Annotated in this window: 52 protein-coding genes and 1 pseudogene (1 of these 53 cut by a window edge); 29 read left to right on the forward strand and 24 right to left on the reverse strand. The window is 58.5% G+C overall.

The genetic code is table 11. The features are described from left to right. From ppk1 to VK574_RS11380, 3 genes are all read left to right on the forward strand, one after another. Nucleotides 1–1,820 carry the 3' portion of a polyphosphate kinase 1 gene (gene ppk1 / locus VK574_RS11370; RefSeq protein ID WP_472799971.1) on the forward strand. It extends 340 nt beyond the left edge of the window, so only the last 1,820 of its 2,160 coding nucleotides appear in the window; the start codon falls outside the window, past its left edge; the stop codon is at nt 1,818–1,820. Between the two features lie 43 nt (nt 1,821–1,863). After that, complete coding sequence (locus VK574_RS11375; protein WP_472799972.1) at nt 1,864–2,613, forward strand: pentapeptide repeat-containing protein; 750 nt, start codon at nt 1,864–1,866, stop codon at nt 2,611–2,613. Nucleotides 2,614–2,803: 190 nt separating this feature from the next. Then, entirely contained in the window at nt 2,804–2,977 is a 174-nt protein-coding gene (locus VK574_RS11380) for a hypothetical protein (RefSeq protein WP_472799973.1), read from the forward strand. Nucleotides 2,978–3,192: 215 nt separating this feature from the next. Here the strand turns inward: VK574_RS11380 and VK574_RS11385 are convergent, their stop codons facing one another. Continuing rightward, nucleotides 3,193–4,416, reverse strand: a complete 1,224-nt coding sequence (locus tag VK574_RS11385; RefSeq protein ID WP_472799974.1) for a serine hydrolase domain-containing protein — start codon at nt 4,414–4,416, stop codon at nt 3,193–3,195. 72 nt (nt 4,417–4,488) lie between these two features. Here VK574_RS11385 and VK574_RS11390 point away from each other — a divergent pair, with 72 nt between their 5' ends. The 5 genes from VK574_RS11390 to VK574_RS11410 all read left to right on the forward strand — a co-directional run bounded on the left by VK574_RS11390 (nt 4,489) and on the right by VK574_RS11410 (nt 8,044). Continuing rightward, nucleotides 4,489–5,103, forward strand: coding sequence for a TetR/AcrR family transcriptional regulator (locus tag VK574_RS11390; RefSeq protein ID WP_472799975.1), 615 nt, complete (start codon nt 4,489–4,491; stop codon nt 5,101–5,103). Between the two features lie 176 nt (nt 5,104–5,279). Then, nucleotides 5,280–5,465, forward strand: coding sequence for a hypothetical protein (locus tag VK574_RS11395; RefSeq protein WP_472799976.1), 186 nt, complete (start codon nt 5,280–5,282; stop codon nt 5,463–5,465). Between the two features lie 635 nt (nt 5,466–6,100). Next, on the forward strand, nt 6,101–6,361 hold the full coding sequence (locus VK574_RS11400) for a hypothetical protein (RefSeq protein WP_472799977.1): 261 nt from the start codon (nt 6,101–6,103) through the stop codon (nt 6,359–6,361). An 88-nt stretch (nt 6,362–6,449) separates the two neighbouring features. Next, on the forward strand, nt 6,450–7,364 hold the full coding sequence (locus tag VK574_RS11405; RefSeq protein WP_472799978.1) for a hypothetical protein: 915 nt from the start codon (nt 6,450–6,452) through the stop codon (nt 7,362–7,364). After that, nucleotides 7,361–8,044, forward strand: coding sequence for a class I SAM-dependent methyltransferase (locus VK574_RS11410; RefSeq protein ID WP_472799979.1), 684 nt, complete (start codon nt 7,361–7,363; stop codon nt 8,042–8,044). The genes VK574_RS11405 and VK574_RS11410 overlap by 4 nt, the downstream gene beginning before the upstream one ends. 6 nt (nt 8,045–8,050) lie before the next feature. On the opposite strand, the gene VK574_RS11415 is transcribed toward VK574_RS11410, so the two are convergent. After that, entirely contained in the window at nt 8,051–8,254 is a 204-nt protein-coding gene (locus VK574_RS11415; RefSeq protein WP_472799980.1) for a hypothetical protein, read from the reverse strand. 380 nt (nt 8,255–8,634) lie between these two features. Here VK574_RS11415 and sixA point away from each other — a divergent pair, with 380 nt between their 5' ends. Next, complete coding sequence (sixA, locus tag VK574_RS11420) at nt 8,635–9,162, forward strand: phosphohistidine phosphatase SixA (protein WP_472799981.1); 528 nt, start codon at nt 8,635–8,637, stop codon at nt 9,160–9,162. On the opposite strand, the gene VK574_RS11425 is transcribed toward sixA, so the two are convergent. The 4 genes from VK574_RS11425 to VK574_RS11440 form a co-directional block, all read right to left on the reverse strand. Next, nucleotides 9,114–10,658: a Ppx/GppA phosphatase family protein gene (locus VK574_RS11425; protein WP_472799982.1), complete on the reverse strand. Its 1,545-nt coding sequence runs from the start codon at nt 10,656–10,658 to the stop codon at nt 9,114–9,116. The two genes, sixA and VK574_RS11425, sit on opposite strands and share 49 nt — an antisense overlap. Nucleotides 10,659–10,919: 261 nt before the next feature. Next, nucleotides 10,920–12,101 carry an epoxide hydrolase family protein gene (locus VK574_RS11430; protein ID WP_472799983.1) on the reverse strand — a complete coding sequence of 394 codons (1,182 nt, stop codon included), beginning with the start codon at nt 12,099–12,101 and terminating at the stop codon, nt 10,920–10,922. A gap of 223 nt (nt 12,102–12,324) precedes the next feature. Further along, entirely contained in the window at nt 12,325–13,257 is a 933-nt protein-coding gene (locus tag VK574_RS11435) for an alpha/beta hydrolase (protein ID WP_472799984.1), read from the reverse strand. Between the two features lie 46 nt (nt 13,258–13,303). Continuing rightward, the gene (locus tag VK574_RS11440; protein ID WP_472799985.1) at nt 13,304–14,260 is read right to left on the reverse strand and encodes a CHAD domain-containing protein; all 957 of its coding nucleotides are present in this window, start codon (nt 14,258–14,260) and stop codon (nt 13,304–13,306) included. 126 nt (nt 14,261–14,386) lie between these two features. Here VK574_RS11440 and VK574_RS11445 point away from each other — a divergent pair, with 126 nt between their 5' ends. Then, the gene (locus tag VK574_RS11445) at nt 14,387–16,375 is read left to right on the forward strand and encodes an ArnT family glycosyltransferase (protein WP_472799986.1); all 1,989 of its coding nucleotides are present in this window, start codon (nt 14,387–14,389) and stop codon (nt 16,373–16,375) included. An 11-nt stretch (nt 16,376–16,386) separates the two neighbouring features. Here the strand turns inward: VK574_RS11445 and VK574_RS11450 are convergent, their stop codons facing one another. From VK574_RS11450 to VK574_RS11470, 5 genes and pseudogenes are all read right to left on the reverse strand, one after another. Then, a complete protein-coding gene (locus VK574_RS11450) occupies nt 16,387–16,860 on the reverse strand; it encodes a GNAT family N-acetyltransferase (RefSeq protein ID WP_472799987.1) in 474 nt (157 codons plus the stop codon). 188 nt (nt 16,861–17,048) lie between these two features. Next, nucleotides 17,049–18,224: a glycosyltransferase gene (locus tag VK574_RS11455; protein WP_472799988.1), complete on the reverse strand. Its 1,176-nt coding sequence runs from the start codon at nt 18,222–18,224 to the stop codon at nt 17,049–17,051. A 407-nt stretch (nt 18,225–18,631) separates the two neighbouring features. Continuing rightward, a complete protein-coding gene (locus tag VK574_RS11460) occupies nt 18,632–19,381 on the reverse strand; it encodes an IS1595 family transposase (protein WP_472800103.1) in 750 nt (249 codons plus the stop codon). A 12-nt stretch (nt 19,382–19,393) separates the two neighbouring features. Then, a pseudogene (locus VK574_RS11465) lies at nt 19,394–19,582 on the reverse strand (transposase); the annotation flags it as partial. Between the two features lie 31 nt (nt 19,583–19,613). Beyond that, a complete protein-coding gene (locus tag VK574_RS11470) occupies nt 19,614–19,826 on the reverse strand; it encodes a hypothetical protein (RefSeq protein ID WP_472799989.1) in 213 nt (70 codons plus the stop codon). Nucleotides 19,827–19,852: 26 nt separating this feature from the next. Between VK574_RS11470 and VK574_RS11475 the strand changes: the two genes are divergently transcribed. Then, a complete protein-coding gene (locus tag VK574_RS11475) occupies nt 19,853–20,320 on the forward strand; it encodes a hypothetical protein (RefSeq protein WP_472799990.1) in 468 nt (155 codons plus the stop codon). Nucleotides 20,321–20,908: 588 nt separating this feature from the next. On the opposite strand, the gene VK574_RS11480 is transcribed toward VK574_RS11475, so the two are convergent. From VK574_RS11480 to dnaK, 4 genes are all read right to left on the reverse strand, one after another. Beyond that, a complete protein-coding gene (locus VK574_RS11480) occupies nt 20,909–21,619 on the reverse strand; it encodes a sulfite exporter TauE/SafE family protein (RefSeq protein ID WP_472799991.1) in 711 nt (236 codons plus the stop codon). Nucleotides 21,620–21,667: 48 nt separating this feature from the next. Beyond that, a complete protein-coding gene (locus tag VK574_RS11485; RefSeq protein WP_472799992.1) occupies nt 21,668–22,066 on the reverse strand; it encodes a MerR family transcriptional regulator in 399 nt (132 codons plus the stop codon). A gap of 54 nt (nt 22,067–22,120) precedes the next feature. Then, nucleotides 22,121–23,305 carry a DnaJ C-terminal domain-containing protein gene (locus VK574_RS11490; RefSeq protein WP_472799993.1) on the reverse strand — a complete coding sequence of 395 codons (1,185 nt, stop codon included), beginning with the start codon at nt 23,303–23,305 and terminating at the stop codon, nt 22,121–22,123. A 124-nt stretch (nt 23,306–23,429) separates the two neighbouring features. Next, nucleotides 23,430–25,352 carry a molecular chaperone DnaK gene (gene dnaK, locus VK574_RS11495; RefSeq protein ID WP_472799994.1) on the reverse strand — a complete coding sequence of 641 codons (1,923 nt, stop codon included), beginning with the start codon at nt 25,350–25,352 and terminating at the stop codon, nt 23,430–23,432. A 294-nt stretch (nt 25,353–25,646) separates the two neighbouring features. Here dnaK and VK574_RS11500 point away from each other — a divergent pair, with 294 nt between their 5' ends. Together VK574_RS11500 and VK574_RS11505 are read left to right on the forward strand one after the other, a co-directional pair. Then, nucleotides 25,647–26,546, forward strand: a complete 900-nt coding sequence (locus VK574_RS11500; protein ID WP_472799995.1) for a hypothetical protein — start codon at nt 25,647–25,649, stop codon at nt 26,544–26,546. Further along, nucleotides 26,543–26,920, forward strand: coding sequence for a c-type cytochrome (locus VK574_RS11505; protein ID WP_472799996.1), 378 nt, complete (start codon nt 26,543–26,545; stop codon nt 26,918–26,920). Before VK574_RS11500 ends, VK574_RS11505 begins: the two co-directional genes overlap by 4 nt. 233 nt (nt 26,921–27,153) lie before the next feature. On the opposite strand, the gene VK574_RS11510 is transcribed toward VK574_RS11505, so the two are convergent. Next, nucleotides 27,154–28,497 carry a hypothetical protein gene (locus tag VK574_RS11510; protein ID WP_472799997.1) on the reverse strand — a complete coding sequence of 448 codons (1,344 nt, stop codon included), beginning with the start codon at nt 28,495–28,497 and terminating at the stop codon, nt 27,154–27,156. A gap of 380 nt (nt 28,498–28,877) precedes the next feature. Here VK574_RS11510 and VK574_RS11515 point away from each other — a divergent pair, with 380 nt between their 5' ends. Further along, a complete protein-coding gene (locus tag VK574_RS11515) occupies nt 28,878–30,767 on the forward strand; it encodes a winged helix-turn-helix domain-containing protein (RefSeq protein ID WP_472799998.1) in 1,890 nt (629 codons plus the stop codon). Between the two features lie 197 nt (nt 30,768–30,964). Here VK574_RS11515 and VK574_RS11520 read toward each other — a convergent pair whose 3' ends face one another. Continuing rightward, nucleotides 30,965–31,252, reverse strand: coding sequence for a hypothetical protein (locus VK574_RS11520; RefSeq protein WP_472799999.1), 288 nt, complete (start codon nt 31,250–31,252; stop codon nt 30,965–30,967). Between the two features lie 369 nt (nt 31,253–31,621). Between VK574_RS11520 and VK574_RS11525 the strand changes: the two genes are divergently transcribed. The 3 genes from VK574_RS11525 to VK574_RS11535 all read left to right on the forward strand — a co-directional run bounded on the left by VK574_RS11525 (nt 31,622) and on the right by VK574_RS11535 (nt 35,137). Continuing rightward, nucleotides 31,622–33,202, forward strand: coding sequence for a DHA2 family efflux MFS transporter permease subunit (locus VK574_RS11525; protein ID WP_472800000.1), 1,581 nt, complete (start codon nt 31,622–31,624; stop codon nt 33,200–33,202). Nucleotides 33,203–33,216: 14 nt separating this feature from the next. Next, nucleotides 33,217–34,470, forward strand: a complete 1,254-nt coding sequence (locus tag VK574_RS11530; protein ID WP_472800001.1) for a hypothetical protein — start codon at nt 33,217–33,219, stop codon at nt 34,468–34,470. A 208-nt stretch (nt 34,471–34,678) separates the two neighbouring features. Further along, nucleotides 34,679–35,137: a PA2169 family four-helix-bundle protein gene (locus VK574_RS11535; RefSeq protein WP_472800002.1), complete on the forward strand. Its 459-nt coding sequence runs from the start codon at nt 34,679–34,681 to the stop codon at nt 35,135–35,137. Nucleotides 35,138–35,156: 19 nt separating this feature from the next. Here the strand turns inward: VK574_RS11535 and VK574_RS11540 are convergent, their stop codons facing one another. Then, nucleotides 35,157–35,777 carry a carbonic anhydrase gene (locus VK574_RS11540; RefSeq protein ID WP_472800003.1) on the reverse strand — a complete coding sequence of 207 codons (621 nt, stop codon included), beginning with the start codon at nt 35,775–35,777 and terminating at the stop codon, nt 35,157–35,159. A gap of 178 nt (nt 35,778–35,955) precedes the next feature. Between VK574_RS11540 and VK574_RS11545 the strand changes: the two genes are divergently transcribed. From VK574_RS11545 to VK574_RS11565, 5 genes are all read left to right on the forward strand, one after another. Further along, the gene (locus VK574_RS11545; protein WP_472800004.1) at nt 35,956–36,306 is read left to right on the forward strand and encodes an STAS domain-containing protein; all 351 of its coding nucleotides are present in this window, start codon (nt 35,956–35,958) and stop codon (nt 36,304–36,306) included. Between the two features lie 52 nt (nt 36,307–36,358). After that, complete coding sequence (locus VK574_RS11550; protein WP_472800005.1) at nt 36,359–37,762, forward strand: serine hydrolase domain-containing protein; 1,404 nt, start codon at nt 36,359–36,361, stop codon at nt 37,760–37,762. 16 nt (nt 37,763–37,778) lie between these two features. After that, a complete protein-coding gene (locus VK574_RS11555) occupies nt 37,779–38,609 on the forward strand; it encodes an alpha/beta hydrolase (RefSeq protein WP_472800006.1) in 831 nt (276 codons plus the stop codon). 60 nt (nt 38,610–38,669) lie between these two features. After that, nucleotides 38,670–40,058 carry a signal recognition particle protein gene (ffh, locus tag VK574_RS11560; RefSeq protein WP_472800007.1) on the forward strand — a complete coding sequence of 463 codons (1,389 nt, stop codon included), beginning with the start codon at nt 38,670–38,672 and terminating at the stop codon, nt 40,056–40,058. Nucleotides 40,059–40,217: 159 nt separating this feature from the next. Further along, complete coding sequence (locus VK574_RS11565; protein ID WP_472800008.1) at nt 40,218–40,874, forward strand: peroxiredoxin-like family protein; 657 nt, start codon at nt 40,218–40,220, stop codon at nt 40,872–40,874. Between the two features lie 285 nt (nt 40,875–41,159). Here the strand turns inward: VK574_RS11565 and VK574_RS11570 are convergent, their stop codons facing one another. Genes VK574_RS11570 through trxB form a run of 4 tightly spaced genes read right to left on the reverse strand, consistent with a single transcriptional unit; the run spans nt 41,160 to nt 43,665 of the window. Further along, nucleotides 41,160–41,486 (reverse strand): DUF167 domain-containing protein, encoded by a 327-nt coding sequence (locus tag VK574_RS11570; RefSeq protein ID WP_472800009.1) that lies wholly within the window; start codon nt 41,484–41,486, stop codon nt 41,160–41,162. Next, entirely contained in the window at nt 41,483–42,217 is a 735-nt protein-coding gene (locus VK574_RS11575) for a YggS family pyridoxal phosphate-dependent enzyme (protein ID WP_472800010.1), read from the reverse strand. Before VK574_RS11575 ends, VK574_RS11570 begins: the two co-directional genes overlap by 4 nt. Further along, nucleotides 42,214–42,693, reverse strand: a complete 480-nt coding sequence (locus VK574_RS11580; protein ID WP_472800011.1) for a DUF4188 domain-containing protein — start codon at nt 42,691–42,693, stop codon at nt 42,214–42,216. The genes VK574_RS11575 and VK574_RS11580 overlap by 4 nt, the downstream gene beginning before the upstream one ends. 24 nt (nt 42,694–42,717) lie before the next feature. Next, nucleotides 42,718–43,665, reverse strand: coding sequence for a thioredoxin-disulfide reductase (gene trxB / locus VK574_RS11585; protein WP_472800012.1), 948 nt, complete (start codon nt 43,663–43,665; stop codon nt 42,718–42,720). A 144-nt stretch (nt 43,666–43,809) separates the two neighbouring features. On the opposite strand from trxB, the gene VK574_RS11590 reads away from it, so the two are divergent. After that, nucleotides 43,810–44,010 (forward strand): allantoinase, encoded by a 201-nt coding sequence (locus VK574_RS11590; RefSeq protein ID WP_472800013.1) that lies wholly within the window; start codon nt 43,810–43,812, stop codon nt 44,008–44,010. A gap of 43 nt (nt 44,011–44,053) precedes the next feature. Here the strand turns inward: VK574_RS11590 and VK574_RS11595 are convergent, their stop codons facing one another. After that, nucleotides 44,054–45,511 carry an ATP-binding protein gene (locus VK574_RS11595; protein ID WP_472800014.1) on the reverse strand — a complete coding sequence of 486 codons (1,458 nt, stop codon included), beginning with the start codon at nt 45,509–45,511 and terminating at the stop codon, nt 44,054–44,056. Nucleotides 45,512–45,777: 266 nt separating this feature from the next. Here VK574_RS11595 and VK574_RS11600 point away from each other — a divergent pair, with 266 nt between their 5' ends. The 5 genes from VK574_RS11600 (at nt 45,778) to VK574_RS11620 (ending at nt 52,645) form a co-directional block, all read left to right on the forward strand. Then, nucleotides 45,778–48,666 (forward strand): IPT/TIG domain-containing protein, encoded by a 2,889-nt coding sequence (locus tag VK574_RS11600; protein ID WP_472800015.1) that lies wholly within the window; start codon nt 45,778–45,780, stop codon nt 48,664–48,666. 74 nt (nt 48,667–48,740) lie between these two features. Next, nucleotides 48,741–50,105, forward strand: a complete 1,365-nt coding sequence (locus tag VK574_RS11605; protein WP_472800016.1) for an NAD(P)/FAD-dependent oxidoreductase — start codon at nt 48,741–48,743, stop codon at nt 50,103–50,105. A 65-nt stretch (nt 50,106–50,170) separates the two neighbouring features. Then, on the forward strand, nt 50,171–51,514 hold the full coding sequence (serS, locus tag VK574_RS11610) for a serine--tRNA ligase (RefSeq protein ID WP_472800017.1): 1,344 nt from the start codon (nt 50,171–50,173) through the stop codon (nt 51,512–51,514). Beyond that, a complete protein-coding gene (locus tag VK574_RS11615; protein WP_472800018.1) occupies nt 51,511–51,882 on the forward strand; it encodes a hypothetical protein in 372 nt (123 codons plus the stop codon). Before serS ends, VK574_RS11615 begins: the two co-directional genes overlap by 4 nt. Nucleotides 51,883–51,952: 70 nt before the next feature. Next, nucleotides 51,953–52,645 (forward strand): LolA family protein, encoded by a 693-nt coding sequence (locus VK574_RS11620; protein ID WP_472800019.1) that lies wholly within the window; start codon nt 51,953–51,955, stop codon nt 52,643–52,645. Here the strand turns inward: VK574_RS11620 and VK574_RS11625 are convergent. Further along, the gene (locus tag VK574_RS11625) at nt 52,579–54,012 is read right to left on the reverse strand and encodes an ArnT family glycosyltransferase (protein ID WP_472800020.1); all 1,434 of its coding nucleotides are present in this window, start codon (nt 54,010–54,012) and stop codon (nt 52,579–52,581) included. The two genes, VK574_RS11620 and VK574_RS11625, sit on opposite strands and share 67 nt — an antisense overlap. A gap of 58 nt (nt 54,013–54,070) precedes the next feature. Between VK574_RS11625 and VK574_RS11630 the strand changes: the two genes are divergently transcribed. Next, nucleotides 54,071–57,601 (forward strand): glycosyltransferase, encoded by a 3,531-nt coding sequence (locus tag VK574_RS11630; protein WP_472800021.1) that lies wholly within the window; start codon nt 54,071–54,073, stop codon nt 57,599–57,601. The last annotated feature ends 70 nt before the right edge of the window (nt 57,602–57,671 follow it).

Here is a 57,671-nt window from a genome sequence, read left to right on the forward strand (position 1 = left end):
TCCGCCTGATGGAGTGGGAAGAGCTCGATGAAGAAGCCCGCGCCTACGCTCAGGCTTACTTTCAGCGTGAAGTCGACCCCCTCCTCACCCCCATCGCCATCGATCCCGCCCACCCCTTCCCTCGAGTTCTGAATAAGGCGCTCTGTCTCGCCCTGCTGCTTCGCCGCAAGCGTAAAAGCTCCGGCCCGCAAGTCCTCGGCGTAGTCACTGTCCCTCGCGCTCTGCCCCGCTTCGTCCGCCTCCCCGCCGAAGACGGCAAATTCGACTACCTCTTGCTCCAGGAATTGATCGCGCAAAATCTCAGCGGCATGTATCGCGGCTACGAAGTGCAATCGCGCACCGCCTTCCGCGTCACTCGCAATTCCAACCTCTACTTCGAAGAAGAAGAAGCGCGCTCTCTGCTCGAGACCATTCGCGTCGAGCTCCACAACCGCAGAAAAGGCGATGCCGTGCGCCTCGAAATCGAAACCGGTGCAGACCCCGAAATCGTCGAACGCCTGCGCGTCAACTTCGAACTCGACGAAGACCAGGTCTTCCGCGGCGACGGTCCTGTCAATCTCTCGCGCCTGATGTTTTTCTATAGCGACATCCAGCGCCCCGACCTCAAGTTCCCCCCCTTCACGCCCAAACCGCTGCACCTGAGCCGGAAGTCAACCAACATCTTCGACGAGCTGCGCCAGCACGATATCGTGCTCCACCATCCCTTCGACTCCTATGATTCGGTAGTCGATTTCATCCAGCAGGGTGCCGAAGATCCCGCCGTCGTCAGCATGAAGCAGACGCTCTATCGCACCAGCCAGGATTCGCCCGTCTTCTCCGCGCTCATTGAGGCCGCCGCCACCAAGGAGGCCACTCTCGTCGTCGAGCTCATGGCCCGCTTCGACGAAGCCTCCAACATCCGCTGGGCACGCAGCATGGAAGATGCCGGCGTCCAGGTCTTCCACGGCGTCGTCGGGCTCAAGACGCACTGCAAGCTCGCCCTGCTCGTCCGCCGCGACGAAGACGGAGTCACCCGCCGCTACTGTCATCTCGGCACGGGCAACTACAACCCCATCACCGCACGCTTCTACACCGACTTGAGCCTGCTCACCTGCGATCCGCAGATCACCGAGCGCGTGCACATGGTCTTCAACTACCTCACCGCCCACGCCGAGATCGACGACTACCGCCCGCTCCTCGTCGCCCCGCTCACCATGGCCGAAAGTTTCCTCGGCCTCATCCGACGCGAAATGGAACATGCCCGAGCTGGCCGTCCCGCACACATCGTCGCCAAGATGAATGCGCTTCTCGAGCCTAGTGTCATCGAGGCTCTCTATGACGCTTCCAACGCCGGTGTCGAAATCGATCTGATCATCCGCGGCCTCTCCATCCTTCGCCCCGGCGTTAAAGACCTCTCCAGCCACATCCGTGTCCGCTCCATCGTCGGCCGCTTCCTTGAGCACTCGCGCATCTACCACTTCGCCAACGGCGGCGACGACGAAATCTATCTCGGCTCAGCCGACTGGATGCCCCGCAATCTCTTCGAACGCTGCGAAGTGGTCTTCCCCGTTCGCGATGCCGCCGTCAAGGCCCGCATTCACGACGAGATTCTCCCCGCCTACCTCGCCGACACCGTCAAGGCCCGCATCCAGCAATCGGACGGAACTTATAGCCGCGCCTCCGCCCCCAAAGACACCCAGCCCTTCTCCGCCCAGGACTTCCTGATGAAGCTCGCCGAAGGCAAAGTCGATATGAGCGCGCTTCCGAAAATCAAGCCCTTCACTCCGCCCGCCAGGCGCCCCCCAAAAACGCCGTCAGAACCCGCCAACGCCGCCGACTGAAGATCCTTGAGCATTTGCATCGTTTAGCGTTCCGAAGGAATACATGATTGCGCGCAGAACGACCCGCCGTCCCGCCGCGTGGAAAACCATCCAGGGCGACTTCAAACACCGCTGGCTTCTCCCCTTGCGCCGCATCGAATGGCTGTTGGAGTGGACCGCCTACGGACTCAGCCGCTGGAGCTTCCTTGAAGTCCTCGAATACCTCGGTAGCCTCTCCGTCCTCATCGGCGTCATCTTCTACTTCAGCGAGTCCGGCGACCGCATCAAGCAGAGGCACTACCAGGCTTGGCAGGTCATCAACACCGCCCAGGGCAAGGGTGGCAGCGGCGGACGCATCGAAGCGCTCCAGGAGTTGAATACCGATAAAGTTCCGCTCGTCGGCGTTGACGCTTCGACGGCATTTCTGCAGGGCATCCACCTCGAGCACGCAAACCTTCTGCGCGCAGACCTCAGCGCCGCCGACTTGCGCGGCAGCGGCCTGCGCCTTGCCCATCTCGAGTATGCCAATCTGCACTTCGCCAATTTCCGTGGCAGCCATCTCGAGGGTGCCGTGCTCTCTAACGCAAACATGAGCGATACTGACCTCGTCGGCACCAATCTCGACGGCGCGAAACTTGACGGCGTCGACCTCTCCTCCGCGGATCTGCGCAATGCCGACTTGCAGTCCATCGCATGGCAGCAGATTGCCAACATCAAATCAGCCAACATCGCCGGCGTGAAGAACGCTCCCGCAGGATTCCGCGAATGGGCACTGAAAAGCGGAGCCATCGAGAACGCCAATGCAGCCAATTGAGTTGCATGCGTTTCGCATCAACCCCACAAGGTTGCCCGGCGAATCTGTCAGCCAACCGACATTGCAGACAGCAGTATCGCCTCGCGTGAATGCACGTCCCTGTAAACCCACACGGACCCCTCAGCATCCAAACTTTGAATAGATTGAGTTGAGTTTCTTTAAATCTAAATTTAGAAAATGGTGATAGATCATGCCCTATGAAATTCCATTGAACGTCATAGAGATACTTAAAAGCACCTTGTATATCCTCGAGCACACAATCTACCCCGGAAAAGGCGGCAAAATCGTTACCGATTTGAAAAGGTGTATTGCCGGAGCGATCGACAACCTTGCAGCGGAGGCGGCACCGCCCGGCGGCAGTTGAAATTTGATTTCATAGCGCCCAGGCCCGCGGCTGCCCAGGTCTGCTGCTTCTGAAATAACTGCACTCTGAGTCGTATCGAACAGTCGATCGGCCCTGATCTCGACGTCCGTCTACTGCTCGACAACTGCGAACGTACACAACATCCGAAGCTGAAGGAGCGTCCGCCAGCACGATCGCGCCATCGCGTTCACTTCACGTCACGCCGACCACTAAGGTTACGAAGCCAATGCCAGAGTTTGAAACGTGTCGATGGCGCCCCACACGCCAAGACCGATACCCTTGCCCATCTGCGCAAGATCGACCATGTTGTGAGCCAGGAAGATCATCACCGAACCCTCCGCGGGATCGGCCTGCCACCAACCTCCGAATGCACCGGGCCAACTGACCGTGCCCGGACTGCCACGCCGCATGAAGTCGGCTTTGTCTGTCTCAAGGACGACGGAGACGCCCAGGCCAAATCCTCGGCCGACGGCAAAGGGTTTTTGTCCGAGCAATACCGAGTTTGCGCGCTGGCTATCCGTCAATTGATTACTCATCATCGCGGCGAGTGTCGCGGGACGAAGGAGCCTTACGCTCTCCACGCTGCCGTCACCCAGGAAGAGCCGCGCGAATTTCAGATAGTCATCTAACGTGGACCACAATCCGGCAGCGCCGGATTCGAAGACCATATCGTCTGGCCGTTCCGCGACGAAGACGCCGCTCCTGGTAACAAGTTTGGTCAGGCAGCCCTCTTCATCGAATCCATACGCAGCCGCGCGGCGGGTTCGCTTTTCCCGGGGGACAAGGAAACTTGTGTCCGTCATGCCCAGCGAATCGAAAATACGCCGCTTGATCACTTCTCCGAGCGGCGCGCCCTCAATGCGCGCAATCAGAAATCCGAGCAGATCGGTCGAGCAGCTGTAATACATTGCGGACCCCGGCTGGCCGATCAATGGTAGCTGCGCGAGACTCGCGATCCAATCATCGGGCGCGACGTCACTATCGATTTCGCCGCCAAGGGCATCGCGGTATGCCTGGCCGATCGGGCCGCGATGGAAATCCGCCAAGGTGAATCCGGCGCGATGGGTCAACAAATCTTCAAACGTAATCGGACGTTCCGCTGGATCCGTCTCGTCGAGGGGACCGTTGGGAGAACGCAGAACGCGCATATGCGAGAACTCCGGGGCAAAGCGAGAAATAGGATCGGCCAGGGCGATCCGGCCTTCCTCGACCAGCATGAGAGCGGCAACAGAGGTGATGGGCTTGGTCATGGAGGCGATCCTGAAGATCGTGTCCCGTTCGATGGGGAGATTGGCTTCGACATCCCGCCAGCCCACGCATACGGTTTGGGCTTCGCCGTCTTTCGAATCGGCGCGCCAGACGAGAGTCGCCGCCCCGGCGAGCTGCCCCTCGTCCACGATCTTTTGCAACACCGATTTGATTTCGTTTTCGCTTTTCATTTCAAATGCTTACCTGCTCTCTCTCTCAGATTATAGATTTACTATAAAATAATAGTACTATAAAATAAATCCATGACGCCAGATGCTTCTGAAGATTTCCGTCGTCGCCAGCCCAAGGGCGATAAACGCGATCGCACCCGCGCTAAACTCCTCGAAGCGGCCCGCACGCTGATTCGCGAGAAGGGCCACGAGCATACAACGCTTGAAGACATCGCGGAACGGGCGGGAATGACGACAGGAGCCATCTACGGCAACTTCAAGAATCGTGACGAGCTTTTCATCTCATTAGGACAGACCTACTGGCCGCCCATTAAGCCGCAGGTGAAACCGGGCGCCAACTTTGCAGCGATCATGCGCGCCATGGCAGATGCCACGATTGCGGCAATCCCAGACCGCAGCGCGGTGGCCGTGGGCCGACTAACCGGCCTGGCCTATACGCTTGCGCACGAAGAGATGCGCGCGCAGGTACGAGAGATCACGGCCCAGAGCTACGCTTTCGGCGAGCAATGGCTTCGCGCTGTCACGAAAGAAGAAGAGCTACCCATGCCCGCCGGCCAGCTCGTGCGCGTGATTCATGCCCTGATCGAAGGGCTGGTCTTCCAAAGGCTGCTGACTCCCGATCTGGTGCCCGACGAAGTATTCCGCGCGGCTTTCGGAGCGCTGGCGAAAAAGGCGGACCATGAATAGCGCGCCGTTCCTGCCCAAATAGTCGCTTCGCTCAAATCATCCGCACTGTAACCTGCGGTTCCTTTCGCCATTACATCGCTGAAGGATTGGTGCTGCTCCCGCAACTTGCGTGATGAATGTCACCAACTCAGCGCACGCAATGAACCCGGTTTGTGGGACCATCGTAGTGAAAACCAATGCAGGTATTCACCACAATCTTTCTCGCTGAGACGCTGAGTTCCGACACCGGAACCCCTGAGGAAACGAGCGCCGATTACCACGATCAACGCGGCCTCTTCAAGATCGGGCGTACAAACCTCGACCGCATCGCGATGCTCGAGAGCCGAAACTGGTTCCTCGAAGATCTCCCCTTCGACGAATAGAATCCACAATCCGAGTCACGTAGGGACGACTAGAATCCACAATCTGAGTCCCGTAGGGACGACCGAAGATAGCCCAGGGTGAACCCTTGGATTCAGCCCGGTGCCAATCGCCGTCCGCCCCGGTAGGGCCGATCGAAGCGACCTGAGATATTTCACGTCAAGCCCCTTATCTCATCATCCCCAGCTAACCCACTCAAAACAAACGCCAAAAAGTTTTCCTGCTTTTGCAGGTTATTTCGCCGATTAGCCTAACCTGAATCTATGGGTGGGCCTCTATCAATACTCCAATTACTCTTCGCCTCGTCCCATTCAACAATTGCCCCGAAATTGCGAAACTGTGAAAACGGATAACAAACCCCCGTAAATCCTTACCGGAGAGGAATCTGCGGCTAAATTCAATCAGAAGAGGATTTTGCAACGACTGGCTCCACATAAACCCCTGAAAACAGGGACTTTTTTTACAGAGATGGAGGGGGGAGGGGGACGGGCGTCACGCAACCAGACGGTTGCGTATCAGCCGTCAAATCCGCCATACCAATTTGCCGAGAACTCACGACAATCTTGCTAGAGTCTGAAGACAAATAGAAACCCAGCCCGGCGCGTGAATTTACCCATAGCCCGGCAAGGAGAAGAACATGGCAGCGAGCACACCTCAGGTTTTTTCGGGGATCACCCCGGCGAAATACGCAACACTGATGGAAAAAGCAAACAGCGCCGGTGTACCCATGAGCGGCAACACCGGGCGCGCCACCAAAATGGGCGTGGAAGTCGAGTGGAATTACTCCGCAGAAAAGCAGGAACTGGTGCTTACCTGCCATCGCACGCCATTCTTTGTAAGCGTTCAAGACGTAAATGCGAAGTTGCACGAACTGGTCAATCAGGCCCTTCAGGCCTGACGCTCCATTGGTCGTGCCCCGTTGCCGGCACCTGGGACGCCGCGAGCAACTCGCCTGGTCACCCGCCCTTCCTTTTACAATCGCAACAGTGGCTGTTCCTCTGGTCAATCCGCCAAAACTACGCGAAAACACATTCAACTGCACTCCGGCCGTTGGGTCGTGGGCTTCGCGCGTGCTGCAACTGTGGCACCTCGCAAGCCTCGACGCACCTGCAGTCGCAGTCGTGTGGGCGCTCGCATTTGCATCGGCTGTCGGTGTGCACCTGGCCTCCTGGGTTCCGTTTCTCCTTGCGTGCGGCACCTGGACAGTCTACGTAGGTGATCGCCTTCTCGATGCGCATCGAGCCATTCGCTCGCAGGATCTCTCTGCTCTGCGTGAGCGCCACTACTTTCATTGGCGTCATCGTCGCTCGCTGATTCCCGTCGCTTGCGCAACCGCCGCAATTGCAGTCGCTCTCATAGTGGTCCGCATGCCCGCGGCGGTCCGCGACCGCAACTCGGTTCTGGCCGCGGCCGCGCTGGTGTACTTTTCTGGGGTTCACACGACAGCCCGGCTTCCCATCTGGTTGCGAAGACTCGTATCGCTCAAACTCGTTTCGAAGGAGTTGCTTGTCGGCCTCTTGTTCACTGCCGGTTCCATAGCACCCACAATCGCACGCGCAGATTCCATCGGTTGGCCGTTCGGCGCATGCTTCGCCATTTTTGTGATGCTGGCCTGGACCAACTGCTCCGCAATTGAAAGTTGGGAATCGTCTCGCATGCCCTCGGGCGTCACGCCGCACGCTACCGTCCTTGCCATCGCCTGCATTGCCGCATCAGGAGCCATGGCATTCGTGAACTGGCGCCTCTCCGCACTCGCTTGTTCCGCCGCCATCAGCGCGCTGCTTCTGTCGTTACTCGATCGCAAGCGTGCGGCCATCCCTCCGCTTACCCTGCGCGCTCTCGCAGACCTCGTCCTGCTCACTCCGTTAGTAGCCGTCCTCCTCGGAGCGAATCACCCATGAAGATCGCAACCATCGCGTTGAAAGAGCATGAATTGGATATGCCCGACACGATTGCCGATTTCAATCAGCTTGCGCCCCTCTACCGATGGATGGAATGGCTCACGTTCGGTCCGTTTCTCTGGGAATGCCGGCTGGCCTTCCTCCCAGAAATGCGATGCAAGAAATCCGCTCTCGTCCTCGGCGACGGCGACGGTCGCTTCACTGCTCGGTTGCTTAGAGAAAATCCGCAAATTGAGATCGAGGCCGTCGATGCGAGCGAAGCGATGCTGCGGCAACTGATGCGGCGCGCAGGCCACAGCGCTGTCCATGTCCGCACCCATTTGGCAGATGCGCGCCAGCTTGATTTCCTTGCCGGCAGCTTTGACCTCGTCGCGACACATTTCTTCCTCGATTGCCTGACAACCGAAGAAATCGCACCGTTGGCAACCGAGCTTCGCGGAAGAATGGCGCCAGGCGCTGCCTGGGTAATCTCGGAGTTCGCTATTCCCGACACCTTCTACGGAAGATTCGTCGCCGGCCCCCTCGTATCCGCTCTCTATCTCGCATTCAGATTGCTGACAGGCCTGGCTATCAGGCGCCTGCCGGATCATCGCAAGGCTCTCGTCGAAGCGGGATTCATGCTCTCAAAGCAGCGAAGATGGCTCGGTGGCCTCCTGGTCAGCGAGATGTGGCTTGCATGACCAGAATCAGCGTGGCGTCTTCAGGCGCTTGTATTGCTCCTCCGTAAGTTGAAGCCAGACACCGCCGCGCCCGGTCTCCAATCCGTAATCGAGAGCCTGTCGGTCCTGGAGATCGGCAAAACTCCCCACCTTCTCCACAATCGCACGAATCTTCGCTGGACTGCGGAAGTAGAAACGCCGGGGCAAAGGCGTCTTCAGATCTTCTTCCAAAAACTGGCACATCCAGTTCGTTCGGTACATGTAATACATGTAGATCCGGTGAATCTCGGGCGAGCGGCACTTCGAGCACAACCTCTCGCCAGGTGTCGGAGGATCATCCGGAATCAGGTTTCGGCAGCGAGCGCAGATTTTGCCGGCGATGCGCATACGGGCCGTAGAAGATCGTTCCCCCATGCGCACGAGTATATGGCGAACAAAAGGCGAAAATATGCACAGCCCGGGCTTTATTTCACTTGCCTTCCCTAAAGTGGTCTCTGGTTCAGGGTGTCGCAGACCGGGCACCCACGCGGTCCGGCGAATATTACAAGCGTGTTAAAATCGCCTTTTGAAGGAATTGGCTTAACCCTGCCGGAAATGCCCGTCCCCCTGCCATGAATCTCTACCTAATGCGCCATGCCAATGCTGGAGTTCCCCGCGAGAGCGCGAAGCTTGATGCCAAGCGGGGGCTCGTCGCCGAAGGCAAAGAACAGTGCATGATCATGGGGCGTATGCTCGGCGCCCTCAAAGTCCAGCCGGATATCATCGTCTCCAGCCCGCTGAAGCGCGCGCTCCAGACCGCCCAGTTTGTAGGCAACGAACTCGGGTATGAAGGCAAGGTCGAGGTAAGCCCGGCGCTCGAATTCGGCGCAACCTACGCCGATTTCCAGAAGATGCTTGAGAAGTACGCAGACCGGCAGGACGTACTCGTGGTTGGCCATAATCCGAATCTCTTCCAGTTCCTCGGCCGCCTCATCACCGGCAACGGCGGAGCTGGTGTCCGCATGCGGAAAGGTTCTGTCGCACGCATCGACATGGAAAAGCACCCGCCTCTGTTGCAGTGGCTTATCGATCCGCGGATGGCCCGTTGGATCTACGCCAGCGTCGCAAAAAGCTCGCGCTCAAAAACCTCGCGGAAATAATCGGCCTCTTTCCGCAGCGACCAAAGCTCCAATTCCGCGCCTGTCCTACCCGGCTGCAGTTCCAGATAAACGCGCTTGGGATATACCCGTGCCACTACATCGAGCACGTCGCTCGCCCTATCCTGATTGAGCGCGACGGCCAGCCGCAACAACACCACCGCGCGCTCCACATGCTTGTGCTCATCGGGCGGGATATTGCGCAGGGCGCGATCATCCGGTTGCGGCCGGCTCTTGCCCAGGTACCGCGCGATGGCCGAAACAATGGTGCGCTGCACCTGCGTGTATCCGTACAACTCCGACATCGACACAATGTACTGCGTGTGGCGATGATGTCCCTGGTGATTGATAAATTTGCCGGTATCGCGCAGCACTGCCGCGGCTGCCAGCCAGTCCTCGTAATCCGGTGGAAGGCGATGGAGCGGCTTGAGTTCGCGAAACAACTGCACAGCATGCGCTCTTACCGGCTCCGCGTACCGCATATCCACGCCATACCGTTGCGCCGTCGCAACCACTGACTCCCACCGCTCAATTTCGAACTGACTGTGGGCAGCCGCGCGATGATCCTGCGCCGCCAGCATCTGCACAAGAATGCCATCGCGCAATCCCAGCGGCGAATAGCGAAAACCCTCCAGGCTGAAGCTCTCGAGCAACTCGGCAAAGACCTGCGCCCCTGCGATGATGATCTCCGAACGCCGCGGACCGATTCCCGGTACCGCTTCCCGCTCGGGCAGCGTCATCCGCGAAATCTTTTTCGCCAGCTTGCGAACCATGGCCGCAGGCGCAAATCCACCCGCGCCGGCATTGCGAGAAGACTTGCCCGATTTCGCCAGCGCCGCGGCGCACGCTTCTGACAATGCGGCCGCGGTGCCCGAAGTAGCGATCACCAACTGAACGCTGCCCGGCTGAATCCGCCGATGTGCCCGTCGTAATTCCCGCGCGATCAGCCGCCGCATGCGCGCCAGGTCCTCTGGCGGCGCAGGATCGACAGAAAGGAATTCCTCAGTCAATCGGACCGCGCCGAGCGGAACGCTGATCGTATCCTTGATGCGCTTGTGTTCCGAAAGCGTAATCTCGCAGCTTCCACCGCCAAGATCGATCAGCAGCACCTTGCCGCCTGTTCCAGGCTCTCCGCTCACTATGCCGCGATGAATCAGACGGCCTTCTTCGAGGCCCGAGATCACCTCCATGTTCCAGCCGGTCTCCGCCTTGACCCACGCGTGAAATGCTGCCGCGTTGCGAGCATCGCGCATCGCCGACGTGGCCACCACGCGAATCTGGTCCACGCCATGCGACTGCACCGCGCGCTGAAACCGCTTGAGTGCCCGCAGCGTTGCCGCCATCGCCTCTGGCGAAACAAGGCCCGAGGCAAAAACGCTGGCTCCAAGCCGCGTCACCTCGCGATCCTCGTGCAGCGTGCGCAGCTGGTGCGCGACAACCTTCGCGATCTTCAGCCGGCATGAATTGGAACCGATGTCTATCGCCGCAAACGTGGGCATGAGGAAGGAATGAACCCCACAAAATCGAAATCTCTATCCTCGGCCAAGATACACGACAGCGCTCCAATGCCATTGCGTTCCCCGGCGCTCTCGGAGCCTGCTGAGATAGTGGAATTATTTCGCCGCACATTTTGCAGTGCGTTGCACTTGAAGTCGTGCAGTCTCGGCAGAATCTCGGATTGGGAAACTATTGACCTTATTCGACGAGGGCAAACGGGCAAAGGGATGGTCAGCGGCTTCGCACATGTTCCAGTGCTACGTCTATCGAAATGGGCGGAACCAGGTGCGAAGCTCGCCAGCCAGCAACTCGGGCGCTTCCATCGCCGCAAAGTGGCCTCCGCGTGGCATTTCTTCCCACCGCTGGACATTGAAAAACCGTGCTGCCCATTCGCGCGGCGGCCGACTGATGTCCTTTGGGAAGAGCGCAAAACCGGCCGGGACCTTTGAGGAGCCGGTCAGCTTCTTGACGCCTTCTTTGATCCAGGTCAAGGCGTCGGCGTTGGCGTAGTCGTAGTAAGGCAGGAAGGAAGAGCCGATGGATCCTGTGGCCCAGTAGATCATGATGTGCGTGAGAAGCTGTTCCTTGCTAAAACACGACTCGATGTTGCCATCACAATCGCTCCAACCCCGAAACTTCTCGAGCATCCATGCGGCCAATCCTGCTGGTGAGTCGTTGAGCGCAGGAGCGAGGCTGTGTGGTTTCGTGGATTGAATGAGAGCGTAGGCACCTTCCTTTTTCATCCATTCTTCATTTTTCTGAAAATACCGCTCCTCCGCGGTTGACAGATCGCGCGGCTTTTGGAAGATATGACCGAACGGCACGTCGGTCAGATGAATAGCTGCGACCGTGTCCGAGTGATCGCGAGCGAGTTGTTCCGTTACAGTGCTTCCCCAATCGCCACCATGCGCTCCGTACCGTCTGTATCCCAGCCTTTCCGTCATAAGTTGATCCCACATGTTTCCGACTCGGAATATCGCTCCGTTCTCAGGAGGGGGATCGGAGAAGCCATAGCCGGGCAAGTCCGGAACGATGACGTCGAAGGAATCTTCGGCCCCGCCTCCATATGACTCTGGGTCGGTGAGCATGGGAATCAGATCGACGAAGCGACAGAACGAGTCAGGATACCCATGTGTGAGGAGAAGTGGCGAAGGGTTGGTGCCATTGCCTCTTTGATGAATGTAGTGAATCTGGATCCCATCTATCTCTGTCTTGAAATGGGGAAACTTGTTGAGCGCAGCTTCTCGTTTACGCCAGTCGAAGGAATGCCTCCAGAAATGGAGCAATTCGCTAAGATACGCGGGATCGGTGCCAGCGCTCCAATTTCCACCGGTTGGGTAAGCCGGAATTCGCGTCCGCGCCAGCCGATCTTGAAGATCAGACAAAAGGTCTTCCTCCACGTGAATCACGTACGGTTCAATCTGGATCGACATTGACTTGTTCATCGCTTCTCCAACGGGTTGGATCGGAGGCCACACAGTTTGGATGCACATAGCCAAACCTCGCAACTCACAAACTTCACGGACATCGGGAATCGCACAAGTCGGCATGGAACACCGATGGATGAAATTCGATCGATTGCTTCCAGGCTGGGCGTGACGACACGGAGCTTGTGATTGGGAGACAGCCGCGGCGGTTCCCCGCGAGACGTGCCAATGCGCGCACTGGCTATTGAAGCGTGTGCCTGGCAAACCATCCAACTACGCGTCGCTCATACTCCGCCGGCGCCACGGTCGAAGCGCCGCAATGACCGGCGCCCTCTGGTTCCCAGAGCACGACCGCTGAGTTACGCGCCCTGATGTTTTCGGAGTGACGTTGCGGCAGATTTGTATCTGCAAGCCCGTGGATCAGAAACACCGGCACGCGCGATGTAGCAACCGCGCTCGCCGGATTCGCCTGCGCCAAATCGACGCCGTAACGAAATTGAACATACGCCATTCCCATCACCAGCGCGGGACGCAGCAACGTGCGTCCGAGCCATGGGCCTGTGGAGAAGCTCTGCCCGAGGCGGTCATACGCAGCCTCGCGAAACGTCGCGAACGAACTCTCCGCGATCACCGCGCAAAAGCCGTGCTCTGCGACGAGAGAACCAAGAACTTCTGCTCCGCCCATGGAGTCGCCCAAGCCATCAATGCAACGGGGAGTCTGTGACTTCTGAATCCAATCAAACCACAGCCGAACATCCTCGGCCTCAAGGACACCATACGTGGCAATGCGGCCGCCGCTGCTGCCGTGAGCGCGTGCATCCGGAAGAAGCGTCGCGTAGCCATGGCGCAACAGCATTTCCGCCGGTCCCAGCATGCCCGAGCGATTGTCGCTCTGACCGTGGAGAAGTATCACCGCGTCGCCATTCCAAGGGACGGGTCGTATGCTCCAGGCACGCAGTATTGCGCCGTCGCGCGCGACAACATCGACATCCGTCAGAACAGCATGGTTTTCTTTGGCGATCGTCGCGGCATGCTGCTTGTCGCTTATGCTCAACGGCAAGTGCACGGGATGAAGCGCGCCTTCGACGGCAACGACTCCGATGACGGCGCAAAGCGAGAGCCACGCCATGAGCCCTGCGCCACAGAAAATCGCGATCGGGCGAATGCGCTTCACAGGGACCTCTACGCTATTGCACGATCCCCGGTTCCATTACCAGAGGTCAGGCGAGCTTCTCTTCCGACGCCATATGCGGTCCAGGCTCACTGTGCGCAGGCAGCTTGCGGTCTGCCCCACGCAGTGGCTCAGCGCGCTCCGCGTCTTTGCCAAGCATGCGCGCCGTGACACTGTACGCCGTCTCCAGCGCCGTTTCGAATGTTTCCTTCGAAACGCTCTCGAAGAGCTCGGCCAGGGGCTTGCTCCAGGCATGGTGCATGTGCCCTGTCTCTTCTGCGAGAGCCTGCCAGTCATGCCATTCCCCGATTGCACTCTGCAGCTTCCTCATCTGCGTGGCGATGCGCGCGCACTCCCGATCGGCACCGGCGTGCATTTCCGCGAGGTAGCGCACCATCTTGATGCGCTTGCGGAACTCGTGCAGGTTCGCTTCATCCAGTTCCGGAAACTCCGCCCGCACTCGACCAAAATGCGCGATGAGGTCGTTGGCGATCCCCGCCGCGTCGGAGGGCTGGAAATCCTCCGGCGCTGTTTCAAGTTTTTCGGCTGCTTTGACGAAGCGGTCACTCTTCTTTTCGATCGACGCAACCAATTTCTTCCCCGCAGTTCGGCGCTTCCGATGCAGCCGGTCTTCAAGGCGATCAATCCCGCGCAGACACTCCTGCATCGAGCGAGGCACGTACTCACCTGACTCGCTGAGTGAGGTGCGAAGTCCGCGGAGCGTGCCGATCCACACATCGATTTCTCGAACTGGCCCTAGCACCTGGCGAAGCTTCTCAGCCTGCTTCGAGAACTGAAGCATCGCCTGTGCCTGGTGACTGGCGCGCGGCAGTTCGGATATATCGTGCTCCAATTCGGCTTGCAGCCGAAGCGTCGCTACCCGCAGGGCGTGAACCCGCTTGCGCGTTGGTTTGCTTCCACAACCATCAAGCAACTCAAGCCATGCAGCAACGCGCTCGTGCAATGTCGTTCCGTCCGCGCTGCCCACCTGCTTTTTCAAATTCATCGAATTTTGACCTCCGATCATTCTATCCGCCACGCCCGGCGGGGATTCTCACTTCAGCGCTGTTCCGTCTCATGAGATCGTCTCCTGCCTCTCACTGTTATCCTTGATTTTCAGAGATTTACCCAAATGGCGATCGCTCAAAACCCGCAAGACGGAGCTGTGCAAAGTCCTTCAAAGCTCGCCGTCTGGGCCTTTTTGGGAACGATCTTCCTCGCCGTGCAGTTCGCCTCTCTCTTCACCCCGCCGCTGCTCGATGACGTGGATGCTTCGCATGCGCAAATCGCCCAGCACATGGATCAAAGTGGCGACTGGATCACCATGAAGCTGGACGGCATCCGCTACCTCGAAAAGCCGCCGCTGCCCTACTGGCTCGATGCAATCTGCTACTGGATCTTCGGCCAGAACGTGTTCGCCACACATCTGCCCAACGCGTTGGCGATTCTGGGGCTCGCCTGGATGGCATGGCTGTGGACCTCGCGCGGATGGGGCCGCCGAGCCGGTCTATACGCGGCCCTGGGCGTGCTGACCTCGATTGGGCCGTTTCTGTTTACGCGCTTCGCCATCCCCGAGTCGCTGCTCAGTTTCCTTTTGCTTTACGCACTTTGGAGCCTGATTACCGGCCTCGAGAACCAGCGTCCGGCGCGCATCTACGGCATGTGGGCTGCCCTGGCGCTCGCCACCCTCACCAAGGGCTTGATCGCCCCGGTTTTCTTCGCTGCAGCCGCGATTCCGCTGCTGATGCTAAGCGGACAGTGGCGCCGCTGGCGCGAATTGAAACCGGTTACCGGCGTTTTACTTTTCCTCGCTGTCGCAGCTCCGTGGCACATTCTCTGCGGCCTTGCGAACCCCGACCGGGGACATCCCGTCGGCAATCATCCCACTCCCGGAAACGTGCATGGCTTCTGGTACTTCTATTTCGTCAACGAGCACGTCCTGCGCTTCCTTGGCGGCCGCTTCCCGCATGACTACAACAAAATGCCCTTTGCCTGGTACTGGCTCGCGCATCTGGTGTGGCTCTTCCCGTGGAGTCTTTTCCTGCCGGCGCTCCTGGTCGTGGCATGGAGAACCCGGCACGCATGGATGCAGCACCTCCATCGCGACTCCGGCCAAACCGTGGACTTCTATCTTGATCACGCCGCCCGCGAAGACGTCGCCAGCTACGTAGCACGCCTCAAGTTTCGGGTGCGTTCGACGTGGCTTCTCGCGCTCTTCTCCGGAATCACGCTGCTGTTCTTCGCCATCTCGACGAATCAGGAATACTACACCTTCCCAGCCTGGACGCCGATCCTGATGCTGATCGCCAGCGTCCTGGCAAACATCGAAGAACGCGGCGGCTCAGAAGGCCAGAAACCTCTGCTCTCGCAAAAATGGTTGAGCGGCGCGCAGGCAGTGTTTTCGATCGCCGGTGTGGTGATAGCGGCTGCGCTGGGATGGGGCTTGTGGGAATCGCGCAAACTACCCTTCGTCTCCGACATTGGCACACTTCTAGCGCATCGCGACGTGGGAGGGTACACGCTCTCCATGTCGCATTTCTTTGACTTGACCGGTCCATCGTTCGCGGCGTTGCGTCTTCCAGCAATTATTGCGACGATCGTGCTGCTCATCGGTCCGGCCCTCGGCTGGATGCTGCGCGTGCGAGGCAGGCACATGCCCGCCACCGTCAGTATCGCGCTCACTTCCGCCGTCTTTCTTATCGCCGCGCACATCGCCTTCGCACGCTTTGAGCCGATGCTCAGTTCCAAGCAACTCGCCGACACGATCGTCAGCAAGGGCTCCACCGCGGATTCGTTCATCATCTACGGGGATCAGTCGGATGCATCGTCGGTCGTTTTTTACACGCACAAGTTCCTGCAACGGCCCGCCTACATCGTCCTCGAACCATGCTCGCCGCATGGCAACGGCTCGTCACTGGTGTGGGGTTCGTGCTATCCAGATGCGCCGCACATCTTCCTCAGTGACGATCAGCTCTCAAAAATGTGGGGCATCGGAGAGCGCAAATGGCTCTTTGCGCAGGACACCAATCAGCCCAAGGCAGAGCAGCTTCTCTCCGGCCGTCTCTACCACGTGCAGTCCATCGCCGACAAAGCTCTCTGGACCGACCGACCATTGCAATAGACCTGAAAACTTCAACTCGACGGTCTTGCCTTGCCCTTGAGCTCAAGCCGCATCACAGGTCGCGGCGGCGTGCGATGACCAACCACTTTGAAGCCGGCGCGCTTGAATGTGGAGACAAAACCGGTGCTTGATGCGCTCGGCGACAAACTGCGGTCGAGTGGATAGGCCTCAAGAGCCGTAGCCTTTGCTGCCTTCGCAGTCTTCACTGCAGCTTGCATCAACGCCGCCGTGATACCGCGGCGGCGATAGCCAATGCGGACATAGAAACAGGAGATTGACCAAACCGTTGCATCGTCGATGCGAATCCATGAGCGATCAAGAAACGGCAATGCATTACGCGGAGTGAGTTGACACCAGCCGACCGCCAATTTTCCTTCGAATGCAATCAATCCTGGTGGCGGTCCTTTGGCAACGACTCTATGGAATTCCGCTTTGTTGGCTTCATGCGGCTGTTTGCGGTAAGCGCTGCCGATGCGCCAGTACATGCACCAGCATCCGTTGCACGCACCACGTTCGCCGAACAAATCTTCGAGAGCCGGCCAAAGCTCGGGTGTAAGCGGTTTGACTCGAAGTTTCAATTCGGATTGTGGCGACTTTGAATTCGACTCATTCTCAGGATCACGATAAAACATCTCGGGCCACGAGAAACCTCAACGCGAAACAAAGCTCAATGCTACTTCGCTGCGCGCATCTTGCCGCCGGGCAATAGCTGAAACACGCGCCCGCGCCACAGAATCCGGCTGCCCATGTAACTCGCAGCCCAGAACAAGAATCCCATCAGGTCGCGGACGGGATACAGGACCAGCAAGTTGAGCCAGCTGGGATCGCGCACGACCATGCGCCCAACGGCAATCGACAATGCCTCCCGCGAAGCAATCGCCCAGAGCAGAAGAGCGATTCCCCACAACGGATGACCGAGCAACAAGCCAGCAGCCAGTCCCAACAGCCCGAACGGCATGCTGAAGGTGAGCGCCGTTCCGAAGTGTCCCTTCGGCCGCGAGAAGCGCGTCGACTTCATCCAGCGGACCTGGTGCTTCAGCGATGCGATCAAGCTGAGGTTGATCACGATGTGATCGATCGCGTGATGACTCAGCACGACTGTCTGTCCAAGCTTCCAGGTCTCGTTGCCCAGGACGAAATCGTCGGCACAGTAATCCGCCGTGACTTTGAACCCACCCATCTGCCGGATCGCATCGCGCCGAAATGCCATCGTCGGTCCGAGGACAAACTGCATCCCCTCCATCATCCGCGCGACGAGCACGCCGGCCGTCATCTCGACGCTCATGCCCACGGCCTCGAGCCGCGCCCACAGGCCACCGCCGGCAGCAACGCCGCGATACAGGCAGCACATGCCTCCGACCTTTTCATCTGCAAACGGCAGCGCCACGGCGCGGAGGTAGTCGGGCGTCACGCGGACGTCGCTGTCGCTGATGACGAGGATGTCGTGGGCTGCGGATCTCTCCATCAACTCCATCGAGGCGACCTTGGCATTGATGCAAGGCGGTTCGCCGGTTGACATGAACTTCGCCGGAATTTGTGGAAACCGAGCGGCCACGCGGCGCGCAATCTCGAGGCCGGGATCGTTCGCCTCGCGCGCGCAAAACAGAATTTCAAACTTGAGATAATCCTGCTCGAAGAAACTTGCCAGGTGGGCTTCCAGATCAGGCTCTGCGCCCGCCAGTGGCTTCAGCAGCGTGAGTGGCGGAGTGAACCCGGGGTGCTGTCTCAACTCGGATTCGGCAGTCCGGCGTTCGCGAAGATACCGCGCCACCGCCACCAGTACCATGCCCGTAAAGACGCTGGAAGTGATGAGGCCAAATACGGAGATCGCGAGCAGGACGTACAACATGCAAGTCCAAGGATAACCGCAATGTTGGCCCGACCCTATTATCCCGTCTCTCCGGCTAACGATTTTTAAATCATGGCGTTACAGACGGAGGTCGCTTTAGGGCTCTCCAGCCATTGAGGTTAGCTGTAGAGGTTCCGAAACACAGGGGTTAGCGATTCGAGACAGGATTGCGGAGTAACAAGGTTCTTCCGCCACAGCCGTACTCTCTTCAGGATTTTGCATTTCAAGTTTCATTGTGCGCCTGAAGGGAATAATTACCTGCAAAACGGCGCAAAGTTTTTGGCAAATGGAATGAGTGGTTTGGCGGGAATATTCGGGACTAGGTACTTGTTGAAACGAATCATCTGAAATCACCACAACCTCCCAAAATTGAAATTCATCTGACGCGCACGGCGCGGCGGGAACTTCTACTCATAGGGCGGACGCTCTACAGATTCGCGATACTCTAGCCGTTTCCCGACTAGCGATTTGACCACGCGTGTTACCCGCTCGTCGTCGTTTAGCTTGCGTGTATTCCAGCGGAATTGAAACTCGTTCAAATAGTTCGGGAGGTGCTTGCGGCTGACATTATGAAACGTGCCCATCACGGCACGCTGGAGCAAAGAGAAGACGCCTTCAATCGTGTTTGAGTGAATATCGGTGCCGGGTTTTACATACTGCCGATGAGAGTGGCGAGTGTATTTGTGGCCGCCTTCAAATGTGAGACCAACCGTCTTATAGGCCTTCAGATCATCCGTGATAAGACGGCATGAATGATCCGCATTCTCCGTGACAAACTGGCCTAGAGTTTCGGCGGTAATGCGAGGCATCACGCGAAAGCGAACATCGCCGCCGCGTTGAACGATACCAACAACAGGCGTTTTGTAATCGGCATACGTTCCCATGTTTGAACGGCTCACGTAACGCGGACGACCGCCGATGTACACTTCGTCCGCCTCAACTGTTCCCGTGAGCTTCGGAGGGTTTTCTTCCATGAGGCCATGACGTAGACGGCGAAGGATGAAGAGCGCCGACTTGTGCGTTGTCTCCATCTCCCTCGAAAGCTGCAAGGCTGATATGCCCTTCTTGCTGGACGCTGCTTTCCAGATCGCATAGACCCAAACCCGAAGGGGAAGCCGAGTCTCTTCGAGTACGGATTTTGTGCGAACGGTAAACATCTTCTTGCACCCCTTGCAGCGCCAGCGATAGTCCTTATTGCGCTGCTCCCCACTCATCATTGCGTACACGTCCAGATTGCCGCAGTGGGGGCAGCAAGGATCGTTCCCCCAGCGCTGTCCCTCAAGAAACGCGACCGCCTTTGATTCGTCAACTGACGCTTCCCTGAGTTCCTTCAAAATCTGAGACTTCGGCTTCTTCATGTAAAGAAGGTAGCAGAAATTTCAACAAGTATCAAGATAAATCTAAGTGTCTTTTCGCTGAATTGCCGCTTCTCTGGGGGAAGGGTATTTTGGCTTCTTGTTGTTTTTTAAAGAAAACAATCGACTTATACAAGCGTTTGATTTCGATTTGACATTGATTCACTCTCTCTTCTGCGGCTTGGATGAGTTCTATCCAAGTCAGTTCACGGTTGATTGGATTTTTATTATCGATGTCAGTAGACAATTGATGTACACTCCCTTCAGTGATTTATGAAAACCCCCGACGATTACGCGACTACTTGGTCCGACCTCATCGAAGAGTCTTCGGAACTTGAGAACAAGAAGGCCGAACTCGAAGAACAGTTGGATGTTGTCAAGAAGCAGATCACGCATCTTGACGAGGTTTTGAGACACCTCGCCCCACTCGCGGGAATACCCTTCCATCGCGACCTTTCGGACATGGGGATCACGGACGCCATTCGGTGCGTGATGGAAGACTCGACAGAGCGTATGTCTCCTCAGGAGGTGCGCAGTGTACTTGAAAGCAAGCACTTCGACTTTGCGGGCTATTCCGCGCCAATGTCCTCTATCTACAAAATCCTCGGCCGTTTGGCTGATGATCCTGATTGCCCAGTGAGAAAGAAGCGAGACGGGAATACCGTTTTTTATGTTTGGGAAAGGCCATCCACGGAGTATGCGCAGTCGGCGGAGATATCCGACGATGACATTCCATTTTGAGAGGAGAAGGCTTGAGATGGGAACGCTCAAAGGGTGTGACCAATGAGCGTCCCCGAAGTGGCGGTATAGTCTAGCTGCGAACAGGACGCCGGTCTCTAAAACCGGAAACGCGGGTATCGAAATCCCGCTACCGCCACCATGCTGTGCCCCAGTGCTGGAACTGGCAGACAGACGCGACTTGCACTCGCGTGCGGGTTTCCCGCATCCCGGTCCGATCCCGGGCTGGGGCACCGCCCCACCAGAGGGTCGGGGTGATAATACCATTTTATGACGAAGAAGATACCAAAACGAAAGCGCGGACCAAAAGAGGACCGTTTGGTAATCAAAGACCCCCAAAAGGCCATTGATTCCCTCTTTAAGCCTAAGTCCCCCAAAAAGGGCTGAGTGGTCGCTGTTGCGACCGCCCCGAATTGTCATTCGGTCAGTCATTTCAACAGATACCTAGTCCCGGGAATATTCGTTAAGCGTGGTTGACAAAAAAGCGGAAATGGCACGGTCAGGCGCAGCTTTTGTTTGTCGGGGAGGGAGAGGCTTGTTCTTTCCCACCCAAGCAAAGCTTGGATGGGGCACCCGCACCAGGGAACGTTGTCAATGAAAGTAGACGAAGGACTGTGCCATCAATGCCAGCCCGATTGCCGCAAGTCCGCCATAGATGTATCGAGAAAACGTGCCCGCGGAGAGTCGATGGTTGATGATTCTTCCGAGAAAAACAGCCGGAAGCATCACCGGCAGGCACAGCAGATAGTCGCGTGTCACGGTGCGAGTCCAAAGACCGGCGCCGAGATATCCGCACATGCCGAGAATGCTGGCGGGAAGAAAGTATGCCTGCAATGTGGCGCGGAAGTGTTGGGCCGTCCAATTGCGCATGGCTCCGTAGATGACCAGGGGCGGTCCGTTCATGCCGTAGGCTCCGCCGAGAACGCCGGCGAAGAACCCGCAGATCAGCAGCCAGGGGCGGCTGTCGCGGCGGAGGTGAAGGCGCATATTTCCGAAGAGGCAGAAGAACGCGAACAACAGGATCAGGCCACCCAAGAGTCCCTTCACAAGGTGCTCAGGGCTGTGCGTGAGCAGGAGCAGTCCGAGTGGAATTCCGAACAACGTGGAGAAGACCAACCAGCCTGCGCTGCGCAGATGGATATGACGCCAGTCCTGTATTACGACGACGGCGGCGATGGTGATCGACACCAGGACAGCCAGAGGCGCCGCCTCCCGAATCGGAATGCAGAACGCCAGCAAAGGGACCGCAATAAGCGCCTCGCCAAAGCCAAACGCGGATCGGACCAACGTCGCCGCGAACACGATGACGAGAATCAGAAAAGTGATGGTGTGAATGGAAATCCCCGCAGCCTACGGTTTCTTGACGGTTACTGACTTGATCACCGCCGGCTTGCGCATCGGCACAATTGCATTGGCCGAGCCCGGTGCACCCTGCTGGAAGCGCGTCAGCATCTCGCTGCGCACATACTCCACAAAACTCTGCATCTGCCGGTTCATCTCTTCCATGCGCTCGCGCATCTGCAGAATGATCGCGATTCCCGCAATGTTCACGCCGAGATCGCGCGCCAGGTTCAGGATGAACTCCAGACGCTCCAAATCCTCATCCGTATAGAGCCGCGTATTGCCTTCGGTGCGCGAGGGCTTCAGAAGGCCTTCGCGCTCGTAGAGCCGCAGCGTCTGCGGATGGATCTCGAACATCTCGGCCACGGCCGAGATCATGTACGCGCCTTTGGATTTTCGCTTCGCCATGGGATTTGCTCTCGGTTTTCTATTCCCTGTTTCCTAATCCCTGTTCCCTGCTTTTCACAGCTTTTCGAATAACGCGACTCGCGGATCCTGACCATTCAGCTTTGCCAGTTCGCGCATGATCTCTCGGCTGCGTTCATCGTTCAGTGTCGGGATCACCACTTCGACCGTCACGATCTGGTCGCCGCGCTGCCCCGGATGCGACGCGCTCTCTACGCCGCGCTCGCGCATCCGCAGTTTCTGCCCGTTCTGGGTTCCCGGTGGAATCTTCAGCTGCGCACGTCCATCGATTGTCGGCACTTCGATCTTTGAGCCCAGCGAAGCCTCCGCAATCGTTACCGGTACCCTCAATTGAATATCGTCACCCACCCGCGTAAATACGGGATGCGTCCCTGTCCGCACAATCACATACAGGTCGCCAGCCGCGCCGCCGTTCGCTCCGGCGTTTCCCTTCCCCTGCAGCCGAATCCGCTGCCCATCGCGCGTGCCCGGCTTGATACGGAACTCAACTGTCTCTGTTTTGCTGACCGTGCCTTCTCCGTGACACGTCGGGCAATCGCTCGTTACGTGTCCAGAGCCGCCGCAACGCGGGCACGGAATGTTGAACTTCATGCGCCCGCCCATCTGCGTGACCTGCCCTGAGCCGTTGCACTCAGGACACGTCATCGAGCCGCCGGTCTGCGCCATCCCATGACACGTGGGGCACGTCTCCTGCCTGTTCACCTGGATCCGCGCCTGCCCACCGCGAATCGCGGACCAGAAGTCAATCGTCGCCTGGTATTCGAGATCCGTTCCCGGTTGTGGCCCGTGCGGATGCTGCTGCTGCGCTCCCGTGAAAATGCCCGAGAAAATGTCTTTGAAGCTTCCCCACGTTGATGAACCTGCCCCTGGTTGCGGCCCCGGGTGTCCGCCTCCCTGGAATCCAGAGAAGTCGAATCCGTCGAAATCCACGGGAATGCGTCCTTCGCGCTGCTGGCGCGCATAGGCCTCGGCCTGCGCCGGGTCAATCTGGTCGGAGTAGAAGCCAAGCTGGTCGTAAACCTTGCGCTTCTTCTCGTCGCTCAACACATCGTTGGCTTCGGAGATTTCCTTGAACTTCTCCTCCGCCTTCTTGTCGTTGGGATTGACGTCGGGATGATATTTGCGCGCGGCTTTGCGGAAGGCTTTCCGAATCTCCTCCGGTGTCGCCGTCTTCTTGACGCCTAGCGTCGCGTAATAGTCTTTTTGAGTCGTTGTGGCCATTTGAATTTTCTTTGTCTACCCTAGCGTACAGGTCGCTCATAAAACTCGGGGTGGGCACCATTGCCCACCCCGCTTGCTAACTCCGCTAACGCTCGCGCAGCGAGGCTAACTCCGCGAACTCCGCTTACTTTTTGTCCTCGACGTCGACGTACTCGGCATCGATTACGCCTTCGTCTTTCTTCTGCTCGGTCTCTGGCGTTCCGTCGGCCTGCGCCGTCGGAGTGCCTTGTCCTGCCGGAACCGCGTTGGCCTTGTAGAGAATCTCGGCCAGCTTGTGGCTTGCCTGGGTCAGCTTGTCGTTCGCTGCGCGCATCTCTGCAACACTCGGCGAGCCTTCCAGCGTCTTTTTGGCCTCAGCCAGCGCCGACTCTACTTCAGTCTTATCGGCAGCCTGCACCTTTTCGCCAGACTCCTTCAGCATCTTCTCGATGTTGTAAACCAGTCCGTCGAGACCGTTGCGGGCTTCGATTTCTTCGCGCTTCTCCTTGTCCTCGGCGGCATGCGCCTCAGCATCCTTCGCCATCCGCTCGACCTCTTCCTTTGAGAGTCCGGAACTGGATGTGATGGTGATGCGCGTGTCTTTGCCGGTGGCAACGTCTTTGGCGTTCACGTTCAGAATGCCGTTGGCATCGATGTCAAATGTGACTTCGATCTGCGGCACGCCGCGCGGCGCCGGAGGAATTCCCGCGAGCTTGAACTTGCCGAGCGTGCGGTTCTGACCGGCCATCGGTCGCTCGCCTTGCAGCACGTGCACTTCAACCTCGGTCTGCGAATCCGCCGCCGTCGAAAACGTCTCAGTCTTCTTCGTCGGGATCGTCGTGTTCCTCGGAATCATTGGCGTGGCCACGCCGCCCAGCGTTTCAATCGCCAGCGTCAGCGGTGTCACGTCGAGCAGGAGCAAATCCTTCACTTCGCCAGCCAGAACGCCCGCCTGTACAGCCGCGCCCACCGCGACCACTTCGTCGGGGTTCACACCGCGATGCGGTTCCTTGCCAAACAGGCCCTTTACCAGTTCCTGGATCTTGGGCATGCGCGTCTGGCCGCCCACGAGCACCACTTCATCGATGTCGTTCGCCGTCACATTCGCGTCGGCCATCGCCTTCTTGCAGGGCTCAAGCGAGCGCTCAATCAGGTCGGCAACCAACTGCTCCAGTTTGGCGCGGGTCAACTTGCGAACGAGGTGCTTCGGGCCTGTCGCATCCGCCGTGATGAAGGGCAGATTGATTTCAGTCTCGACGGTCGTCGAAAGCTCGATCTTGGCCTTTTCCGCTGCGTCCTTCAGGCGCTGCAGAGCCATTTCGTTGCCCTTCGAGGCCAGGTCGAGGCCCTCCTCCTGCTTGAACTCCGCAATCAGCCACTCCACGATGCGCTGGTCGAGGTTGTCGCCGCCAAGATGGGTGTCGCCGTTGGTCGACTTCACTTCGATGACGCCTTCGCCGACTTCCAGAACGGAAATGTCGAAGGTGCCGCCGCCGAAGTCGTAGACAGCGATGGTTTCGTCCTTCTTCTTGTCGAGCCCGTAGGCCAGCGCGGCCGCCGTCGGCTCGTTGACAATGCGCTTGACGTCGAGGCCGGCAATCTTGCCCGCATCCTTAGTCGCCTGGCGCTGCGCGTCGTTGAAGTACGCCGGGACCGTGATCACAGCCTGCGTGACCGTCTCGCCAAGGTAGGCTTCAGCGCTCTTCTTCAGCTTCTGCAGAATCATCGCCGATATCTCGGGCGGGGTGTACTCCTTGCCCTGGGCGATGACAGCGATGTGGTCGCCCTGCTGAACGACCTTGTAGGGGACCATCTTCATCTCGTCCGTCACTTCGTTGTAGCGGCGGCCCATGAAGCGCTTGATCGAGAAAATGGTGTTTTCGGGGTTGGTGATGGCCTGGCGCTTGGCCACCTGGCCCACCAGGCGCTCGCCGCTCTTTGAAAATGCGACAATCGAGGGGGTAGTGCGCGCACCCTCTTCATTTGCAATCACTTTCGGTTCACCGCCCTCCAGGACGGCGACGCACGAATTGGTCGTGCCCAGGTCAATTCCAATGATTTTTGCCATAGTTGGTTTCCTGCCTTGGATATAGGAACAAATTCAATGTCAGTATTTAAGATGCACCATGAGTGAATTAGTGTCAACTTTTATTGATACTAATTCGATAAGGCTGACCCCGCCGGATCGCCAAGAAGTGTCCAATCTGGATCTTGTCCCGGGATACCCCTCCTTCAATTCTCTTGAAAGCGTCCCGCCATGTGTGACGAATGACCTTGTTACCAATTGCGGACCATTTTAGTCTGTGTTTATATTCAATATGCGACTCTTTTGGTCGTACATCCCCTTAGTTTGAGGCTGCACGTGATCCAATCCTTCCTCCAATTCCTGCTGCCAATCGCCGGATTGTTGCCCGGTCTCCTCCTCGGTGTTGCCTGCATTCCGGTTGCGCAAGCCCAGGAAAAGCCCTACTTCGTCACCTATTCCCACGATCTCGAGGAGCCCGGAAACCTCGAAATCGAGACCAAAACCGCGCTGGCGCAGCCGGGCCAGAGCCACCGCTATGGGGCGACGGCCACCGAACTTGAGTACGGCGCCCGAGCCTGGTGGACGACGGAACTGTATCTCGATGGGCAGGCCACCGCGCAGGACTCCACGATCTTTACCGGTTGGCGTATCGAGAACCGCTTCCGGCCCCTGATGCGCGAACATCTCATCAATCCCGTCCTCTATGTCGAGTACGAAAACACCTCCGGTGCCGACAAGACGCTCCTTGAAGTGGTTGGCCACGATGGCCAGTCGGACCTGGCCGAGCCCAACGGCGAAGCCCGGCGCGAACACCAGCACGAAGCCGAACTCAAGCTCATCCTCTCCTCAAACCTCAAGGCTTGGAACATCTCGGAAAACTTCATTTCAGAGAAAAACCTCGGCCACGAGCCCTGGGAGTTTGGCTATGCCGTCGGCGCGGCTCGTCCACTGCGGACGCTGGGCAGCGGCAAGCCATGCGTCTTCTGCCTGGAGAAATTCATGGCCGGCGCGGAAGCCTACGGTGGCCTGGGCGACACCTTTTCACTCACTATGCGCGATACTTCCCACTACATTGCTCCGATCGTAGGCTGGCAACTGCCCCTCGGCCGCCTCAGCTTCTCAACGGGTTTCGGACTTACGTCTTCCAGTCTCGATCGCGTTTATCGCATCGGCTGGGCATTTGAACTTCCCCAGGTCGGCAACTGGTTCCACAGCCGCAGTGGAGGTGCACAATGACGCGGCGCTTCTTTGCAATTCTCTGTCTCATGGCCTCCGCCAGCCTGCTTCTCTGTGCGGCAGCCAGCTCCCGTTTGGATCGTGTACCCGCGCGGGATCACGACCGTATCAATCCGCTCGCGACTCAGCCGGAATCGGTAGCCGCCGGCTCACTTGTCTACCGCGACCACTGTGCCCAGTGCCACCGCGCCGACGCCAAGGGTGACGGCCGCAAGAAGCCGCCCCTGCGCAGCGATCACCTTAAATTGGCGACCGACGGCGATCTCGAGTGGTTCCTCCGCCAGGGCGATCTGGCGCATGGAATGCCTTCGTGGTCCAGCCTTCCTGAAGCGCAGCGCTGGCAGCTGATCACCTATCTGCGCTCGATCCAATAGGTCAAATTCTCCGGGGACTCGGCGGCTCAGGTCCATAGGTCACCAGCGACAGGTCATCGTCGATGGGGCGATATTTGCTTCTGAGACCTGGGAATTAGAAGTCCTGCCCGGCGATCTGACAGCCCACGCTGGAAAGCAGAGAAAGAGCAGGGGCATCCCCTGCTCTTTCGGTCGTCAAGAACCCACGAATGCCAATCCTCGTAAAAGGAATTGAAGATCGGCAACCTCGCCTGTCAGGGTTGTCCGATGAACCTTCCAATTGCTCCAGCGTGCATGGTGTGACGAACCAGCTCGCGCATGTCTTCTGGGAGGAATGGCCTGGATCTTTGGGTTGTCGCGTCCTTTTCAGATTCCCCGCTTGGTGATCCTCTCCCGCACCACGCGGCGTCTTCGGCATCGATCGCGCAAGGGGACGCCAGGAAGCCGTGAATCTCACCGGTTCCGGTTACTCCAAAGCCTGCAACTTGTCCTTCACTGTTGATCGCATAAGGAATCAGCATGTAGATGGCCGAGTCAGGCGGAACAAGGGCATTCAAGTCTTTCATCGTGCCCTTGCTGAACAGGAAGGCGCGGGGATTTCCGTCTGAATCCGAGGAGGCGCCCACCACGTTTCCCTCATCGTTGATACCAAGGGCCGCGCTGGTGACGTCTCCCGGAATTGTGCCGAGATCGAGCATGTGACCAAGCCTTTTGGACCACAAAAATGCATGACCGGTTGTGTTGCCCGGGAGCGCAGCGGCTCCTACTGCCTGGCCACGATTATTGATCGAGAGGGCAATTGTTCCGATCCCCGGTATACCGGTATTCACCGATCCGCCAAGGTTACCCATGTCGATAACGGTGCCATTTTCCCAGAGCACCGCATGGGGTGTGACTGCTGGTCCAGGAAGGATGCTGGTGGCGCACGAACCCGATCCGCCCACTGCCTGTCCAAGATCATTGATCCAGAACGCCATTCCGACGCTGTCGCCGGGTAGTGGGGGAAGTTTGCGAATTCGGTGAGACCCACCTTCCCAGAGTACGGCCTCGAAATCAAGCGTAAGGGGCCCGCTGCCGGTGATTGCCGGTTGAGTCGGGCAAGAAGAATCGTGCACGCTGTCTTCTGCGATGCCCACGATCTGGTCTCGATTGTTAATCATGGTGGGGGAGGCATTGGTGCCTCCGAGCGTCGGCAGAAGAGTAGCGTGGCCGTTTTGCCACACGAAGGCCCGGCACGCATGCCCCGTAAAGTAGGTGCAGAAATTTTCGTTGTTGGGGTCATTCGAGGTGGTCTCGGCCTGAACAAGGACTTGTCCCCAGTCGTTAACCGAAGCTGCTCCGCTGTTTGAGCCGGCAGGGGTATGTGCAGCGATGTCGAGAATCGATCCGCGATACCAGACGACGGCGTGCTGGGTGCCGTCGGGGAGAGTCGCAATGCCCGTGACGAGACCGCGGCTACCAACGAAGGTCGCCTGGCTGAAGGAGCCGCCCGGCAGGGTGCCGAGATCGGCGACCGTGTAGCGTTGAGATTGCGTGGATGCGGCAAACACGGCCAGCAGGCTGAACATCCCATTCGAAATGACTGACGTGTATTTCATTGCTTCTCCTTTGCGTCCCCTAGTCGCCGATGGGCTTTCCGGGACAGGTGCATTTCGACCTCATCTTCCTGTTTCGCGGCGAATGAGTCCTCAACGGCGACCTCAATTCTTCTGAAATGTTATGAATTGGCCTATAACTTATGGGTGTGCAAACATTTGAGACGCACTCAAGGGTGGAGGGCGTCGGACAAAGGAATTAGGGTTTCCATCTCCCGATACGCCTGGACGGGCACAAGGAGGATTGCGTGCGTCGCCTGCGTACAAGACAATGGCGAGACTCTCAGTTTCAATTGCGGCGCACTTAGCGCTGGGTTCCTGATTTGCTGGCGGAGACGATGGGTAAAGACTCCAGAGGCTTTTACGAGTTTGGTCAATTCCGGATGGATCCGGCCCGAAAGATTCTGCTACGGGATGGCGAGCCCGTAACCCTGACTTCAAAAGCTTTCGAAATGTTGCAAGTCCTTATCGAGCGCAGGGACAAGGTGATATCGAAGGATGAGCTGATGAAGGCTTTGTGGCCAGACAGCTTTGTCGAAGAATCAAACCTGACGCAGCACATTTCCGTTTTGCGAAAGGCGCTTGGTGAAACCCCGCAAGATCATCGATACATACTGACGTTTCCCGGCCGAGGCTACCGCTTTGCGGAAAGCGTGCGATTCGTTTCAGGGCATGCGCTGAATCCGGACGAAGAAGTCCTGTCGCTCTCACCCGAACACGTCGTCGAGCAGAAGGCCCCCTCTCCTTCCCGTCCCGGTTCGTCGAAAGGATTGGCATGGGCAGGTGTTGCAGTCATTGCTCTGGCTGTTTCAGTGGTGGCGGGATGGTGGCTTCATACCGCGCGCGGGACAAGGCGTGCGGGGGCGCCGACGGACTCCGGTCACCGAACAATGCTTGCTGTACTTCCGTTCCAGAATTTGAGCAACGATCCTGCGCAGGAGTATTTCAGTGACGGCCTGACGGAGGAAACCATCACAGACCTCGGCGAACTAAACCCGGAGAAACTGGGGGTAATCGCACGCACGTCGGCGATGGCTTACAAGCACAGCGGCAAGACCATCGCACAGATCGGGCAGGAGCTTGGGGCTGACTACATTCTGGAAGGAAGCGTTCGGCGAGAAGGTGGAACAGCCCGGGTGAGCGCGCAACTCATTCGCGTGAACGATCAGACGCACCTGTGGGCGCACAACTATGAGCGCGAGGTCACCGGGCTGCTGGCACTGCAAAGCGAACTCGGAACGGCCATTGCTCAGCAGGTTCAAATCGAGCTTGAGCCGGAGCGCGAAACTCGTCTGACGAGGAAGCATGTGCCCAGCGCCGAGTCGTATGAGGCCTACCTGCAGGGACTTTACTTCCTCAACAAGCGAACCTACGATGACGAAAACAAAAGTGTCGAGTTCTTCGAGCAATCAACCAAAAAAGATCCTGGATTTGCGCCTGCTTATGCGCAGCTCGCAAATGCATACCTTGCCTTATCAATTTTTTCGCCAGGCCATTTCTGTCCCCTTGCAGCTTCGGCAGCGAAGAGAGCCATGGAACTGGATGACGACCTGGCAGAGGCTCACGCCGCCCTTGGAGCTGAAAAGGCGGATTTTGAATTTGACTGGCAAGCATCTGACAGGGAACTTCGACGAGCGATTGAATTGAACCCTAACAGCGCGCTGGCTCACTCTTTCCTTGCAAACTATTACTTCGCGCCGCTTGGCAAATCAGAGCAGTCGATCGCTGAAATGAAGAAGGCTCTTGAGCTTGACCCCCTGTCTCCAATCTTCAATTCATACCTCGGACTTGACTATTTCTACGCGCGCCACTATGACGAAGCTCTGATTCAGTACAAGAAGACGCTCGCGCTTTACCCGGATTTCCATATCACGCATTACTGGCTTGCATGGCTCTATTCTCAACGGGGGCAGTTCCAGGATGCGATCGCAGAGATCACGAAAGCAAGGCTGCTGGAAGGCGGGGAACGCGCGAAGCTGGCAGCAGCAGGCAAGACTGCTTTGACCGATGCCTATGCGGCAAATGGGCCGAAGGGATTCTGGCTGCAGATTCAGAAAGCGAACGAGAAGACGGGGCGGAATTTTGGGGAGTTCGATATTCCCCAGGTGTATGCGCGCCTAGGGGAGAAGGACCTCGCGTTGGAGTGGTTAGGTCGAAACTATGAGGCGCGAACGAACTTCACAACCTATATGAATGTCGACCCAGCCTACGATTCGATGCGGTCCGATCCCCGTTTCGAGAATCTCGCCCGGCGAATTGGATTGGCACACTAAGCTTTGTTCAAATCGCCTTATGGTAATCGGCTTATCTCGTGGGTGAATACGCCACAGCTCAAGATCCGGGCACAAATTGTCGTGGCTGGTTTCAGTGCCCTGAACCCAGCCACTCCTTCACAACAAGATTCCCGACGTCTCCGGACACGTTGGCGTGAAGAAATTTGTGAGATTTTAAGGATCTCGATAGCGTCCGTCTACTTTCCGTATTTCTTTCCTGCCTTGCCAATCGACGGCGCTGCCTTGGCGAGGTCTTGAGGGTTCATCACAGGCCGTAAGGAGACTTGCGCGTTGAACGCGAGAAACCAAGGCTCAGCAATAGACGGAATTTGCGAGGAGTCCTTCATGTCGAAAACGACAGAGCCCGATCGTTGGCCGTTGTCGTCTGCAAAGAAGTAGGCGGCTTCAGGTTTGAGATCGGCCAATATACCTTCGATTATGGTACCGAGAGTTCCATCTTTTGCGGCGGCATTGCCGGTTTCCACGGGTATCGACACTCTAAGCAACATGCGCATGCATTTACTCCTTTGGGGCGGAGCCAAGATGTATAGGACGTCAGGTATCGGTGTCAAGACTCGATATCTCGGCGCAAGCTGAAACATCAGGGAATGTGAAGTGGAAATCGTCCGCGGGATTGATTTCCGGAGGCAGCAATGACTGTGCCCGGTTGCCCCCGCTCGGAAGTAAGACATTTTATGGCGACCATACGCCGAATTGAGGGAATTGGAGTCGCTTCGACGGCATTCGCACCAACAGCCATGAATGCGCCGGATTGCTCTCGCGGCAATTGCCGCTCATGCGCGTCACAACTGGCAGATGGTCCAATCGTTTAGTCTCAACTCTTCCCGATTGCGATGACCACTGCTGAGGCCCAAGCCCGATATCCCCTGACGCAAGGCGTCAACCCCTGGCTCGTCACAGTCTCGGTCATGCTTCCGACTTTCATGGAGGTGCTCGACACCGCGATCGCTTCAGTAGCGCTGCCCTACATCGCCGGCAGCCTCTCCGCAACCAACTCTGAAGCCACCTGGGTGCTCACCAGCTACCTGGTTGCCAACGCCGTCATCCTTCCCGCCTCGAATTGGTTCGCCCGCCGATTCGGCCGCAAGCGCTTCCTTCTCACCTGCGTCATCATCTTCACCATTGCGTCGTTTTTCTGCGGCGCGGCACCTTCGCTGGGCGTAATTCTGCTTGCCCGGATCATGCAGGGCGCCGGCGGCGGAGCACTGCAGCCGCTTTCGCAATCCATCCTGCTTGAAAGCTTTGCGCCCGCCAAGCGCTCCATGGCTATGGCCGCTTACGGACTCGGCATCGTGGTCGCTCCTGTGCTCGGACCCACCCTCGGCGGCTGGCTCACCGATACGTTCAGTTGGCGGTACGCCTTCTACATCAACATTCCCGTTGGCCTGCTTGCCGTCTTCATGATCACCCGCTTTGTGCACGACCCGCCCTACATCAAGAACGCCAAAGTGGGCCCATTCGACAACATCGGCTTTGGCCTTCTGATTGTCTGGACCGGCTGCCTGCAAGTCGTCCTCGACAAGGGTCAGGAAGACGACTGGTTCGGAGCGATCTGGGTGCGATGGGCTGTGGCCGCGCTGATCCTCGGGTTCATCGGCTGGATCTGGCGTTCGTGGACCAACCCCCGCGGCCTTGTTGACCTGCACGTGCTGAAGAACCGCAACTTCCGGACTGGTTGTTTTTTGATAGCGCTGCTGGGAATGTGTATTTACATCACCATTGCCATTCTGCCTCTCTACTATCAGGAGATCCTCGGCTACACGGCATTCAGCGCCGGCCTCGTCGTCGGCCCGCGCGGCATCGGTTCGATCATTGGCTCCCCGGTCATCGGCATGCTTGGCTCGCGCATCGACAACCGCAAGCTGCTCAGTGCGGGCTTCATCGGCTTCGGTGTCTGCTCTTTCATCTTCGGCACCGTGAATCTCGACATCGGCCCGTTCACTCTGCTGTTGCCCATCATGGTCACTGGTTTTGCTCTCAGCTTCGTCTTTGTGCCGCTCGCCACCATGACCACCGCCACTCTCTCGCGCGAAGAAATGGGCAATGCCACGGGTCTCTTCAACATGCTGCGCAACATCGGCGGATCGATTGGGATTGCGATGGCTACCACGGCCCTCATTCGCCGCGCCGCTTTGCACCAGAACGAGATTGGGGCCAACATCTCGTCTTCGAGCCTTGTCTTGCAGCAGAAATCGTCTGCGATCGCCGGCTATCTTGGTCACCATCTGGGCCGAGCACAGGCCCGGCCGGGCTCACTGGGCCTTATGTATGGATTGCTGCAGCAGCAGTCGGCGCTGCTCGCCTACGTTGATGTCTTTCGCTGGACAGCCGTGCTGGCTTTCTTCTGCGCCGGGGCGGTCTGGCTATTTGGCAAACCGCCAAAGAACGCCGCACCGCCACCGGGTGCGCATTGAAGACTTGGCTATACTTGCACCCGATGCGAAACAACTTTCTCCTGGCGCTGGCGCTTCAATTCGTAGTCATGCCCGCGGCGTTGATTGGTCAGCCCTGTGCACAGGCAGACCTCAAGCCGGCTGCTCAGCGCGTCAAGACAATCCAGGCGCAACTGATTGCTTTCAAAGTCCGCGACGAGATGGACGAGGATGTGCCTGCACCGCTGCAGTCGCTCATTCACACATTCAAGGATGCGCTTGCGGAACTTGCGGACGCGGAACTCCATTGCGCATCAGGAAATCCGACGCCGAAGGAGATTGAGTCACCGCTCGCCAAACTCCTGAGCGCCAATAAACCCGTTCAGCAGGAGGTCTACGACCCCAAGAAGCCACCGCAGCTCGACCAGATTTATGGGGAGGACCTTCATGTCAAAGTCACGGGCGACCCGCCGCAACTCGTTCTGGTTGAGTTCGACTTCGGCGTAGCGTGTGGCTACGACGCCATCTTGCTCGGCTATGAAATGCGCAGCAGCACGTGGCAGCGGGTTCTGCGCTGGCAAAGCCCCGATTACGCCGAAGTGTTGGGTGCATTCGGGGATTTTTTTAGATACGTGATACTGCCTGCGACCGCCTCCGATGGTTGGCGTGCCGTCGTTGCTCATGGCCACCCATGGTGCACGTCAAGTTGGAGCGCTTTCGATCTCGACGTTGTGCAACCTTCCTCCGCAGGAAGCGCTCAAACAGTTCTTCAACATGTGAACCGCGGATACATCCGAGGCGACATTGAGCCGGCGCTCAAGATTGTGCCCGAAGGCTTTCAGATCCGATTGCAAACCGCGATGCTCGATCCGGAAATCTCGAGGCGCATCGGAATCTATCGCTATCGCGTCAGCGGCGCTGCGATTGAACGCGTGCAGCCGATCGCGAATAACGGCCGTGACTTTGTGGACGAATGGCTGGAGTCGCCGTGGGATGAGTCCGCGCGTTGGAGCGTACCCGAAAATCTGGAAGCGCTGAAAGCGACGCACGCAAAGATCGAAACTGAACGGAGTTCAACCGCCGACAACTCACTGCTTCGAAACTACGGACCGGTACTTGCATGCTCCGACGCTAGAGCGCATTTTCAGGTGGAACTGGATGCAGCGTGGATCGACAGTAAAGGCATGTCGACCCCGGATACGTCCACTTACTTCCAGCTTCATGAAGGAAAGAAATCCTTTACGCTCTTATCCACATCGGACCAGCCGGATAGGCGCTGCATGGGTCCGGACATCATGGCGAAAAAGTGAATCGGCTCAAAGACGACCACCCCTGTGCTTTCTGCATCTCAATAATCGGATCGACCAAGCCTTGCGAGGGTGGGTCTGATCCATTTTGAGGGGCAGGGGCGTGGGGTTTTCGCGATTTCCCCCACCTTGCCGGCGGCGAAGGAGAATCGCAACGGCAGCCGCCGGAACCTGCCCTCGTCTTTTATTCCCGTTCCACTGGAGAGTTCCGATGTCATCGCCTTCGAAAGATCTCAAAGAAACCGAATCCGCTTTGCGCTCAGTCATCCAGGTGCTGATCGATGCACAGGATGGCTTTCAGAAGTTTGGTGAACAAATCAAAAGCGAAGCGCTGAAAGAATATTTCCTCGCTGAATCTCTCACCCGCGCGCAGTTCCGTGGGGTGCTCGAATCCATCCTCCACCAGGAAGGCGTGCACGACGTCAAAGAGAGCGGGACCGCCGTCGGCACTGTTCGCCGTGCCTGGGGTGACGTCAAATCAGCTCTCGGCGCCGGTGACCACAGCCTCCTGTCCACTGCCGAAGAAGGCGAAAATGAGGCGGTCGAAGCCTACGCCAAGGCCACGGAATCTTATGTTCCGCTGCCGGTACGCCAGGTTCTCGCCACCCAGGCCGCGCATATCGAGAAGTCGTTGGAATTCATCAAAACGGCCCGCGATACCGGGAAATAACGAATCCCCGATCACCGCGTCATTCCTCAACCAGCGCGACAAACCGCCGCGCATCTTCATCGAATCGTTCGATCCGTCCGCTCAGGATCTCGTAATACCATCCGTGCACCGCAAGGCGCCCCTCCATCATGGCGCGGGCAACCGACGGCTGGGCCCGCAGATTCAGCAACTGCGCCACCACGTTTCCGCGAATCAACGATGCGAGTTCGGCATGCGCTCCATCTTCGGGATTGAGGGGTTGCCGGTGCGAAAACGCCGCTTCCACATGATGCAGCCATCGACTCGCTTTGGGCAGTTTCTCCAACTTCGGCCGGTCAAGCGCTGCCTTGAGTGCTCCGCAATCCGAGTGCCCGCACAAGATCACGTGCTTCACCTTGAGCACGTCAACGGCGTACTCGATCGTCGCCGTGACCCCGTCCACATCGCTCATCGAAACCGGCACGATATTCCCTATGCTGCGGCTGATGAATAAATCACCCGGTTCGGTCCCGAGGATCAGATCCGGCACAATGCGCGAATCAGAACACGTGATAAACAGCCATTCCGGCGCCTGTGACTCCGCCAGCAGATGAAACTGATTGCGGCGCCGTGGAAAGACTTCCGCCAGAAATTTCTTGTGGCCTTCAATCAAGCGTTCCATGCATCCCTCACAACCCTGCAGCCGGTTATTTTCAGTTCTTCAAATCCCAGCCTATCGCATCGTCCCGCGCATCATGTTCCTTGGAAATGAATTCACACACCCTTCGACAAAGGACACTTTCCGCGTTCACCAGTATTCTCGCGACAAAACCGGCCCCGTTCCATACACTGATCGAACGATGGCCTTCGATACTCCCCTGAAGATCGAGCCAGTTCCCGGCGCGAAACCAGGAACCGTCATCTTGCGCCTCGTTGGGCCCGTGACTCTCAACAGCGTTCAACCACTGCGAGCCCTGTTCCGCGGCACTGAGCCACCCCGTCACACCATCCTCGATCTCAGCGGCGTTCCGTTCATGGACTCCGCCGGTATGAGCGAAATTGTCAATCACGAAGTGTATTGCCGGGACAAGCAGGTCCAACTTTCCCTCGCGGGTGTCACGCCTCGCGTTCTCGGCATGTTTCACACCACGAGGTTGGAAAAGGTGCTGACCCTGACAGCAACAGTCGAAGAGGCCGAAGCCCGCACTTAGCCCGCAGCTGCGGTTGCTACCATTCCAACTGAAGGAGTTCTTTGCAGCCGACATGAATTACTCCCGCTTGGTCTCCACCCTTGCTGTTGTTGCCTCGTTCTCTTCCCTCGCGTTCAACCTTCATGCGCAAGCGGTCGACACCCTCGACCCCGCTCTCAAAACACGCATCGACAGCATCGCCAACGAGGTACTCAAGCAGACCGGCGCCCCTTCCGCGTCCGTCGCTATCGTCAAAGGCGGCAAGATCGTGTACACCCATGCCTACGGCAAAGCGCGTCTCGATCCTTCGATGGCCGCCACCGCCGACATGCGCTACTCCATCGGATCCATCTCCAAGCAGTTCGCCGCAACGGCAATCCTCCTGTTGCAGGAGCAGGGCAAGCTCTCCGTCGACGATGCAGTGGGCAAATACGTCCCCGGCCTTACCCGGGGCGACGAAGTCACAATAGGCGAAATCCTCTCCCACACCTCCGGCTACCAGGACTATGCGCCGGAGGACTACCCCGTGGCCTCGCAGCTCAAACCCGTCACCCCGCAGCAGATTCTCAACGAGTGGGCCACCAAGCCGCTCGACTTCGACCCAGGCACGCAATGGCAGTACTCCAATACCAATTACGTGATCGCCGGCCTCATTGTCGAAAAAGTCACCGGTGGAAAGCTCTTCGATTTTCTGAACGAGCACATCTTTCACCCGCTGGGGATGAAAAGCGCATGGAACAGCGACGCGAAGGAACTTCCTTCCGCTGACGCCGCGCCCTTCATGCGCAACGCGCTTGGTCCGTTGCGCCCGGTTCCGAACGGCGGCGAGGGTTGGATGTTTGCAGCCGGCGAACTCGCCATGACCGCGCACGACGTTGCTCTCTGGGATATCAGCCTGATGCAGCGCACGATTCTCAAACCGGAGAGCTACAACCAGATGTTCACCGAGGTGAAGCTGAAAGACGGCAAGGGCACGCACTACGGACTCGGCGTCCAAATCATGGATCGCGATGGCCACCACTCCATTGAGCACAGCGGCGAGGTAAACGGCTTTGTCTCCGACAACGAAGTTCTCATCGATGACGGCATCGCAGTAGCGGTTCTCACCAATCACATGGCAGGGGGCGCCGAGCAGATCACGCGACTGGCGGCGGCCACCATTGCCGGCGTCCAACACACGCCCAACGAAGATCAGGCGATCGCCATCTACAAAGGTCTGCAACAAGGTCAGATTGATCGCACCCTGCTCGCTCCCAATCTCAATGCCTACTTCGACGCGCAGACACTGTCGGACTATCGCAACAGCCTCGCGCCTCTCGGCGATCCGCTTACGTTCCACCAAACTGGCGAACGACTCCGCGGCGGCATGACGTTCCGCGTCTTCCGAATCCAGTACCCGACGCAGCGTCTGAGCCTTACCACCTACACCTACCCCGACGGCAAACTCGAGCAATACCTGATCGCACCGGCGGAGTAGCAGTGAGAAGCAACTGATGCCCGTGCAGAGATTCCTGTTCACTGCCGCTCTGACCTGCGCCAGCCGCGCAGTGCAGTTAAGAGACCGCATGCTCAGCCGCATCCCGCGCGGGCGCCCGGAGAGCGCCGGGATCGCCGCAACGCAACACACCATTGCCAGCGGGAAAAATCTCATCGACGCGGCCTTCGTCACGCCAGCACCGGCCGAAGCGCAGGCAGCAGTTCTCATCTGTCACGGCATAGGCGAAATTGTGCCGCAATGGTTTCCCATCCAACGGATCTTCGCAGAGAATGGCATCGCTTCACTCGTCTTCGACTACTCAGGGTACGGCCGCAGCACCGGCCGCCCCGACTGGAGCCAGTGTGAAGACGATGCGGTCTCCGCCTTCAACCTTCTCAAGCTGCTCGCGCCAAGAGTCCCGGTCGCCATTCTCGGATTCTCGCTCGGCACTGGAATCGCGCCTGCCATTCTCAATCGAGTGGAAGCAGATCGCCTCGTGCTTTGCGCGGGATTTTCCTCGTTCCGCAAGGCGGCTCGTGCGGCGTGGGTTCCCGGATTCCTTTCCCCGTTTGTTCCGCCTATCTGGTCGGCAGAGGAAGCTCTCCGCGATTGTTCCCTCCCCATCCTCATCGTCCAGGGAGATCGCGACCGCCTCTTCCGCTTGCCAATGGCTCAAGAACTCGTCGCCTGCTGCAACGGACGCGCCGACCTGCTCGTTTTGCCTGCTCGTTCCCACAACGAGCCCTTCTACAATCCGCAACCTCACTATTGGGGACCCATCGTCTCCTGGCTGCTCCGAGATGTCCCTCCGCTGAGCCCCTCACAAGCCAACTCGCGCACCCGCTAAACTCTGAACTTCAAACCGCGAACTCCGAACTGGCCTTTTCGATACACTTGTATCTGACCTATGTTTGAGAACCTTACAGAAAAACTGCAACGAGCCTTCAAAACCCTCCGCGGCCAGGGCACGCTTACCGACGAGAACATCCAGGAAGCGCTCAAAGAGATTCGCGTCGCCATGCTGGACGCCGACGTCAACCTGAACGTCGTCAACGAGCTCATCGAGCACATCCGGGCCAAAGCCGTTGGCACTGAAGTGCTTACCGCTCTTTCGCCCTCCGAGCAGGTGATCAAGATCGTTCGCGACGAGCTGGTTGAACTCCTCGGCCGGGACACGGCACGCTTCAAATTCGCGTCGCAGCCACCGACCGTTATTCTGATGGCGGGGTTGCAGGGCTCGGGTAAAACCACCACGAGCGGCAAGCTCGCGGCATGGCTTAAAAAGGGCGGCCATCGCCCCATGCTTGTCTCCGTCGACGTCTACCGCCCCGCCGCGCGTGAGCAGCTCAAGGTCGTAGCCAAATCCATTGAAGCGCGCCTCTACGAAGGCAAGCTCAACGACGAAGCTCCTGGCTCGAAACTCGTCGAGCGCCTGGCTTCAGAAGCCCGCCGCGAAGCCCGCATCCTCGCTTGCGACACCCTCATCGTCGACACCGCCGGCCGTCTCCACGTCGATGAAGAGCTGATGGATGAGATGGCTCAGCTCAAGAAGCTCCTCAACCCGCAGGAGATCCTCTTCGTCGCCGACGCCATGACCGGCCAGGACGCCGTCAACTCGGCGCAGGATTTTCATAAGCGGCTCGGCCTCACCGGCGTGATCCTCACCAAGATGGACGGCGACTCGCGCGGCGGCGCGGCCATTTCCATTCGCCACGTCACCGGTCAGCCCATCAAGTTCATCGGCACAGGCGAGAAGCCAGACGCCTTCGAACCCTTCCATCCAGATCGTATTGTTGGCCGTATCCTCGGCATGGGCGACATGCTCTCGCTTATCGAGAAGGCCGAGTCCTCGCTCGACCGCAAGAAGTCTGAAGACTTCGCCAAGAAGGCGCTCCTCGGCGACGGCTTCACGCTTGAGGACTTCCGCGATCAGTTGCAGCAGATCAAAAAGCTCGGCTCGATGGAATCGATTCTGAAGATGATGCCGTCCGTAGGCCCCTTTGCCGGTCTGCAGCAAGCCTCAAAGAACGTCGACGAGAAGCAGTTCGTGCGTCTCGAAGCCATCATCAGTTCCATGACGCCCTTCGAGCGCCGCAACCACGAGATCATCTCCGGCTCGCGCCGCAAGCGCATCGCCGCCGGCTCCGGTACCAGCGTGCAGGACGTCAATCAGCTCCTCCGCCAGTATGCGCAGATGAGCAAGATGTTCAAGCAAATGGGCAAAGGCGGCCTGGCCCGGCAGATGATGCGCGGCGGGATGTCCGGCATGATGGGCAAACAGAAATTCGGGCGGTGACGATGAGGTTTCGGCGGTCAAAAGCAGGTCCTTCGCTCCGCTTACCCCGCAGATGATGAATCATCTGCGGGGCCCCAAACGCGCTTCGCTCAGGATGACACCTTTATTGAGCGAGAGCGGTGATCCAGATGTTTTTAGAACAGAGCGCGTAGAGAAACGATGACCAGCCTGCAAGACCAACTCGACGAGATCACCAGCAACACAAGGCACCTCGTGCAGCCTGAGCGGCTCGCTGTCGGCGAACGTGCGGTCGAGGATTTGTTCTCCACCGGCATCGAGGAGAATATTCTCCCCGTCGATGCACAAGCCCCTGAATTCGCGTTGAAAGACTCCAGCGGCAAAATCGTCCGCTCGCACGATCTGCTTTCCATCGGTCCGCTCATCATCAAATTCTTTCGCGGACGCTGGTGTCCGTATTGCGTGACGGAACTCGAAACCTGGCGCGATCTCTACGGCCAGCTGCGCGAACACGGCGCCCTGATGATCGCCATCGGTCCGCAGATCGAGCGCCAGAGCGACTTCATGGCCAATCAGCACGGCCTTCCGTTCCCCGTGCTCTCCGACCCCGGTAACGCAGTCGCTGAAAAATTCGGCCTTGTCTATACCATCCCCGAGTACCATCGCGACTACTACCTCTCCATCCTCGTCAACATCCCCTTTGTCAACGGCGACAAAAGCTGGCGCCTGCCCCTGCCTGCGACGTACGTGATTGCGAAAGATGGCAAGGTCGTGTACGCCGAAGCCCACGCTGACTTCCGCGTCCGCCCCGAACCCGAAGAAGCTCTCGCCGTCGCCTGCGACATTCACCACCGGTGAGCGACACTTCGGGCAACTTTCCGGTTGCATTTCCGTCAGATTCCGCACGGATGCCCCAGACACTCGCGACATCAGTCGCAAAGAGCGACCGCATTCATCGACGTTCGCGACACCCGGAAAGAATAAGAATCGCTGCTGGTTAAAACGTGCTTTCCCACCCAAGCGGAGCCTGGATGGGGCGCCCTCATTCGTACAGATGTTTCAGTCTTCACGACAGATCAATTCTGGTGGGAGTTTTAGAGACAGGACACTCATCGCACCTGCAAAATTTCGGCGTGTCCATTTTCAGGACTGCTCGTTTTGCTCCTGCTTCGCCAGCTTCGATCGTGCTTGCTGAATCGTGACGCCGGTCAACAGAAATACCTTGCTGCGCGACAGTTCCCCGCTCACAAGCTTGACTGATCGCTTCGGCACGCCGAACTTCTCAGCCAGAAACGCTACCAGCGCCTCGTTTGCGCGACCCTCGACCGGCGGAGCCTGGACGGCAATCTTCAACTGAGCCGTGTCGCCCGCGCCATATACGCCGACAATCGCTGTCTTCTTCGCGCCGGGCTGCGCACGTACCGCGAGCGTAACGCCGCCGGCGACCTCGCGCAGCATCGACCTGCTCATTCGGGCGGTCCTGAGTAGGGTGCGCGCTTCCCAAACAACGCTGTCCCCACGCGAATGAGTGTCGCACCTTCTGCAATGGCCAGCGGAAAATCGCCGCTCATCCCCATGGAAAGCACTTCGAGATTCAACTTTGAATACTTCGCTGCCCAGCGATCGCGCCACTCGCGCAAGCTGCGAAAGCACGCCTGCGTCACTGCATCCGGCGCACCCCACGGGGCAATCGTCATCAACCCGCGCATTTCAAGGCTGCTCAACCCCGGCAACGCCTCAAGCAACTGCGCTGCTTCCACGGACTCCGGCTCCAATCCTTCCTTGGTCTCCTCGGGACTGAGCTTCACCTCGATCAAAACCGAAAGCCGCTTGCCAAGCTTTTCCGCGGCATCATTCAGCCGCTGCGCCAGCCGCAGGGAGTCCACGGAATCGACGGCGTCAAACAACTCCGCCGCACGTGCAGCTTTGTTCGATTGCAGATGCCCGATGAGGTGCATGCGAATTGGCTTGTCTGCCTGCGATCGCAGGAACTCCAACTCCGCAGACTTACCTGCAAATTCCTGCACGCGATTTTCGCCAAACAACACCAGCCCCAACGCCGCAGCTTCGACAATCGTCTGCGCTGGATAGGTCTTGGATACGGCCATGAGTTCGACGTCTTCGCTCCGCCGACCCGCACGACGGCATGCATCCGCAATCGTCGACCCAAGCTTTTCCAGGTTCTCGGCAAGCTGGCTCATTCCGGCTTGCCGATGCGCTGACGCGCGCTTTCAAGCCGGCCTGTCACCGGGACATGATCCGCCGCGGCTCCAAAGCCGAAGCGCGGCATGTTCGCGTAAATGCACTCGTAGCTTCCGCGCTCAACCAGAAAGGTCTCGTGCCAGATGCCCACTGACCCGTTGCCGCCAACCCGGCGGTTGAAGTCCGCCCATGCCGGCAAATGGTGGCTGTCGCGCATATGTGCGTATGCATGCAGATGATCGAAACTGCGCCAGTATTGAATCGTAGCCACGCCGCGCCAGTAGATCATCTGTTCCACGTGCAGCAGGCCCATTTCAGGGTGCTTCTTCAGCTCGGCAATCATCGGCGGCATCGCCTTCGCCACCGGAACCCACTTGCTGAATTGGAGCAGGCGGTTTACGCGCATGCCAATGATGAAGACGACAAAGGGTCCGTCGAACTTGGCGGTGAAACGGCCAGGGAAGATTGTGGGCATTTTCCGCTTCCTTTCGCGACCACCTCAGTGCCCGTGTTCTTCGAGATACTTCTCGGCCTCAAGCGCAGCCATGCATCCCGTCCCCGCGGCTGTGATCGCCTGCCGGTACCTCCGGTCCTGCACATCGCCGCACGCATAAACGCCCGGTACTGGAATTCCCTTCCGCGTTGTAATCACGTTGCCCTGCGTCAGCACGTAGCCTTCATCGTCCAGATCGATCTGGCCAGCGAACATCTTGGCGTTCGGCTCATGCCCGATTCCGAGAAAGAGCCCCTCCACGTGCAATGTGCTCGTCGCGCCGGTCGCCACATCGCGCAGTTTGAGCCCCTTTACTTCCTTCTCTTCCACGCCCAGCACTTCATGCACCACAGTGTTCGTCCTAAACTCGATGTTGGGATGCGCCATTGCCCGCTCGAGCATGATCTTTGAGGCGCGAAACGCAGGCCGCCGGTGCAGCAGGGTCACCTTCGATGCGAAGCGCGTAAGAAACAGCGCCTCCTCCATTGCCGAGTCACCGCCGCCCACAACGGCAATCGGCTTGCCGCGGAAGAAGAATCCGTCGCAGGTCGCGCAGCTTGATACTCCGTGACCGATCAGCGCCTGCTCACTCGGTATCCCCAGCCAGCGCGCGCTCGCACCCGCCGCAATAATCAGCGTGCGCGTCTGAATCTCGCCCGCGGAAGTGTGCAGCTGGAAGGGATGCACGCCCAGTTCCACACGATCCAGGTGGGCCAGTTGAAAATCCGCACCAAACCGCGCGGCCTGTTTCTTCATGTTGTCGATCAGTTCCGGCCCCTGGATGCCATCCGGCCATCCCGGAAAGTTCTCGACGAGCGAAGTAATTGAGAGTTGGCCCCCCGGCTCATGCCCTTCCAGCACGAGAGGTTTCAGGTTGGCGCGCGCGCTGTAAATCGCCGCTGTCAATCCGGCGCAGCCGGAACCAAGAATTACGGTGTCACGTGTCTCTGTCATGAGGTTTCCCAGTAAATTGTAGACGGCGCGGCCCGCCCCGCATGGCTTCGGAAAACCATGTCGAAATTGGCCGGAAGTCACTTGACGAGTTCAGCCGACTGCTTCTTCCGTCACAAATCGGTCCCAGTAGATAAGATGTTGCACATGGCAAATCTGACTCTTGTCTACGGAATGCGCCTGTTGCCCGAGGGCGAAGTGACCGAGATCAACGACGCTACGCTCAAGCTGGCCAATGGCCACGAGGCACACGTCACCATGCACGTCCTCGAGGGCTCGCGCGAACAAATCGAGACGCAGCTCAAGCAAAGCCTCGATGCCTTCTTTGACTTTTATCCGGAGATTTGACCAGGCGAAGCCAGCTCTTCGCCGACCCACCCGGTCTTTGCGCTCAGACCCGCGCCTGCGTTGTCTTCTTTGAAGTGCTCTGACGCACGCGCAGATTGTCGATTGCGTAATCGATGAAGCGCGGCTCAAAGTGAGGGGCTTCTCGCATGAAGCGGCACGTCGCAATCACCTGGTCCACGATAAATCGTGGGTGATACGCCGCAAGTTCGAGTCCCTTCTCCACCGTCACGGTGTGCACAATCTTGTCGAAGATCTCATCGGACATCTCGACCGACTGTTTCTTGCACTCGCTTTCAAAGATCTTCTTGTAGTTCTCGCGCGAAGGCGCTCCAACTTCGATCTTGTAGGGTAGACGCCGCAGAAACGCCGGATCCATCAGGTCTTCCGGCTCGAGGTTCGTCGAGAAAATCACCAGTTCCTCAAACGGAATGGAGAACGTCTTGCCTGTGTGCAGCTTCAGGTAGTCAACCCTGCTCTCCAGCGGCACAATCCAGCGATTCAACAGGTTGGTCGGACTCACGATCTGCCGCCCGAAATCGTCGATCAGGAAGCATCCCCCTAGCGCCTTCACATGCAGGGGAGCCTCGTAATAGTGCCCCGTTGTGTCGTAACGCAGATCGAGCATCTCCAGCGTCAGTTCGCCGCCTGTAATCACAAACGGCCGCTGGCACGGAACCCAGCGCGCATCGTAGGTCTGCGCCTTCACCACCGTGAACGCATTTTCGTCCTCAATGTCCGTCGTCTCCAAAGGAAAGTGGATACTCGGATCGTGAACCCGGATAATTTGTCCTTCCACGATTACCGAATACGGCACGTAAATCACGTCACTGAAGACGGAAGCAAATCGCTGGGCTACCGTGGTCTTGCCGTTTCCTGGCGGTCCATAAAGCAGCATGGCGCGGCCTGAATTCAATGCTGGGCCGGCCTGCTCCATAATGCGTTCGTCAAAGGCCAACCCCGTGGTTGCGGCCTTGATTTTTTCGGGGGTTACGAGCTCATTGGTCAGCTTCTGCAGGTTCACCTGGTCCGTGAAGTCTTCGAGCGTTACCGGTGCCGGTCCCGTGTAGTGTTGCCGGGTCATGGCGTCGATCACAAACCGCTTTCCCTGTTCTGTAAATGTGTAGGCAAGATCGATCAGGCTATCGCTACCGGCGTTGCGGGCGCCCAGGTTCTGCAGCAACGACCGGTCAACGGCCATGCGGACCAGTTCCAAAACGATGTTATAAGGCAGCTTGATCGAGTCGCCAAATTGCCGCACCGTCTGCAACCGGCCCACGTAGATCAGCTTGAGCATCAAGCCCAGCAAGTCGCTTTCATCCAGCCCCGTGGCCGCGATGTTTTCCGGCTCCCGCGGCGTGCGGTGCACGAATTTCTCCAGATGGTCCTTCGAAATCGCCCCGATGGCGACCAGGTTGTCGCCCAAGCGTCCGCCGCACATTGAAAGGCGTTCGAGTGCCTTGGCAATGTCCATCTCGGTCACGAGCTTGGCCCGGACGAGCAAATCTCCCAATCGTAAGCGCGCGCTGATAGTGGCCCCCTTAAATTCCTTTAATTGCTAGCTTTGGATCGCAAATTCATTGTAGCCAGAAAAGTAACTTTGCAATGAACTTAGGTAATCCACGATGGGGTACCTATAGTTACGAATGGGGCCAGATCCTTCGGGATCACGGCTTTTCTGCTAGTCAGGCCAGTTTCCCTTAGAGAATCCTCATCGTGGCGAGTAAATGGTGGTCGCCCAAAAGCAAGTGCTTGCTTTGGAGCAGGACCGTGCGCGCACCTCGATTTGCCATCTGCATCCTTACCACAGCACTGGTGATGCCCTTCGCACTCGCCGGAGGCCCCAGGTTCGTTGCAGGGACGGCCTACTTCAACCCCGCAGTTGTCGGGCAACCGGTGCACTGGTCAGGCGGCGTGGTCAACTACTATGTCGACCAGGGCTCGCTCAACAGCCAGATTTCGGCTCAGAACGCCACCGCCATGGTCGATGCTGCCGCGGCAATCTGGAGTGCTGTCCCTACCGCCGGCGTGATCCTCACTGACTCCGGCCCTCTTAACGAAGATGTCAACGGCGCCAGCGTCATCGCCGGCAACCAGGTTTTTGCTGCACCCTCCGACGTCACGCCCGCAGCCACCAACTATCCGCTCGCTGTCATTTACGATGCCGACGGCTCTGTGATTAACAGCCTCTTCGGCGTCGGTTCAAGCGATCCCACGAGCTGCCAGAACAACGGTGTCCTAACCTGGCTCGACAACATCCAGCCCGACGCCACTATCGGCCACGCCGTCATTCTCCTGAACGGTCTGTGCGCCACCAACTCGAACCTCGTCGCGATGATGCAATTCGAACTGGAACGGGCCTTCGGCCGCGTCCTTGGCCTCGATTACGCGCAGGTCAACCCTGGCGCGCTCGCCAACGGCGAACCCGATAGCCTGCTCGGCTGGCCCGTTATGCAGCCGATGAGCGGCGTCTGCGGAGCGATGGGCGGCATCTGCATCCCCAACCCCGCTCAACTTCGCTACGACGATATCGCAGCCCTCAACCGCATCTATCCCATTACCGCGGCAAACATCGCTTCGTTCCCCGGCAAGCAGATCACCGCCGCGAACACCGTTTCCATCCAGGGCACGCTCAGTTTTCGCACCGGTATCGGCATGCAGGGCGTCAACGTCGTCGCCCTTCCGCTCGACTCCAACGGGAATCCGCTCTATCAGTACACCGTAACCTTTGTTTCCGGCGCATATTTCAGCGGCAATCGCGGTAACCCTATCACCGGCTGGACGGACCGAAATGGAAACCTGCTTGCAGAATGGGGCTCAAACGATCCCGCGCTCGAGGGCTTTTTCGATCTCAGTGGTATCCCCTTGCCACCCGGCATGACCATCGCGAATTACCAGGTCACCTTCGAATCCATCGATCCACTTTTTATGCTCACGGAGTCTGTCGGCCCGTACGTCGACGGTTCGCCATCGCCTTCCGGAACCATGCCTGTACTGTCCGTTTCAAACATGTCTGCTGGCAGTGCGCAAACTCTCACCGTCACCATCGCCGACTCCGCCGCTGGCAATCCGCAGGACGCCATAGCCTCGCCCGATTTGCCTCGTCCCCTGCCGACAAGCGGCCTCTGGTGCGGTCGTCTCAGCCAGGTGGGTCAGACCGACTGGTTTGCCTTCCCCGTCCGCTCCGGACACACCTTCACCATCGTCACCCAGGCTCTGAATGAGTCGGGGCTCCCCACCGAAACCAAGGCCCTCCCCACCATCGGTGTCTGGGATGCGTTCAATCCCATTTCCGCGTCCACACTCAACTGGGCTCCCGCGCTCAACGGATATGCGACCGGCGAAACGTGGCTGAAGGTTGCAGCATCCGCCGACGACATCGTTCGCCTCGGTATCGCCGATATGCGCGGTGACGGACGCCCCGACTACGCCTATAACGGCTGGGTTCTCTATGCCGACACCATCCAGTCGCCCCGGCTGTCCGCAGCCGGCGGCCCGATCGTGATTCGCGGCATGGGCTTCCGTCCTTCCGACACCGTCCTCATCGGCGGACAGAAAGCTGTCGTCACCAGCATTTCGCCGAACGAGATTACTGTGATCGCTCCCGCCGCCACTCCTGACGTAAGCGGATCTGTAGATGTCGAGGTCGACGACTTGCCCATGTTCTATGCGATGACCATTCTTCCCGGCGCCATCAGCTACGACTCCGCGACCGGCGATTCCCTCACCCTCAACACCGCTCCCGCCAACACCGTCCCGATCGGCGTTCCCATCCCCTTCTCCGTGACCGCGCTGGGACCAGACCTCACCCCAGCCGGAGGCGTCACGGTGACCTTCGCCGTCGCCAGCGGAAATGCCACCCTCTCCTGTGGCGCGGGATCCTGCTCCACGTCGGCAACTGGCGATGGCATTGCAACCATCAACATCACCGCTCCCTCTGCCGGTTCCTCTGTCGTCACGGCTTTCCTGACCAACGGTGCCAGCCTGCAGGCTCACTTCAGCGGCGGTACGGCGCCAAACCTTTCTGCTCTCACTCCGATGCTGTCTGTAGCAGCAGGAGTCACGGTCAACTGGACCACGCAAGCCTTGGCGCTCTTGAGCGGCACACCTGCTCCTGGCCAAACCGTAACCTGGCAGCCCGTTGGAGGTATCTCTCCGCAAGGGCCACCGTCCACCGCCACCAACTCCAACGGCATCGCCTCCAAATCCCTCGCGGTGGGACCGCTCTCCGAAGGCCAGCAAATCACCTCAAACGCGTGCCTGAATGGCACCAGCCAGTGCGTTAGCTTCATCGCTCTCGGCGCCCGAGCCGAATTTGCCTGGCTCGAACCCATCTCCGGAACCGGTCAGACTCTTGCTGCCTCGGGTACTCCCGGATCGATCACTCTTCGCGTCCGTGACATGAACGGCAACCCCATGGCTGGCGGCGCCGTCACCCTCTATCAGTCTCTCTACGCATGGACGCCTCCCTGCCCGCCCCACGGCCGCTGTGCGCAGGCTCCGTTGCTCGCCACCCAAACCGCCATCGGGAACTCAGCCCTCGACGGCACCGTAACGTTCGCTCCTGCCTCGATCCCCGGCCTCGCCACCAACCTCGCCGCACTCGCCGTCACTGGCAATACAAGCGCTATCTCCATTGCAATTGAGCAGCACCCATAGACCTTTCAGCCGCATCGGCAAACTCTGCCACTCTCGCCACTCTCGGGCATCAGATACTCAGAGAGCGAGGTTGAATGAGCGAACTGACAAAACCGCTCCGTGCAGGTGATGGCGCTGCGCGACCGCGGGTCGTAATCGTAGGCGCCGGCTTTGGAGGTCTCCATGCAGCGATTGCGCTGGGCCACCTTGCGGTGGACTTGACCGTTATCGACCGCCGCAACCATCACACCTTCCAGCCGCTTCTCTACCAGGTAGCACTCGCCGTCCTCTCGCCGGCCGATATCGCCCAGCCCATTCGCACGGTTCTGCGCCGTCAGTCCAACACAGAAGTGCTGATGGACGAAGTCACCAGCATCGACGTTCAGGAACGCCGTATCGGCCTCGCTTCGGGCACCGACCTTTCATATGACTATCTCGTCCTCGCCACCGGCGCCACCCACTCCTACTTCGGCAAGAACGAGTGGGCGCCCTTCGCCCCGGGCCTCAAAAGCATTGAGGACGCTGTCGAGATCCGCCGCCGCGTTCTGCTCGCCTTCGAACTCGCCGAGAGGCAAATGCAGGAGCACGGCTGGCATCCACCACTCAATTTCGTGGTTATCGGTGGCGGCCCTACCGGGGTCGAACTTGCGGGCGCCATCAGCGACATCGCCAAACTTTACATGCGCCACGATTTCCGCCACATCGACCCCTCCAAGGCTCGCGTGCTGCTGCTCGACAATGGCCCGCGCGTCCTCGCCGCCTATCCCGAGGATCTCTCGGCCAAGGCTGAGCGCACCCTTTTCGACCTTGGCGTCGAAGTCCACACCAAAAGCAACGTCACCAAGGTTGGACCTGGCTGGGTCGAGGCCAACAATCAGCGCATCGACGCTGCCGTCATCCTGTGGGCCGCCGGCGTTCAGGCCTCGCCTCTCGGCAAAATGATCGGCGCACCTGCTGACAAGCGCGGCTGCGTCATCGTCGACAACAACCTCAATCCCCCCGGCCTTCCCGAAGTCTTTGTCCTCGGAGATCTTGCCCATTTCGAGCAGGACGGCCGCCAGGTTCCCGGCGTCGCGCAACCCGCTATGCAGATGGGCGACCACATCGGCAAAATGATCGCAGCTGATCTCGGACAAAAACGCCGCCCCGCATTCCGGTACTTCGATAAGGGCGACATGGCTACCATCGGGCGCATGGCCGCCGTCGCCAAGGTGGAATGGCCTTTCAAGGCTCATCTGAGTGGCTTCCTGGCCTGGGTCACGTGGATCACGGTGCACATCTTCTTTCTCATCGGCTTCCGCAATCGCGTTTCCGTCTTCTCGCAATGGGTCTGGACATACTTCACGTTCACCCGCGGCGCAAGACTCATCACCGGCGATCAGCGCCTGCCAGGCTGGCAAGACCAGGTGGACGCCGGCCCGACCCAGCAGGAAGATGCCCGCATCGCCGAAGTGCGTTGAAACAGCACCGGCCAATTGGGCGAAGAAGCTGAAAAGCTCCCCCATCCGTTAAACTGATAAGAGTCATGCTCGATCTGGGATTCGTCCGGGGCAACCTGGAAGCAGTTGAAGAAAAACTCCGTGCCCGCGGCGCCGATCCTGCCGCCCTTCTAGGCAACTTCCGGCAACTGGACCAGAGGCGCCGCGAAGCCATCACTGCCTCAGAGCAGCTCAAGGCCCGCCGCAACGAGCTCTCGCAGCAGGTTGGCACCCTCAAGCGCGAAGGCAAAGACGCCACCGCCGTGATGGACGAGACACGCGCCCTCAAAGAAAGGCTCGACGAACTCGACAAGTCCGCGACCTCCCTCGATGAGCAGATGCGCCTCTCTCTCGCCGGCATCCCTAACTTGACCCGCGACGAAGTCCCCATCGGCAAATCCGAGGAAGACAACGTCACCGTAAAAATCTGGGGCGAGAAGCCGCACTTCGACTTTACACCGAAGCCTCACTGGGAGCTCGGCGAGCAGCTCGGCATCCTAGATCTTGAGCGTGCAACCAAACTGAGCGGCGCGCGTTTCGCCGTTTATGTGGGCGCGGGAGCACGTCTCGAACGAGCGCTTATCGGCTTCATGCTCGACACGCACACCCAGAAGCATGGCTACACCGAGGTGCTGCCGCCCTTCATGGTCAACAGCAAGAGCCTGTTCGGCACCGGTCAGCTTCCCAAGTTCGCCGAGGACCTTTTCCGCTGCTCCGATGCTGACGCCGAAGCCGTCGCTCGCGGCGAGTTCAAAGACAACGACCACTGGCTCATCCCCACCGCCGAAGTTCCGGTCACCAACCTCTATCGTGACGAAATTCTCGACGAAGGCCGCCTGCCCATTTGGTTCACCGCATACACGCCCTGCTTCCGTGCCGAAGCCGGAGCGGCAGGCAAGGACACGCGCGGCATCATTCGTCAGCACCAGTTTCAGAAAGTCGAGCTGGTCAAGTTCACGCGTCCTGAAGACTCCGACGCTGAACACGAAAAGCTGACCCGCGACGCCGAAGAGATTCTCGAAGCTCTCAAGCTTCCCTATCGCCGGGTTCTGCTTTGCACGGCCGACACTGGATTCAGCTCCGCCAAGACTTTCGACCTCGAAGTCTGGCTCCCCGGTCAGCAGTTGTACCGCGAAATCTCTTCCTGCTCCAACTTCGAGGCCTTCCAGGCCCGCCGCGCCAACATTCGTTTCAAGCCCTCCGCGAAAGGCAAGAATGAATTCGTGCACACCATCAACGGCAGCGGTCTCGCTGTGGGTCGAACGTGGCTCGCTCTTCTTGAGAACTACCAGCAAGCTGATGGCTCTGTCATCGTTCCTGATGCGCTGCGTCCCTACATGGGCGGCCTCGATCGCATTATTGCCCGCGTCACGCGGCAGGAGCAAGCATGAACAAGTTCCTGAAGAACTACTTCTATTGGACCCATCCTCGCGGCAACGTCCACTATGACGTCATGGTGTCATTGATCCTGCTCTTCATCTTCGTCACGCCGCACTTGTGGGATTACGGCGACAAGCCGTCGCGAGCGGCCGGGCCAACACACCCCATCCAGGTCATCGGCGACGACGGGCGCGGCATCATCGTCACCCTCGCACCTTCGGATGTGAATGTCCCAGCGTCTGCTTCGATCAACGACGTTCGAAAGATTCTGCGCAAGGCCATCGAACCCGTCACCGGCGACGCCGTCTCGGTCATTCGCTGGGAAACCGCGTCCGACACACAGGGCAACATCGTTTGGAAGATCTGGGCTCGGCGCTAGGGCTGAAGAAAAAATCCGGGACGGTCCCCATGCTCAGCGTATCTATCCGTCCAACAGGAAAAGGAAGTCTATGCACCTTGGAAAGAAAACCCTGATCGTCGCAATGTCTGCATTCCTCTTTGCCTCGATCGCTCCGAAGATTGCCGCGCAGGATTTGAAAACCGTGCTGGCCAAACTCGACGCCGCAGCGGCCAACTTCCGCTCAACGTCGGCCGATTTCGAGTTCGACTCCATTCAGACCGATCCAGTGCCCGATAAGGAAGTGCAAAAGGGCACGGTTTATTACGAGCGAAACGGCTCCAATTTCCAGATGGCGGCGCACATCGAACAGGAGAACGGCAAACCCGTCCCCAAGATCTATACCTTTTCAAAGGGAGTCTTTCGCCTGTACGAGAAACTTATCAACCAGGCGACGACCTACAAGAACGACAAGCTCGGCGGCTACCTTCTGCTTGGCTTCGGAGCCAGCGGCAAAGATCTTTCCGAGAAATGGGACATCACTTACGGCGGTGAAGAGACTATCGACGGCGTGAAGACTGAAAAACTCGACCTCGTTCCCAAAGATCCTGCGGTGCGAAAGAACCTTGTGAAGGCGACTGTCTGGATGGATACCGCGCGCGGCGTTAGCCTGAAGCAGGTATTCGACCAGGGCGAGGGACAGTCTCGCGTGTGCCTATACTTCAACTTCAAATTTAATCAGCCTCTGCCTTCCAGCGTGTTCGCCTTCAAAACCGACAGCAAGACCCAAATCATTAACCGGTAGAGCGCCACCCCGCCCAGCACAAACAGCATCGGAAAGCACTCCAGCGTATACCGCGCCTCAGGTGCCTCGACGGACAGCAGCAGGGCGCTGCGCAGCACTATGTACGCCAGCATCCACGGCCACATCTTTGGCCGCAGGCATAGGCCTATGACGCCGAGCAGCAGGTAGAACGCGTTCAGTCCCGCATAGAGCCAGCTGAAGCGCGTCTCTGCGTAATGATGCTTGTAGACCCACCAGTCCAGATCTATGGGCAGATTCTCAACTCTCGGACGCAGCCACATATCCAATACGCGTCCAACCGGCAGCAGCACGTACGACCGCAAGGGATGTGCCGCATACCGCTCCTTTGCCAGCTTCGCGAATCGAGCATCGATCTCCGGCGTCAGGGTCTCGCCGTTGTTGTTGTAATCAAGTGCCAGCGCCGCCGTCTCCGCCTGCTGTTGCGGGGAATCAAAAGCCCGCGCAGGCAGCCTGGTGATATCGAGCGTATCCCCCGGCACGTTCCAGTACACCTGGTAAGTCGAAACGAAATCCAGACACCACGTCTTCACCCAGCTCACCCAGCCCGCCTGCGTGGACTCTCCCGGGTCCGTCGCATAACGAGGAGCCAGCGGCTCAATCACCTGAAACGTGCTCCAGTTGCGCCACGTCCAGGCCACAAACGGCATCACTGCCAGCAGCACGCAAACCGCAACCATCCGCTTGACTCCACTGCGCACTTGAATCTGGTTCTTCTTCCGCACCAGGGCCAGCAGCAGCGCTGGACCGAACGCCAGTGCCACCAGCGCACCGTCCGGCCGCAGCAGTGCCGCATACGTCACCGCAAACGTGAATCCCAACGCCGCCGGCCATCCCGGGCGCTCGGCAAACTTTGCGCTGCAACCCATCGCCAACGCGATCACAAACAGCGTCGGCCCCTCTGTCAGCGGGTTCGCAGCATATACAGCCGTAAAGGGGCACAATGCGGCCAGCCAAAGCGTGCAATGCGCCGCACCTACGCTCAACCGCGCGGGCGCCACCCGTCGCGCAAAATCCGCCAGCAGCAGACAACCTGCCAGTTCCAGAACGATCTGGACCCAGGCAGCCGATGCATAGTTTTCCATTCCAAACAACTTGAAGCACACGGCCAGAAACAAGGGATACCCCGGCAGCCGGATCAGCGTCGGATATGTCTCGCCCGTACCCACCGTCAGCGCATAACGCCCCGAAAGGAGCAGATTCTTCGCGATCCCCCCGTAGATGAGCGCGTCCCCGGTCACCTCAAAGAATCGCTTCAGCATCCAAAAACGAAGAAGGGCTCCAGCTAGAAGTGCCGGCAGCATCCACAGAGCATTACGCAAGCGATCTGCCGTCCTAACCGTTTGCATCAATTGACTCAGGGGTTCAGCTTCCATACGATTCGTACTGTATACCTTAGAAACGGCGATGCTCGATAAACAGATATTTTTCGATCCCCAGCGAACCCGATGGAAGCGCCTGCGCCGCATATTCGACATCACGGCGGTCGTATCCACGCTTGTGCTGGCCGGCTTTATCTTCAATGTACTCCGGGGCCAGCGTTTGCCCGAGTTGCTGCTGCCTACACAGAAGCACACCTACAAGGCATTGCAGAACAGGGCGCCCTTGGCACGCAACCAGAAACCCATTCACCCCGCACGCCGCAAAACCGATCGCAAACCGTCCGATATTCCCCTCAACACCGGCGAAGGATTGCGCGCCGCGTATTACGTTCCCTACGACGAGGCCAGCTACGCTTCCTTCAAGGAGCATGTTCACCAGATTGATCTGCTCTTCCCCGAGTGGCTGCATGTCGATTCCTCGGCGCCGAGGCTCCTCGCACTCGACAGCGAGAGCCACCGCTCTTTTCCCGTCATCGATCATAATTCCGTCCACGATCCCGACGATCTCAACCGCATCAAGCGCACTATCCAGTTGGCCAAGGAAGACACGGAGATCTTCCCGCATGTCAACAATTACAACTCCGCTACTCAAATTTGGGACGGCGGGGTCGGCAATCTCCTCAACGATCCCCGGAATCGCGCGGCCCTTCGCCAACAGATTCTCCAGTTTCTTGCGGCGTTCCCTGCATACCACGGCCTCTCGCTCGATTTTGAGAATCTCCCCGAGGGCGGAGAAGCCGGATACACCACGTTTATTCAGGAACTCTATGCCGACATGCATCCGCGCCGCCTGCGCCTCTATGTCACCAATGGCGCCGGCACAGACGGCAATATCCTGAAGACCATCGCCGAGAACTCCGATGGCGTTGTCCTGATGAATTACGATCAGCACGAAGTTCAAAGTGAGCCGGGCCCCATCGCCAGCCAGGACTGGTTCGTTGCCAACCTCGTGCGCGCAAAGAAGTACGTTCCGCTCAACAAACTCATTTGTGCCGTTGGCAACTACGGTTACGACTGGGAGATGTCCATTCCCGATCCCAAGGCGCACGACCCCAAGATGCGCCAGCCTCGCGTGGTCAACACTGAAGTGAAGGACCACGTCCCCGACGTCTGGCAAACGGCTGGCGACGCGGACGCGGATCTCGACCTCGACTACAACTCCCTCAACCCCCACTTTGAGTACATCGACGAGGACTCGCACACGCGCCACGTTATATGGTTCCTCGACGGCGTGACCATGTTGAATGAACTCCGAGCTGCGCGCGCGCTCGGCCTGCAAACCTTCGCTCTCTGGCGCCTTGGCTCTGAAGACCGGTCCATGTGGAATGTCTGGGACAAGCCCAGCAATCCGGCTTCCCTGGATGCATTACGCTCGGTGGCGCCCGGCCAGGACGTCGACGCCGAAGGCGAAGGCGACATTATGCGTGTTACCGGCCTTCCCCAACAGGGCAAACGCACCGTCGAGGTTGACTCCGACGAGCCTGACCCTCGCAAGAAACTCATCATCGATGAGCACATGGATATCTACCCTCGGACCTACACCGTGCAGTATTACGGCTACCACCCCAACGAGGTGTCCCTCTCATTCGACGATGGACCCGATCCGAAATGGACGCCGCGCATTCTCGACGTCCTCGACAAGAAAGGCGTGAAGGGCACCTTTCTCATCATCGGCGAAGAAGCACTGGAAAACATCGGCATCATGAAGCGCGAACAGCGGGAGGGCCACGAGATCGGCAATCATACCTATACGCATCCCGATATCAGTGAAGTCTCGGCGCAGCGGCTTGATATCGAGGTAAAGCTCACAGAGCGCCTGTTCGCAAGCCAACTCGGCGTTCAGCCGCTCTATATTCGTCCACCCTACGATGTGGATGAAGAGCCGGAAACCGACGTTCAGGCCGAACCCGTGGTTCGCCTCCAGAACGAAGGCTACATCGTCATCGGCAACAAAATCGACACTGACGACTGGGACGAACGCAACCCCAAAACGCCTGCCGAGATTACGCAGTCGGTGCTCGACCAGCTTGAACGGATGAAGACGAAGCCGCAGTTCCGCGGATCCATTATCCTGATGCACGATGGCGGCGGCGACCGCTCCGCTACCGTAGCTGCCTTGCCCGTCCTTATCGACACTCTCCGCGCGCGCGGCTACACCTTCGTTCCTGTCTCGTCGCTTCTGGGCAAAACGACTGCCCAGGTCATGCCGGAACTGACATTCCGGCAATACATACGCGCCATCCCAGATTCCATCGCCTTCTCAGCGCTCTCCATCATCGGCCGCTTCATCGTCCTCGTATTCTTCGTCGGCGATGTCGTCATGAGTGCTCGGCTCATTATCGTCGGCATCTTCGCCATCATCGATCGCCTGCGCCGGCCGCACCGTCAAGCCTCGCCCGGATTCAATCCCCGCGTAGCCGTATTCATCCCCGCCTACAACGAGGAAAAAGTCATCGTCCGCACCATCCGTTCGGTGCTGAATTCTGACTACACGAATCTGCACGTCATCGTCGTCGATGACGGGTCAACAGATCGCACCTTCGAAGTCGCCCGTGAAGCCTACGCGAAAGACATCGCTTCGGGCCGCGTGCAGGTCCTCACCAAGCCAAATGGGGGAAAGGCGGCGGCCCTCAACTTCGCGCTGGAAGGCATCGACGAAGACTTCTATGTCGGCATTGACGCCGACACCGTCATCGCCATGGATGCGGTCTCCAAACTGATTCCTCATTTCGAAGATGAGCGTGTGGGCGCGGTCGCAGGCAACGCAAAGGTTGGCAACCGCGTCAACCTCTGGACCCGCTGGCAGGCCCTCGAATACATCACCAGCCAGAACTTCGAACGCCGCGCCCTCGACCTGTTCAATGTCGTCACTGTCGTGCCCGGCGCCATTGGCGCGTGGCGCACCGCCGGAACCAGGGCCGCCGGCGGCTATCCCATTAACACGGTCGCCGAAGACGCCGACCTCACCATGAATCTGCTGGAACAGAAATACAAGGTCGTCTACGAAGACCGCGCCCTCGCATTCACTGAGGCCCCCATCGACGCACGCGGCCTGATGCGCCAGCGCTTCCGCTGGTCCTTCGGCATTTTGCAGGCCGTCTGGAAGCATCGCATGGCATTCGTCCGCAACAAGGCCATGGGTCTCTTCGCGCTGCCCAACATCCTTATCTTCCAGATGTTCCTTCCGCTCGTATCGCCCTTCATCGACTTGATGTTTCTCGCCGGACTCGCGCACTACCTCGTCGACCGCCACTATCATCCCGAAGCCGCCTCTGCCGCCAGCCTCGAAAAACTGCTTGCTTATTTCGGCGCGTTTCTCCTCATCGACTTCGTCACCTCCGGCATCGCTTTCAGCCTCGAACGACGCCACCCCGCCAACAAGGGGGACGGCTGGCTGCTCTTCCACATCTGGCTCCAGCGTTTCGCCTACCGCCAGGTCTTCTCCATCGTGCTGGCCAAAACCCTCATGCGCGCTATTGACGGGAAGCCCTTCAACTGGGACAAGCTCGAACGCACCGCCAAGATGAGCAAACAGACCGAGGCCCTGACCACGTGAGTTCAGAGAAACTCTGCTCTCGGTCGCTATGAGCCGTTTGTTCGTCAGCCCTAATCCCTAATCCCTATTC

Source organism: Occallatibacter sp. (assembly GCF_035317045.1).
Classification (GTDB): Bacteria; Acidobacteriota; Terriglobia; order Terriglobales; family Acidobacteriaceae; genus Telmatobacter.

Coding starts and splice junctions, on each gene's coding strand:
- VK574_RS11375 (WP_472799972.1), top strand. CDS start 1,864: ATGATTGCGCGCAGAACGACCCGCCGTCCCGCCGCGTGGAAAACCATC.
- VK574_RS11380 (WP_472799973.1), top strand. CDS start 2,804: ATGCCCTATGAAATTCCATTGAACGTCATAGAGATACTTAAAAGCACC.
- VK574_RS11385 (WP_472799974.1), bottom strand. CDS start 4,416: ATGAAAAGCGAAAACGAAATCAAATCGGTGTTGCAAAAGATCGTGGAC.
- VK574_RS11390 (WP_472799975.1), top strand. CDS start 4,489: ATGACGCCAGATGCTTCTGAAGATTTCCGTCGTCGCCAGCCCAAGGGC.
- VK574_RS11395 (WP_472799976.1), top strand. CDS start 5,280: ATGCAGGTATTCACCACAATCTTTCTCGCTGAGACGCTGAGTTCCGAC.
- VK574_RS11400 (WP_472799977.1), top strand. CDS start 6,101: ATGGCAGCGAGCACACCTCAGGTTTTTTCGGGGATCACCCCGGCGAAA.
- VK574_RS11410 (WP_472799979.1), top strand. CDS start 7,361: ATGAAGATCGCAACCATCGCGTTGAAAGAGCATGAATTGGATATGCCC.
- sixA (WP_472799981.1), top strand. CDS start 8,635: ATGAATCTCTACCTAATGCGCCATGCCAATGCTGGAGTTCCCCGCGAG.
- VK574_RS11425 (WP_472799982.1), bottom strand. CDS start 10,658: ATGCCCACGTTTGCGGCGATAGACATCGGTTCCAATTCATGCCGGCTG.
- VK574_RS11430 (WP_472799983.1), bottom strand. CDS start 12,101: ATGAACAAGTCAATGTCGATCCAGATTGAACCGTACGTGATTCACGTG.
- VK574_RS11440 (WP_472799985.1), bottom strand. CDS start 14,260: ATGAATTTGAAAAAGCAGGTGGGCAGCGCGGACGGAACGACATTGCAC.
- VK574_RS11445 (WP_472799986.1), top strand. CDS start 14,387: ATGGCGATCGCTCAAAACCCGCAAGACGGAGCTGTGCAAAGTCCTTCA.
- VK574_RS11450 (WP_472799987.1), bottom strand. CDS start 16,860: ATGTACTGGCGCATCGGCAGCGCTTACCGCAAACAGCCGCATGAAGCC.
- VK574_RS11455 (WP_472799988.1), bottom strand. CDS start 18,224: ATGTTGTACGTCCTGCTCGCGATCTCCGTATTTGGCCTCATCACTTCC.
- VK574_RS11460 (WP_472800103.1), bottom strand. CDS start 19,381: ATGTTTACCGTTCGCACAAAATCCGTACTCGAAGAGACTCGGCTTCCC.
- VK574_RS11475 (WP_472799990.1), top strand. CDS start 19,853: ATGAAAACCCCCGACGATTACGCGACTACTTGGTCCGACCTCATCGAA.
- VK574_RS11485 (WP_472799992.1), bottom strand. CDS start 22,066: ATGGCGAAGCGAAAATCCAAAGGCGCGTACATGATCTCGGCCGTGGCC.
- VK574_RS11490 (WP_472799993.1), bottom strand. CDS start 23,305: ATGGCCACAACGACTCAAAAAGACTATTACGCGACGCTAGGCGTCAAG.
- dnaK (WP_472799994.1), bottom strand. CDS start 25,352: ATGGCAAAAATCATTGGAATTGACCTGGGCACGACCAATTCGTGCGTC.
- VK574_RS11505 (WP_472799996.1), top strand. CDS start 26,543: ATGACGCGGCGCTTCTTTGCAATTCTCTGTCTCATGGCCTCCGCCAGC.
- VK574_RS11510 (WP_472799997.1), bottom strand. CDS start 28,497: ATGAAATACACGTCAGTCATTTCGAATGGGATGTTCAGCCTGCTGGCC.
- VK574_RS11515 (WP_472799998.1), top strand. CDS start 28,878: ATGGATCCGGCCCGAAAGATTCTGCTACGGGATGGCGAGCCCGTAACC.
- VK574_RS11525 (WP_472800000.1), top strand. CDS start 31,622: ATGACCACTGCTGAGGCCCAAGCCCGATATCCCCTGACGCAAGGCGTC.
- VK574_RS11535 (WP_472800002.1), top strand. CDS start 34,679: ATGTCATCGCCTTCGAAAGATCTCAAAGAAACCGAATCCGCTTTGCGC.
- VK574_RS11540 (WP_472800003.1), bottom strand. CDS start 35,777: ATGGAACGCTTGATTGAAGGCCACAAGAAATTTCTGGCGGAAGTCTTT.
- VK574_RS11545 (WP_472800004.1), top strand. CDS start 35,956: ATGGCCTTCGATACTCCCCTGAAGATCGAGCCAGTTCCCGGCGCGAAA.
- VK574_RS11550 (WP_472800005.1), top strand. CDS start 36,359: ATGAATTACTCCCGCTTGGTCTCCACCCTTGCTGTTGTTGCCTCGTTC.
- VK574_RS11555 (WP_472800006.1), top strand. CDS start 37,779: ATGCCCGTGCAGAGATTCCTGTTCACTGCCGCTCTGACCTGCGCCAGC.
- ffh (WP_472800007.1), top strand. CDS start 38,670: ATGTTTGAGAACCTTACAGAAAAACTGCAACGAGCCTTCAAAACCCTC.
- VK574_RS11565 (WP_472800008.1), top strand. CDS start 40,218: ATGACCAGCCTGCAAGACCAACTCGACGAGATCACCAGCAACACAAGG.
- VK574_RS11570 (WP_472800009.1), bottom strand. CDS start 41,486: ATGAGCAGGTCGATGCTGCGCGAGGTCGCCGGCGGCGTTACGCTCGCG.
- VK574_RS11575 (WP_472800010.1), bottom strand. CDS start 42,217: ATGAGCCAGCTTGCCGAGAACCTGGAAAAGCTTGGGTCGACGATTGCG.
- VK574_RS11580 (WP_472800011.1), bottom strand. CDS start 42,693: ATGCCCACAATCTTCCCTGGCCGTTTCACCGCCAAGTTCGACGGACCC.
- trxB (WP_472800012.1), bottom strand. CDS start 43,665: ATGACAGAGACACGTGACACCGTAATTCTTGGTTCCGGCTGCGCCGGA.
- VK574_RS11590 (WP_472800013.1), top strand. CDS start 43,810: ATGGCAAATCTGACTCTTGTCTACGGAATGCGCCTGTTGCCCGAGGGC.
- VK574_RS11605 (WP_472800016.1), top strand. CDS start 48,741: ATGAGCGAACTGACAAAACCGCTCCGTGCAGGTGATGGCGCTGCGCGA.
- serS (WP_472800017.1), top strand. CDS start 50,171: ATGCTCGATCTGGGATTCGTCCGGGGCAACCTGGAAGCAGTTGAAGAA.
- VK574_RS11615 (WP_472800018.1), top strand. CDS start 51,511: ATGAACAAGTTCCTGAAGAACTACTTCTATTGGACCCATCCTCGCGGC.
- VK574_RS11620 (WP_472800019.1), top strand. CDS start 51,953: ATGCACCTTGGAAAGAAAACCCTGATCGTCGCAATGTCTGCATTCCTC.
- VK574_RS11625 (WP_472800020.1), bottom strand. CDS start 54,012: ATGCAAACGGTTAGGACGGCAGATCGCTTGCGTAATGCTCTGTGGATG.
- VK574_RS11630 (WP_472800021.1), top strand. CDS start 54,071: ATGCTCGATAAACAGATATTTTTCGATCCCCAGCGAACCCGATGGAAG.